Origin of the sequence: Flavobacterium croceum DSM 17960 (assembly GCF_002917885.1) — a bacterium.
In the GTDB taxonomy this organism is placed as follows: domain Bacteria; phylum Bacteroidota; class Bacteroidia; order Flavobacteriales; family Flavobacteriaceae; genus Flavobacterium; species Flavobacterium croceum.
Genome location: NZ_PQNY01000001.1, coordinates 230,686 through 288,356, shown reverse-complemented (window position 1 = coordinate 288,356; position 57,671 = coordinate 230,686). Strand labels below are relative to the sequence as shown.

Annotated in this window: 59 protein-coding genes (2 of these 59 only partly in view); 23 read left to right on the top strand and 36 right to left on the bottom strand. The window is 33.1% G+C overall.

From position 1 onward, the window contains the following. The 3 genes from Q361_RS01425 to Q361_RS01415 form a co-directional block, all read right to left on the bottom strand. Positions 1-2,457: the 5' portion of a hypothetical protein gene (locus tag Q361_RS01425; protein ID WP_103724922.1), read on the bottom strand. 942 nt of this gene lie to the left of the window's left edge; only the first 2,457 of its 3,399 coding nucleotides appear in the window; it begins with the start codon at positions 2,455-2,457; the stop codon falls past the left edge of the window. A 74-nt stretch (positions 2,458-2,531) separates the two neighbouring features. Continuing rightward, entirely contained in the window at positions 2,532-3,785 is a 1,254-nt protein-coding gene (locus tag Q361_RS01420; protein ID WP_103724921.1) for an aspartate kinase, read from the bottom strand. A gap of 72 nt (positions 3,786-3,857) precedes the next feature. After that, the gene (locus Q361_RS01415) at positions 3,858-4,346 is read right to left on the bottom strand and encodes a GNAT family N-acetyltransferase (protein ID WP_103724920.1); all 489 of its coding nucleotides are present in this window, start codon (positions 4,344-4,346) and stop codon (positions 3,858-3,860) included. Between the two features lie 283 nt (positions 4,347-4,629). Between Q361_RS01415 and Q361_RS01410 the strand changes: the two genes are divergently transcribed. From Q361_RS01410 to Q361_RS01380, 7 genes are all read left to right on the top strand, one after another. Beyond that, positions 4,630-5,634 carry an AAA family ATPase gene (locus tag Q361_RS01410; protein WP_103724919.1) on the top strand — a complete coding sequence of 335 codons (1,005 nt, stop codon included), beginning with the start codon at positions 4,630-4,632 and terminating at the stop codon, positions 5,632-5,634. An 82-nt stretch (positions 5,635-5,716) separates the two neighbouring features. Next, the gene (locus Q361_RS01405; protein ID WP_103724918.1) at positions 5,717-6,586 is read left to right on the top strand and encodes a DUF58 domain-containing protein; all 870 of its coding nucleotides are present in this window, start codon (positions 5,717-5,719) and stop codon (positions 6,584-6,586) included. Continuing rightward, the gene (locus tag Q361_RS01400) at positions 6,587-8,185 is read left to right on the top strand and encodes a BatD family protein (protein WP_146046963.1); all 1,599 of its coding nucleotides are present in this window, start codon (positions 6,587-6,589) and stop codon (positions 8,183-8,185) included. After that, positions 8,185-9,174: a vWA domain-containing protein gene (locus tag Q361_RS01395; RefSeq protein WP_103724916.1), complete on the top strand. Its 990-nt coding sequence runs from the start codon at positions 8,185-8,187 to the stop codon at positions 9,172-9,174. Before Q361_RS01400 ends, Q361_RS01395 begins: the two co-directional genes overlap by 1 nt. A 1-nt stretch (position 9,175) precedes the next feature. Beyond that, entirely contained in the window at positions 9,176-10,198 is a 1,023-nt protein-coding gene (locus Q361_RS01390; protein WP_103724915.1) for a VWA domain-containing protein, read from the top strand. Then, a complete protein-coding gene (locus Q361_RS01385) occupies positions 10,185-10,970 on the top strand; it encodes a tetratricopeptide repeat protein (protein ID WP_103724914.1) in 786 nt (261 codons plus the stop codon). The genes Q361_RS01390 and Q361_RS01385 overlap by 14 nt, the downstream gene beginning before the upstream one ends. Before the next feature lie 29 nt (positions 10,971-10,999). Further along, positions 11,000-12,706, top strand: coding sequence for a BatD family protein (locus tag Q361_RS01380; protein ID WP_103724951.1), 1,707 nt, complete (start codon positions 11,000-11,002; stop codon positions 12,704-12,706). Here the strand turns inward: Q361_RS01380 and Q361_RS01375 are convergent. Further along, positions 12,699-13,214, bottom strand: coding sequence for a CvpA family protein (locus tag Q361_RS01375; RefSeq protein ID WP_103724913.1), 516 nt, complete (start codon positions 13,212-13,214; stop codon positions 12,699-12,701). The genes Q361_RS01380 and Q361_RS01375 overlap by 8 nt on opposite strands. Before the next feature lie 97 nt (positions 13,215-13,311). On the opposite strand from Q361_RS01375, the gene Q361_RS01370 reads away from it, so the two are divergent. The 3 genes from Q361_RS01370 (at position 13,312) to Q361_RS01360 (ending at position 15,283) form a co-directional block, all read left to right on the top strand. Beyond that, on the top strand, positions 13,312-13,668 hold the full coding sequence (locus tag Q361_RS01370) for a hypothetical protein (protein WP_103724912.1): 357 nt from the start codon (positions 13,312-13,314) through the stop codon (positions 13,666-13,668). Positions 13,669-13,775: 107 nt separating this feature from the next. Next, entirely contained in the window at positions 13,776-14,795 is a 1,020-nt protein-coding gene (gene pheS, locus Q361_RS01365) for a phenylalanine--tRNA ligase subunit alpha (RefSeq protein ID WP_103724911.1), read from the top strand. An 80-nt stretch (positions 14,796-14,875) separates the two neighbouring features. Then, positions 14,876-15,283 carry a hypothetical protein gene (locus Q361_RS01360; RefSeq protein WP_103724910.1) on the top strand — a complete coding sequence of 136 codons (408 nt, stop codon included), beginning with the start codon at positions 14,876-14,878 and terminating at the stop codon, positions 15,281-15,283. 5 nt (positions 15,284-15,288) lie between these two features. On the opposite strand, the gene Q361_RS01355 is transcribed toward Q361_RS01360, so the two are convergent. The 9 genes from Q361_RS01355 to Q361_RS01315 all read right to left on the bottom strand — a co-directional run bounded on the left by Q361_RS01355 (position 15,289) and on the right by Q361_RS01315 (position 22,005). After that, entirely contained in the window at positions 15,289-15,513 is a 225-nt protein-coding gene (locus Q361_RS01355) for a hypothetical protein (RefSeq protein WP_103724909.1), read from the bottom strand. 3 nt (positions 15,514-15,516) lie between these two features. Then, on the bottom strand, positions 15,517-16,512 hold the full coding sequence (locus Q361_RS01350) for an NAD(P)H-dependent glycerol-3-phosphate dehydrogenase (RefSeq protein WP_103724908.1): 996 nt from the start codon (positions 16,510-16,512) through the stop codon (positions 15,517-15,519). Between the two features lie 240 nt (positions 16,513-16,752). Continuing rightward, complete coding sequence (locus Q361_RS01345) at positions 16,753-17,916, bottom strand: iron-containing alcohol dehydrogenase (RefSeq protein ID WP_103724907.1); 1,164 nt, start codon at positions 17,914-17,916, stop codon at positions 16,753-16,755. Positions 17,917-17,994: 78 nt separating this feature from the next. Next, complete coding sequence (locus Q361_RS01340) at positions 17,995-18,543, bottom strand: hypothetical protein (protein WP_103724906.1); 549 nt, start codon at positions 18,541-18,543, stop codon at positions 17,995-17,997. Between the two features lie 44 nt (positions 18,544-18,587). After that, positions 18,588-19,169 (bottom strand): nicotinate (nicotinamide) nucleotide adenylyltransferase, encoded by a 582-nt coding sequence (gene nadD, locus Q361_RS01335; RefSeq protein WP_103724905.1) that lies wholly within the window; start codon positions 19,167-19,169, stop codon positions 18,588-18,590. Positions 19,170-19,216: 47 nt separating this feature from the next. Then, positions 19,217-19,789: a guanylate kinase gene (gene gmk, locus Q361_RS01330; protein ID WP_103724904.1), complete on the bottom strand. Its 573-nt coding sequence runs from the start codon at positions 19,787-19,789 to the stop codon at positions 19,217-19,219. A gap of 42 nt (positions 19,790-19,831) precedes the next feature. After that, positions 19,832-20,692 (bottom strand): YicC/YloC family endoribonuclease, encoded by an 861-nt coding sequence (locus tag Q361_RS01325; RefSeq protein ID WP_103724903.1) that lies wholly within the window; start codon positions 20,690-20,692, stop codon positions 19,832-19,834. Positions 20,693-20,753: 61 nt separating this feature from the next. Continuing rightward, positions 20,754-21,656: a DMT family transporter gene (locus tag Q361_RS01320; protein ID WP_103724902.1), complete on the bottom strand. Its 903-nt coding sequence runs from the start codon at positions 21,654-21,656 to the stop codon at positions 20,754-20,756. After that, positions 21,649-22,005 carry an arsenate reductase family protein gene (locus tag Q361_RS01315; protein WP_103724901.1) on the bottom strand — a complete coding sequence of 119 codons (357 nt, stop codon included), beginning with the start codon at positions 22,003-22,005 and terminating at the stop codon, positions 21,649-21,651. Before Q361_RS01315 ends, Q361_RS01320 begins: the two co-directional genes overlap by 8 nt. A gap of 182 nt (positions 22,006-22,187) precedes the next feature. Here Q361_RS01315 and Q361_RS01310 point away from each other — a divergent pair, with 182 nt between their 5' ends. Beyond that, positions 22,188-22,643: a DinB family protein gene (locus tag Q361_RS01310; protein WP_103724900.1), complete on the top strand. Its 456-nt coding sequence runs from the start codon at positions 22,188-22,190 to the stop codon at positions 22,641-22,643. Positions 22,644-22,715: 72 nt separating this feature from the next. Next, on the top strand, positions 22,716-23,858 hold the full coding sequence (locus Q361_RS01305; protein WP_103724899.1) for a cystathionine gamma-synthase: 1,143 nt from the start codon (positions 22,716-22,718) through the stop codon (positions 23,856-23,858). Between the two features lie 40 nt (positions 23,859-23,898). Here Q361_RS01305 and rpoN read toward each other — a convergent pair whose 3' ends face one another. The 5 genes from rpoN to Q361_RS01280 all read right to left on the bottom strand — a co-directional run bounded on the left by rpoN (position 23,899) and on the right by Q361_RS01280 (position 32,409). Next, complete coding sequence (gene rpoN / locus Q361_RS01300) at positions 23,899-25,368, bottom strand: RNA polymerase factor sigma-54 (protein WP_103724898.1); 1,470 nt, start codon at positions 25,366-25,368, stop codon at positions 23,899-23,901. A 33-nt stretch (positions 25,369-25,401) separates the two neighbouring features. Then, entirely contained in the window at positions 25,402-25,791 is a 390-nt protein-coding gene (locus Q361_RS01295; RefSeq protein ID WP_103724897.1) for a four helix bundle protein, read from the bottom strand. A 32-nt stretch (positions 25,792-25,823) separates the two neighbouring features. Continuing rightward, positions 25,824-27,260: an asparagine--tRNA ligase gene (gene asnS / locus Q361_RS01290; protein WP_103724896.1), complete on the bottom strand. Its 1,437-nt coding sequence runs from the start codon at positions 27,258-27,260 to the stop codon at positions 25,824-25,826. 75 nt (positions 27,261-27,335) lie between these two features. Beyond that, positions 27,336-29,762 (bottom strand): efflux RND transporter permease subunit, encoded by a 2,427-nt coding sequence (locus Q361_RS01285; protein ID WP_103724895.1) that lies wholly within the window; start codon positions 29,760-29,762, stop codon positions 27,336-27,338. Positions 29,763-29,922: 160 nt separating this feature from the next. Beyond that, positions 29,923-32,409: a DUF5686 family protein gene (locus tag Q361_RS01280; RefSeq protein WP_103724894.1), complete on the bottom strand. Its 2,487-nt coding sequence runs from the start codon at positions 32,407-32,409 to the stop codon at positions 29,923-29,925. 157 nt (positions 32,410-32,566) lie between these two features. Between Q361_RS01280 and Q361_RS01275 the strand changes: the two genes are divergently transcribed. Continuing rightward, a complete protein-coding gene (locus Q361_RS01275) occupies positions 32,567-34,168 on the top strand; it encodes a fumarate hydratase (protein ID WP_103724893.1) in 1,602 nt (533 codons plus the stop codon). Between the two features lie 54 nt (positions 34,169-34,222). On the opposite strand, the gene Q361_RS01270 is transcribed toward Q361_RS01275, so the two are convergent. The 11 genes from Q361_RS01270 to Q361_RS01220 form a co-directional block, all read right to left on the bottom strand. Further along, positions 34,223-34,660 carry a hypothetical protein gene (locus tag Q361_RS01270; protein WP_146046962.1) on the bottom strand — a complete coding sequence of 146 codons (438 nt, stop codon included), beginning with the start codon at positions 34,658-34,660 and terminating at the stop codon, positions 34,223-34,225. A gap of 4 nt (positions 34,661-34,664) precedes the next feature. After that, entirely contained in the window at positions 34,665-35,828 is a 1,164-nt protein-coding gene (locus Q361_RS01265; protein ID WP_103724891.1) for a class I SAM-dependent rRNA methyltransferase, read from the bottom strand. A gap of 111 nt (positions 35,829-35,939) precedes the next feature. Then, a complete protein-coding gene (locus Q361_RS01260; RefSeq protein WP_317047124.1) occupies positions 35,940-36,272 on the bottom strand; it encodes a four helix bundle protein in 333 nt (110 codons plus the stop codon). A gap of 172 nt (positions 36,273-36,444) precedes the next feature. Then, a complete protein-coding gene (locus Q361_RS01255; RefSeq protein WP_103724889.1) occupies positions 36,445-37,104 on the bottom strand; it encodes a CoA transferase subunit B in 660 nt (219 codons plus the stop codon). 104 nt (positions 37,105-37,208) lie between these two features. Next, positions 37,209-37,907, bottom strand: a complete 699-nt coding sequence (locus Q361_RS01250) for a CoA transferase subunit A (protein WP_103724888.1) — start codon at positions 37,905-37,907, stop codon at positions 37,209-37,211. Between the two features lie 125 nt (positions 37,908-38,032). After that, positions 38,033-38,605 carry a PhnA domain-containing protein gene (locus Q361_RS01245; RefSeq protein WP_103724887.1) on the bottom strand — a complete coding sequence of 191 codons (573 nt, stop codon included), beginning with the start codon at positions 38,603-38,605 and terminating at the stop codon, positions 38,033-38,035. 7 nt (positions 38,606-38,612) lie between these two features. Next, entirely contained in the window at positions 38,613-39,107 is a 495-nt protein-coding gene (locus tag Q361_RS01240; protein ID WP_103724886.1) for a DUF6646 family protein, read from the bottom strand. Between the two features lie 41 nt (positions 39,108-39,148). Further along, on the bottom strand, positions 39,149-39,898 hold the full coding sequence (locus Q361_RS01235) for a metallophosphoesterase family protein (RefSeq protein ID WP_103724885.1): 750 nt from the start codon (positions 39,896-39,898) through the stop codon (positions 39,149-39,151). Continuing rightward, positions 39,882-41,030 carry an ATP-binding protein gene (locus Q361_RS01230; protein WP_103724884.1) on the bottom strand — a complete coding sequence of 383 codons (1,149 nt, stop codon included), beginning with the start codon at positions 41,028-41,030 and terminating at the stop codon, positions 39,882-39,884. Before Q361_RS01230 ends, Q361_RS01235 begins: the two co-directional genes overlap by 17 nt. A gap of 72 nt (positions 41,031-41,102) precedes the next feature. Beyond that, the gene (locus Q361_RS01225; protein ID WP_103724883.1) at positions 41,103-41,969 is read right to left on the bottom strand and encodes an aldo/keto reductase; all 867 of its coding nucleotides are present in this window, start codon (positions 41,967-41,969) and stop codon (positions 41,103-41,105) included. A gap of 282 nt (positions 41,970-42,251) precedes the next feature. Further along, on the bottom strand, positions 42,252-43,115 hold the full coding sequence (locus tag Q361_RS01220; RefSeq protein WP_103724882.1) for a M48 family metalloprotease: 864 nt from the start codon (positions 43,113-43,115) through the stop codon (positions 42,252-42,254). A 135-nt stretch (positions 43,116-43,250) separates the two neighbouring features. Here Q361_RS01220 and fbp point away from each other — a divergent pair, with 135 nt between their 5' ends. The 7 genes from fbp (at position 43,251) to Q361_RS01185 (ending at position 48,802) form a co-directional block, all read left to right on the top strand. Beyond that, positions 43,251-44,261, top strand: a complete 1,011-nt coding sequence (gene fbp, locus Q361_RS01215; RefSeq protein WP_103724881.1) for a class 1 fructose-bisphosphatase — start codon at positions 43,251-43,253, stop codon at positions 44,259-44,261. Positions 44,262-44,335: 74 nt separating this feature from the next. Then, positions 44,336-44,698: a fructose 1,6-bisphosphatase gene (locus tag Q361_RS01210; protein ID WP_103724880.1), complete on the top strand. Its 363-nt coding sequence runs from the start codon at positions 44,336-44,338 to the stop codon at positions 44,696-44,698. 6 nt (positions 44,699-44,704) lie between these two features. Beyond that, positions 44,705-45,502: a cell envelope biogenesis protein OmpA gene (locus Q361_RS01205; RefSeq protein WP_103724879.1), complete on the top strand. Its 798-nt coding sequence runs from the start codon at positions 44,705-44,707 to the stop codon at positions 45,500-45,502. Continuing rightward, entirely contained in the window at positions 45,495-45,989 is a 495-nt protein-coding gene (locus Q361_RS01200; RefSeq protein ID WP_103724878.1) for a Rab family GTPase, read from the top strand. Before Q361_RS01205 ends, Q361_RS01200 begins: the two co-directional genes overlap by 8 nt. Continuing rightward, the gene (locus Q361_RS01195; RefSeq protein WP_103724877.1) at positions 45,982-47,070 is read left to right on the top strand and encodes a sensor histidine kinase; all 1,089 of its coding nucleotides are present in this window, start codon (positions 45,982-45,984) and stop codon (positions 47,068-47,070) included. Before Q361_RS01200 ends, Q361_RS01195 begins: the two co-directional genes overlap by 8 nt. Before the next feature lie 2 nt (positions 47,071-47,072). Further along, the gene (locus Q361_RS01190) at positions 47,073-47,657 is read left to right on the top strand and encodes a HupE/UreJ family protein (protein WP_103724876.1); all 585 of its coding nucleotides are present in this window, start codon (positions 47,073-47,075) and stop codon (positions 47,655-47,657) included. Next, entirely contained in the window at positions 47,657-48,802 is a 1,146-nt protein-coding gene (locus Q361_RS01185; protein WP_103724875.1) for a sensor histidine kinase, read from the top strand. Before Q361_RS01190 ends, Q361_RS01185 begins: the two co-directional genes overlap by 1 nt. A gap of 2 nt (positions 48,803-48,804) precedes the next feature. On the opposite strand, the gene Q361_RS01180 is transcribed toward Q361_RS01185, so the two are convergent. The 7 genes from Q361_RS01180 to Q361_RS01150 all read right to left on the bottom strand — a co-directional run bounded on the left by Q361_RS01180 (position 48,805) and on the right by Q361_RS01150 (position 54,566). After that, on the bottom strand, positions 48,805-49,551 hold the full coding sequence (locus tag Q361_RS01180; RefSeq protein WP_169929239.1) for a UDP-2,3-diacylglucosamine diphosphatase: 747 nt from the start codon (positions 49,549-49,551) through the stop codon (positions 48,805-48,807). Positions 49,552-49,614: 63 nt separating this feature from the next. Beyond that, a complete protein-coding gene (gene sufD / locus Q361_RS01175; protein ID WP_103724873.1) occupies positions 49,615-50,931 on the bottom strand; it encodes a Fe-S cluster assembly protein SufD in 1,317 nt (438 codons plus the stop codon). Positions 50,932-51,057: 126 nt separating this feature from the next. After that, on the bottom strand, positions 51,058-51,426 hold the full coding sequence (locus Q361_RS01170) for a four helix bundle protein (RefSeq protein WP_103724872.1): 369 nt from the start codon (positions 51,424-51,426) through the stop codon (positions 51,058-51,060). A 9-nt stretch (positions 51,427-51,435) separates the two neighbouring features. After that, positions 51,436-52,200 carry a Fe-S cluster assembly ATPase SufC gene (gene sufC / locus Q361_RS01165; RefSeq protein WP_103724871.1) on the bottom strand — a complete coding sequence of 255 codons (765 nt, stop codon included), beginning with the start codon at positions 52,198-52,200 and terminating at the stop codon, positions 51,436-51,438. Between the two features lie 126 nt (positions 52,201-52,326). Continuing rightward, complete coding sequence (gene sufB, locus Q361_RS01160; protein WP_103724870.1) at positions 52,327-53,775, bottom strand: Fe-S cluster assembly protein SufB; 1,449 nt, start codon at positions 53,773-53,775, stop codon at positions 52,327-52,329. A 234-nt stretch (positions 53,776-54,009) separates the two neighbouring features. After that, the gene (locus Q361_RS01155; RefSeq protein WP_103724869.1) at positions 54,010-54,207 is read right to left on the bottom strand and encodes a four helix bundle protein; all 198 of its coding nucleotides are present in this window, start codon (positions 54,205-54,207) and stop codon (positions 54,010-54,012) included. A gap of 29 nt (positions 54,208-54,236) precedes the next feature. After that, the gene (locus Q361_RS01150; RefSeq protein ID WP_103724868.1) at positions 54,237-54,566 is read right to left on the bottom strand and encodes a HesB/IscA family protein; all 330 of its coding nucleotides are present in this window, start codon (positions 54,564-54,566) and stop codon (positions 54,237-54,239) included. Positions 54,567-54,715: 149 nt separating this feature from the next. On the opposite strand from Q361_RS01150, the gene Q361_RS01145 reads away from it, so the two are divergent. From Q361_RS01145 to Q361_RS01135, 3 genes are all read left to right on the top strand, one after another. After that, on the top strand, positions 54,716-55,573 hold the full coding sequence (locus Q361_RS01145) for an MBL fold metallo-hydrolase (protein ID WP_103724950.1): 858 nt from the start codon (positions 54,716-54,718) through the stop codon (positions 55,571-55,573). A 63-nt stretch (positions 55,574-55,636) separates the two neighbouring features. Next, entirely contained in the window at positions 55,637-57,235 is a 1,599-nt protein-coding gene (locus Q361_RS01140; protein WP_103724867.1) for a S8 family peptidase, read from the top strand. 73 nt (positions 57,236-57,308) lie between these two features. Continuing rightward, positions 57,309-57,671, top strand: the start of a protein-coding gene (locus tag Q361_RS01135) for a M1 family metallopeptidase (protein ID WP_103724866.1). It continues 1,518 nt past the right edge of the window; 363 of the gene's 1,881 nt are visible here — the first part of the coding sequence; its start codon is at positions 57,309-57,311; its stop codon lies off the right edge, out of view.

Below are 57,671 nucleotides of genomic sequence, written 5' to 3'. Positions count from 1 at the left end.
GTTCCACATATAAACACCTTGTGACGGAGGCACCTCAATATAAGTAAACTCTTGTTGGGCTATACTCCCCGATTGGTTTTCGTAGGATGTGGAAATTTGTATTTTTTGATTAAAAAAAGTATCGTTGTATAAAATTCTTGAGTTTAATGAAGGTTCTGTAGGCTTGCTGTTTTGCGGGTAATAAAGCGTTCTATAGTTTATATAGGCTGACAAATTGGTTTTTTGATTTTGTATTAATTTTGATTTTATATAACCGTTGTGCGATGTATTTACTCTTTTTAGTATACCCATCTGCAAACTATCGTTTACTCTATATTTATAGCCTGTTTCTACAAAAACTTTCGTGCTATCGCCTCTTCCTAAATGCGTGCCTAATTCTGAAAACCGTTGAGAGGGTTGAAGAATTTCGTTTGTTGTATTTAAAATTAATTTATTGTTTTCTGTTTTGTATGTCGCTCCAGTCCAATTTTTATAAAAATGATAATTTACTTTGGTTCGTGTTCGCAAAAAAGAACTTTTATTAGTTTCAGAACGACTATTTAAGTAACTATTATCGCTTTGTACCAACCACTTTGAGCTGGTTACATGCGCTGTTATTGTATGCTTAATTCCGGAAAATGAACCAGAGTCTGCCAACGATTCAACTTGATAATTTACGTTTCCTTTTTCTTTTAAATCTAATTGCAATCCTGTTTTTATAAGGCTTTGATTGCCTGTAAATGCAGCAACATTCCAATCTCTATTAAATTCTATAGCATATAATCGTTCTATAGTTTTAAAGTTTTTTTGTACAAATTGTACCGTAGCAAAGGTGTTCCAATTGTATTTCCCGGTAAACAATCGTTGTTTTGCTTGTAGCACTCCTGCTAAGCCTTTGTTGTTGGCATCATCTAATGTTGAATATAGGTTTAAATCGTTATTACTTACTCCCAATTCAAAATCTATGTCTGTTTTTTCACCAAGATTTATTTTAGATGTTACCGTTGCTATTTGTAGTTTGGTTGGCGCAATAAGTTTTATGGTTGGCTCATAATTTCCTTGTGGTATTCCTGCTATAGGGGCAACATATTGGTAAATTTTTCCTATAGCCGATGTATTACTTACTATATAATTGCCCATATTATTACCAACCCATGTAAAACGTACGTTGTACAGTGTTTGTGTGGCATCGGTAGAAAATTCATAAATTATGGTACTCCCTATTGTGTGTTTTTTATACAATATTTTATTTTCAGAATAGGTGTCTTGGTATGCAGATAGGGCAAACATACTATTAGGATTATCACCCGCATTTTGTAAAATAGCTATTTGCTCTTGACTTAAATTTTGCTGCAGAGGTTGGTTTTTTACATCGTTTTCATTGTACCAATAACCACCTACACTCCATTTTTTTTGTTTATATATTGTTCCACCATACGATACAAATCGGGTGAAATTTCTATCAGAATATTGATATTCTACCACAATACGCATTTCTGAATTAATAGGAAATAACGATGTGAATTTTATTTCTCCTGCGTTGTAATCTATTACATAATCATTGTTTTCTCCGCGTTTAAGTACTATTCCGTTTACATAAACTTGTTCTGAACCAGAAATAACAAGCACATACAATTCTCCATTATTTCCTTTGAGTTTGTATGGCCCTTGGTTGCCTTCTTGCCCCGTAAAACTACTCTTGGCATATTGACCTCGCACTACAGCCCCCGATGCGTATATTTCGGTGCTTTTATCTGGAGTTCCTAGCGTTACTTTGGTAGAAAGTCCTTGTACTTTTTTGTTAAAATTCATAAAACGACTTTTTCTGTTTTCGAGAAACAAATCACCTGCTCTTATGTTCCATTTATCAGAAAATAACTCTATAAATATTTGGTCAAACTCATCTATTTTTTGGGAGTAACCGTTGTTTTGCAAAGGTATGTTGCTATCTTGTATTGAGGCTCTAATGCCTACTTTGTCTGAAATTTTACCTGTTATTTGTAAATCAAGATTTGAATTTACCGTTGCATTTTGATTGTTCCCCACCGTAACCCCACGAGTAATACTACCCGAAGTGTTGAGCCCGTCAAACGGTTTAAAAGTATTAGGTTTAGGTGTGTCTAGGCTATACAAAGTGCCTTTGCCATTGGGTACTACAATGGCGTTTTCAAACTTAGTATATGTTTTGGTAACAAATGTTGGATAAACGCTATGTTTTACTAGTATAGTATCTATATTTTTTGGACGTTGTTTCCAAACCAATATTCCTTTTTTAAAATCTACCTTATACAATAAACTGTCTATTGCAAGCCCTTTTTTGTCTGTCAATTCAAATTTTTCGGTAGGGATACTGGTTGTATAAATAATGAGTGTATCTTGAGCAACAGCCATCTTTTTGGTAGTAACAGTAGGCTCTTGTTGGGCATAGGTATGCCAACACAAAAGCATAAAAATTATCTGTACTACTTTTTTTATCATGACTATATAACTCCTAAAAGTCAAAAGTAGTATTTAATACCCAAAAAATGGAATGGTACAAATTTTAAAACGTTTTACTCTTTGGTAACCAATTGAAGTGTTTCTCTAGAAATTTGTTTTACTAAAACTGTTTTATCTTTTTCTACCAATTCAGAAGCTGCTTTATCAAAATGACGAATGGTATAGAGCGACACGTTTTCGTTGTACGATACACTAAACTTTTGAGACAATATTGTTTTTAAGGCTTCAAAATTAGTAAACTTATCTTCAATACAAATAGAAAAACTAATGGCTGTATTTTGTATTAAACTTACTTTTATTTTAAACTGATGTAGTAATGCAAAAATTTCGCTGATATTTTCTTCCATAATAAACGAAAAATCTAGAGAAGATAACGAAAGCAACAACTGATTTTTCTTTACAATAAAACACGAGGTTTGAGGTTCCAAATCGGCTCCTTTAGACACGCTTGTACCAGCCAACATAGGGTTTACAAACGATTTTACATACAAGGGTATTTCTTTTTTTTGCAGTGGCTGTAATGTTTTTGGGTGAATTACAGTAGCACCATAAAAGGCAAGTTCTATAGCTTCTCTATACGATATTTGATGTAGCAGTGTAGCATTTTCAAAATAACGCGGGTCGGCATTGAGAACTCCAGGAACATCTTTCCATATAGTAACACTTTCAGCATCTAGACAATAAGCAAATATAGCAGCGGTATAGTCTGAGCCTTCTCTACCCAAAGTTGTGGTAAAACTATTCGGATCTGAACCTAAAAAACCTTGAGTAATATTAAGAGCATTGCGATTTACTCCTTTTGTAATAAGCTCTTGTGTTGTATTCCAATCTACTACAGCGTCTCGATAAGTAGTATCTGTTTTTACAAAATTGCGTACATCGAGCCAGTTGTTTGTAAGCCCTTGTGCCTTAAAATAATGGCTCACAATGGTTGTTGATATAATTTCGCCATAACTTACTATTTGGTCGTACACAAAATTGTAGTTGGGCGATTTATTGCTACGAATAAAATATTCCAAATCGGCAAAATGATTGTTTACATCAAAATAAACTTCATGTTCCTCGTTGTTAAAAAGTTCATCTAGTATTTGGTAGTGGTATTTCTTGACTTCAAGTAAAGAGGCATTAAGCTCGTTTGATTTTTCAAAATAATGCTTAATAACCATCTCCAAAGCGTTGGTTGTTTTTCCCATAGCCGATATAACCAACAAGGTATCTGTATATCCTACGGTTTGTAATACGTGAAGCACGTTTTGTACTCCTTTTGCATCTTTTACCGATGCACCCCCAAATTTGTAAACTTTCATTTATTTTTTACTGTAAAAAATTATACTGCAAAACTAGTAAATCTTGTGTTTTGTATAAATATTCTTTTTGTTTTAATCTAATTTATCTCTCGTGTTTTCTAAAAACTTATTTATTGTGGCTTCATCCATTTGGGCAATGCGCCAATCTGTAAAAATGGTAGCTCCTGTTTTTTTATAAAATGTAATGGCTGGTGTATTCCATTCGAGTACGGCCCATTCTATACGCTTTACCTTTTCTATTTTAGCTTGTTCGATTATTTTTTTGTACAACTTATAGCCTATTCCTGCACCTCTGTAGTCGTGCTTAACAATAAGATCTTCAAGGTGTATGGTTTTGCCTTTCCAAGTAGAATAACGAAAGTAATACAATGCCATACCTACTATTGTGTTTTCTACCTCTGCTACATAGCAATTAAATAACGGCGGATTACTAAACCCATCACGCAATAAATCTTCTACCGTTATCTCTACTGCATGAGGCTCTTTTTCAAAAACAGCAAGTTCTTGTATTAATTGTAATACTTGTACCATATCTTGTGGTTGGGCTTTTCGTATCATTATTTTTATAAAATTAAAAGAGCTAAGATATGTATTTCATAAAATTTTATTATCAAAAATAGTTTTTTATGCTAATTTTTGTTTTATAAAAACAAGATCGTAATAATGATTTTTTCTTGCTTAATCTTATTTTATTTTTAAAAACCCTTAATCTATTGTAAACAAAATGCTAAAGGATACTTAAAGTAGCACTGTATATATAAGTTTTAACTGATTATTAACATTGGCATTGGTTTTTAATTTTCAATTTTGAAATGTTAAAATTTAGAACATAATTTCGTGCATTATGGAATCAGAACATACCACTTTGGACATTAGAGCCATTAATGAAAAAATAGAAAGAGAAAGTGCTTTTATAGACCTTCTTACTTTGGAAATGAACAAAGTAATTGTGGGTCAAAAACACATGGTAGAACGATTGCTTATTGGCTTGCTTGGTCAAGGTCATATTTTACTAGAAGGGGTTCCAGGCTTGGCAAAAACTTTGGCCATTAATACGCTTTCAAAAGCCATACAAGGCAGTTTTAGCCGTATACAATTTACCCCCGATTTATTGCCTGCAGATGTAGTAGGTACCATGATATACAACATAAAGCAAAACGAATTTTCTATAAAAAAAGGCCCTGTTTTTGCCAATTTTGTACTAGCAGACGAAATTAATAGAGCTCCTGCCAAAGTACAATCGGCTTTGCTTGAAGCCATGCAAGAAAAACAAGTAACGATAGGCGATACTACCTTTAAGCTCGAAAAACCTTTTTTGGTACTGGCTACACAAAACCCTATAGAGCAAGAAGGTACCTACCCGTTACCCGAAGCTCAAGTAGACCGTTTTATGCTCAAAACAGTAATTGATTATCCTAAAATGGATGAAGAGCGTTTGGTAATTCGTCAAAATCTTATGGGTACTACTACTGCGGTAAATGCAGTTGTATCTGTAGAACAAATTCTAAGAGCTCAAGAGGCTGTAAAAGAAGTATATATGGACGAAAAAATTGAAAAATATATACTCGATTTAATTTTTGCTACCCGATATCCCGAAAAATACCGATTGGAAAACTTAAAACCTTATATCGCTTTTGGTTCATCTCCTCGTGGTAGTATAAACTTGGCTACGGCAGCCAAATGTCATGCGTTTATTAAACGTCGTGGCTATGTAATACCCGAAGATGTACGTGCAGTAGTTCACGATGTATTGCGCCATAGAATAGGCATTACCTACGAAGCCGAAGCCGAAAACATGACCTCTGTAGATATAATAAACAAAATAGTAAACGAGGTAGAAGTACCTTAATTAGCTTTTAGCTGTCAGCTGTCAGCAATCAGCTAAATACTGATGGCTAATGGCTTAATGCTAATAGCTTAAAGCTAATAAAATGGAAACCAAAGACTTATTAAAAAAAGTTCGCAAAATAGAAATCAAAACCAAACGGTTAAGCGATCATATTTTTTCGGGAGAATACCACACCTCTTTCAAAGGTAGGGGAATGACTTTTTCGGAAGTGCGCCAATACCAGTATGGCGATGATGTTCGTGCTATAGATTGGAATGTTACGGCACGCTACAACGAACCCTATGTAAAAGTATTTGAAGAAGAACGTGAACTTACCATGATGCTTATGGTAGACGTTTCGGGCTCTGAACATTTTGGTACCAAAAACCAATTAAAAAGTGAAATAGTAACGGAAATTGCCGCTACTATGGCTTTTTCTGCTACGCAAAACAACGATAAAATTGGTCTTATTTTATTTTCAGATCACGTAGAACTATTTATTCCTCCCAAAAAAGGAAAATCGCACGTATTGCGCATCATTAGAGAGCTTATCGAGTTTCAGCCCAAAAGCAAAGGAACAAACCTATCTCAAGCTTTAGCCTATTTGACAAATGTTCAGAAAAAAAGAGCCATTGTATTTTTAATCTCCGATTTTATTACACAAGACGATTATGAAAAACCATTGAAAATGGCTACCAAAAAACACGATGTAACAGCTATTCGTGTTTTTGATCCTCACGAAGAAAAAATACCCAATGTAGGTATTATACCGCTACAAGATGCAGAAACAGGCAATATAGTGCTTGCCGATACCAACGATGCCAATGTGAGAGCCTATTTTGAAAACCATTACAAACACCAACTCGCACAATGTAAAGAGGTGTTTGCCAAAAGTGGTGCAGGCTTAGTACACACTCGTGTAGACGAAAGTTATGTAACCAAATTATTAGGATATTTTAAAGCTAGAGAGTAAATGAAGTTGAAATTGTATCTACTTGTGTGTTGTATGGTATACCAATGGGGGTATTGCCAATTGGTTTCTACGAGTATCGATTCTACCAAAAAGAAAATAGGATCAGAATTTTATATTACACTAAAAGCTATTGTTGGCTCAAAAGATAAAGTAATTTTTCCAAAAGATTCCAATTTTGGATTATTGGAAGTGCTTGAAAACTACAAAACCGATACGGTAGAAAAGGGAAATAAAATAGAATTGAGCAAACGATATGGTATAACTCAATTTGACGCAGGTAAATATACCATACCCAAACTACCCGTTAGTATAAATCAAAAAAAATATTATACAGACACTATAAACCTAGAGGTAGTAGATGTAAAGGTTGATACCCTAAAACAAAAAATGTACGACATAAAGCAAATTACCAAAACCGAAAGTAAAACATCTTGGTGGTGGTACTTTTTGGGTGTTGTATTTGTAGGCGTAATAGGTTATCTTGTTTACTATTTTGTAAACAAAAAACCGCAAAACAATCAAACTACACCAATTGTAGATAAACGCTCGCCACTAGAAAGAGCTATGGCAGAACTGAGTATTTTGGACGGAGGCCACAGCCATGATGTAAAAAAATACTATTCGGAACTTACCGATATTGCCCGACGCTATATTGAAAACGAACTACGTATTCCAGCGATGGAAAGTACTACCAGCGAACTATTGGTTGCTTTGCAAATAGCTGCCGATGAAAAAAAAGTAATACTAAGTACACAAACTCTAACCGATTTGGAAAAAGTACTTAGAAAAGCTGATTTGGTTAAGTTTGCCAAATCGAAACCCGATGCTCATGAAATTTTAAGCGACAAAACCACCATAACACAAACTGTTTCGCATATTTATGAAGCCATACCAAAAGAAAAATTAGCTTCTGCACAAGAAGAAGCGAAACTACTTGCCGAACAAAAAGCTTTACTTGCTAAAAAGAAAAAACAAAAAACAAAAATAATAGTTACAGCAGTAGCTTTGCTTCTTTTACTACTTGGATTTGTATTTAGTGAAGTATTGATAAGTTTAAAAGACAACATACTCGGGCATCCTACCAAAGAACTGGCAGAGGGCGAATGGGTGTATAGTGAATATGGAAATCCGGCATTAAAAATAGAAACCCCAAAAGTATTAAAACGGGTGGCACAACAACCCCAAAACAAACAAAGTAAAATACCTGCTTTACAAAAATTTGTATACGGAAGTTTGCTCAGCGATTTTTATATTGTACTTAGTACACAAAAATTTGAAGCGCCTTCCAATGTAAATTTAGAATCTTTGGCAGAAGGAATAATAAAAGATTATGAAAAAGAAGGAGCTCGTAATATTATAGTAAAATCAGAATCGTATGATACACAATTGGGGTCAAAAGGATTGAAAGCCTATGGTTCTATGACGGTAGCCAACGCCCTAAGTAAAGAACCCGAAAAACTACAATACCAAATCTTATTATTTACCCAATATGGTGGTTTGCAAGCTGTATTGATTACCTATAAAGATAACGACGACTATGCCAAAAAAATGGTTACTCGTATTGAAAATTCTATCGAACCTTTAAACGTAATACAATAATGGGAGGGTTTTCGTTTTTACATCCGTACTTTTTAGGCTTGCTGTTGCTTATTCCACTATTGGCGTACTGGCATTCAAAAAAACAACTGACACAAAAGGCCACACTACGTGTAAGCTCGGTATCTGGAATTAGCAAAAAAAATACTTGGCGTACACAGCTCTACAAAAATATGTATTGGTTGCCTCTAGTAGCTTTGGCACTGCTTAGTATAGCGTTAGCACGTCCGAGAAGTATTGATGCTCAAGATGTAGAAGGTATCGATATTGTTATGGCTGTAGATGTATCGACAAGTATGATGGCTGCCGATTTGCAACCCAACCGTTTGGAAGCACTAAAAAAAGTAGCCGAAAAATTTGTAGCAGAACGTGAAAATGACCGTATAGGGCTTGTAGTTTATGCCGGAGAAGCATTTACAAGAGTTCCGCTTACATCTGATAAAAAAATGCTCGGCGAGGCAATACATGCTCTTAATTTTGATAGAATTGTTGATGATGGGACTGCTATAGGCATGGGGCTTACTACCGCTGTAAACAGACTTGTAAAAAGTACAGCCAAAAGCAAAGTAATTATTTTACTTACCGATGGAGAAAATACTACAGGTTTTATAGAACCTGAAACCGCAGCCGAAATCGCCAACGAAAACGGCATAAAAGTATATACTATTGGTATTGGTACAAATGGCTTTGCCGATTATCCAACCCAAAACCCAATAACGGGAGAAATTGTGTACCAAAAAGTTCCTGTAAATATAGATGAAGATTTGCTTAAAGTTATTGCCAACAAAACCAACGGCAAATACTTTAGAGCTGTAAATACCGAAAAACTAGAATCGATTTACAACGAAATTAATAAGCTCGAAAAAACCAAACTAGAAGACTTTACACCTACAAGCTATATAGAACAATACCGCTGGTTTGCTATACCTGCCCTACTCTTATTATTGCTTTGGTTTGTGTTGAAAAAAACAGTTTTAAAAGGAATAGTATAAAATGATAGTAGAAGAAAAAAATTATTTATATCTCTTGCTGTTGTTCCCTATTTTGGTGGTACTTTTTTGGTATATGAAAAAATGGCAACAAAAAGCAACTGCTATGTATGCCGATAAATCGCTGTTTGCATTGCTTTCTCATTCAAAATCAAACACCAAAGAAATCGTAAAACTTGTATTGTTTTTACTAACCATAACATTTTTAATTGTAGCACTAGCCAATCCAAAATCTGGGTTAAAAACCGAAAAAATAAAAAGCAAAGGCATTGATATTATTTTTGCCATTGATGTTTCCAAAAGTATGCTGGCAGAAGATGTAGCACCCAATAGGCTAGAAAGAGCAAAACTAATTGCCTCGCAAATTATTAGCAAATTACAAGGCGATAGGGTTGGTATTATTGCTTATTCTGGCAGTGCTTTTCCGGTGCTGCCTATTACTACCGATTATGCTGTGGCCAAAATGTTTTTAAAAAATCTAGATCCAAGTATTATATCTGAGCAAGGCACCTCTATAGACCAAGCTATTGAAATGGCTTCGGAATCATTTAACAAAAAATCAAAATCGAGTAAAGTATTGATTATATTATCTGATGGAGAAGACCACTCAGACAACGCCGAGAGTGCTGCCAAAGCTGTTGTTGGAAATGAAATAAAAATAATAACCGTAGGCTTAGGTACCGAAAAAGGAGCGCCTATTCCGTTCCGTGATGAAAATGGCGAAGTGGTAAGTTTGCAAAGAGATAAAGATAATAATGTAGTGGTAAGCAAACGTAATAGCGAGGTTCTTAAAGCTATTGCACAAGCTACACAAGAAAACTATCTTGACGGTAACAACACGAAACAAGTAGTAGATTATGTAGAACAAAAAGTGGGTTCGTACCAAAAAACAGAAAACACTATGGTGCAAATTTCACGCTTTGAATCGCAGTTTCAATGGTTTTTAGGATTTGCTATTTTTCTAGTACTTTTGGACTTTTTTATACATACAACCAAAAACAAAAACTTGTATCATGCAAAACAATAATATACTAAAAATTGGAACCTATTGTTGTTTGTTCTTTTGTTTTGTAATGCAAGCACAACAAAAAGAACTAAAAAAAGCCGATACACAATACAGCCAACAACAATATAATGAAGCCGAAGCTAACTATAGATTTGCCAATGCAAAACAAAAAGAAAAATCGGTTACCGAATACAACCTTGGCAATAGTATATACAAACAAAATCAAATGCAAGAGGCCGAAAAGTATTTTTCAAACGCTATACTAAAAGCAAAAACCAAAGAAGAAAAATACAAAGCATACCATAATTTGGGCAATACGTTAATGAATCAAAAAAAGTATTCTGAAGCTGCCGAAGCATACAAATCTGCTTTAAGAAACAACCCTCATGATGAGCAAACGCGTTACAATTTTGCACTTGCCAATAAAAAACAAAAAGAAATGCCTCCGCAGGTAAACGATCCTAAAAAAGAAGGTGCTAACAAAAACGTGGCTCCTCAAAAAAGAGATTCGCAAACAAAAGACAAAGATAAAAACGAAAACAAAGACCAAAACGAAGGCAAAAACAAAAGTAAAGAACAACAAAAAAATCAAGATAAAAACAACCAAAAAGACAATCAAGAACAAGACGAAACCAAAAAAGAAAAAAACAATTTACCAAAGCCTACTCAAGCAAAACAGAAAAAAGACTACGACAATTTGCTCGATGCTGTAAACAACGAAGAACTAAAAGTACAGCAAAAAGTAAATGGCAAAAAAATGAAACAACCTATAAAAACAGATAAAGATTGGTAACAATATTTGTAAAAGAAACGACAATGAAAATGAATCGAATAGTTATATTCTTGCTCTTTTGTGTTGGCCAACTAAGCTGGTCTCAAATGCAGTTTTATGCCGAGTCTAGCAAAAACAATGTACACTACAACGAGCGCTTCTCGGTAGATTTTATCATGAATTTTGATGGCGATAATTTTGAAGAACCCAATTTTGAAGCATCTGGGTTTACCGTAGTATTTGGGCCGAGCCAATCGATAAGTTCTTCAATTATTTATGGTAAAGCCAGTTATACAAAAACCTATTCTTTTGTACTAAAACCCAACAAAAAAGGTTTAACAACCATAAAACAAGCCGCTATAGAATATAACGGAAAAATCTATAAAACGGCACCTATTAAAATCAATGTAATTGATGGTAATGATGCGCCAGACCCAAATACGATTACACCAAACAAAACCAATACTTCTGGGTTGTTTTTGGTAGCCGATATTTCTAATACTTCTCCGTATGTAAATGAACCTGTTACAATAACCTACAAATTGTATTTTGGATATAACTTAAGAATTACCAACGATTTTGGAGAAATAAGCGTGCCCAAATACAATAATTTTTGGAGTCAAAATTTTCCAATTACCAATTTTGTAGGCTACGAAGGAAGCTACAAAGGGAATAAAATGCGGTATACTATACTAAAAAAAGTGGTATTATATCCTCAAAAAGCTGGATTATTGCAAATTGATCCTTTAATACTACAAATAGATTATGAAACAATAACCGGTAAAACCGATTTTTGGGGCGACCCTATAGGAATTCGAGATTCTAAAAGAGTTTCTTCGGGAGTACAATCTTTACAAATAAAACCTTTACCAGAGGCGGGTAAACCTGCTGATTTTGCAGGAGCTGTAGGGAATTTTCAATTTTCGATGACACCTACTCGAACTTCTGTAAAAAATGGAGAACCTATAGACCTCGAGTTAATCGTTTCGGGTAACGGAAACTTAAAATTATTTAATTTACCCAAACCTAAAGCCGATGATGAGCTTGAAATATATGACCCTGAACATAAAGAACAAGTGGTTACCAACGAAAGTGGTATGACAGGAAAAATTATAGACAAATACACTATAATACCACAATACAAAGGAAATTATGCTATTAAACCTGTGCAGTTTTCGTATTTTGATACCCAAACAAAATCATACAAAACCTTATCATCAAAAGAAATAAAAATAGATGTGCTCGATGGCCCTGCCCCTACGGGTAATAACCCAAAACCAAACACCGCAAACACTGCAACAATAAAACCCAAAGAAACCAAAACTTCTGCATGGTGGTATAGCTTAATAGCAGTACCTATACTGGGTGTAATAGCATTTGTATGGCTGAAAAAGAAAAAACAAAAACCGGTATTGGAAGAGGCAAAAACAGTTGTATCTGAAAGATTATCTAAAATTTACCTCACAGAAGCCAAAGCCAATTTGGACAATAAAGATGTGTTTTATGTGGCTCTCGAAAAAGCCTTACACAATTTCTTGAAAGCTAAATTAAACATAGAAACTTCAGAAATGAGTAAAGATACGATTAGAGAATTATTAAAAGCCAAAAAAGTAGATGATACAGCTATAAGTGGTTTTATTAAATTAATGGAAAACTCAGATATGGCGCGCTATGCCCCTGCTTCATCTACAGCTATACATTATGATTACGACGAGGCAGAACGCTTAATAAACACGCTAGAAAAACAACTTAGTTAGCTGTAGTTGTATTTTTTAAATTGGTAAACACATTTTTTACCACAGGCAATAAGGCATCTGATGTGGTAACAATAGGCGAGAAAAACAAAGAATCTTCTTGCTCTTTTTGCGAAAGTAAAATACTATTGCTGTTTATTTTTTGAAAAAAAGTTAATACAACACCCAACATTAAACACATTTTTAAGGTTCCAAAAAGAGCACCACCCAAACGATTAAGCCAACCTACAGCGAGCCCATTGGCAAGTGCCGATAAACTTTTGGCCAAAAAATGAATGCCTATAATTACTGCAACCAATATAAGTACAAAAGCAAACATAGCCGTTGTTTTGGTAGAGGTACCCAAAAGTTGCTGTAAATAGGGCGCTGCTGTTTTAGAACATGTAACAGCCATATAGATTCCTACAAAAAAAGCAATGCCAGAGGCCAACTCTACAAACAATCCGTTTTTTAAACCTTTGTAAGCACCATAGCCTAGCATTACCCCAAGTATTGTATCTATTACTCCCATATTGATTCTGTTTTTTGGAAACACAAATATACCGAGAATATCTTGGTTTACTTAGTATCTTTGCAAATGCTAAAAATACAAAACCCAAAATAATACCATGTCTAGAGATGAACAATTGAAAATAAGATGGCAAAATGTGGTTGCTATACTATCAGAAAAATTTGCCGACGGCGAAACATTAGATCTTGATGCTATTATTTATCTTATAGGAGTACAAGAATACGGCAAAATAAAAACCTCGTACCAAAAAGACGAAAAAGTAAATTTAATGCACATAGCCATTTGTAGATTATTAGAACCCTATGGGTACTATCAATACGATTATACCGATGCCGAAGGATGGCCTCATTATACACTGAAAGAAGCATTACCAGCTTTAAAATCGGGCGAACAAACACTATTGATGAAAGAAGCTATTGTACATTACTTTTTAGAAAAAGAATTAATCGATTAATCTAAATATACCACGTGTTGTAGAGAATTGTTTTTGGTTGTGTTTTCTTATTTCCTTTTCTTCAATAAGTAAAAAAAACTACCTTTGCATCATTCAAAATAAACCCCATGATAGATAAAATTAAACAACATATAGAAGAAGCCAAAGCTTTTAATGATAAAAACAAAGAAGCTTTGGAGCATTTCCGTATTAAATATTTAGGAAGTAAAGGTTTATTAAAAGAACTTTACAATGAACTTAAAAATATTCCAAATGATCAAAAGAAAGACTTTGGACAAATTATTAATACCCTTAAAAATGTAGCTGAAGAAAAGTTTAAAACCATACAAGAAGAGCTTGAAAACCAACAAGAGTCTAAAGGATTGTATGGCGATTTAACAAGACCTGGTTACCCGATAAATGTAGGGTCTCGTCATCCTATATCTATTGTAAAAAATCAAATTATAGATATTTTTTCTACCATAGGTTTTAATGTTTCTGAAGGCCCAGAAATTGAAGACGATTGGCACAATTTTACAGCATTAAATTTGCCTGAGTACCACCCAGCAAGAGATATGCAAGATACTTTTTTTATACAAACAAATCCCGATGTGTTATTACGCACACATACCTCATCGGTACAAGTGCGCTATATGGAAAACAACACCCCTCCTATCCGTACTATTTCGCCAGGGAGAGTTTTTCGTAATGAAGCCGTTTCATCACGTTCGCATTGTATATTTCATCAAGTAGAAGGCTTATATATAGACAAAGATGTATCGTTTGCCGATTTAAAACAAACGCTTTTATATTTTACCAAAGAAATGTTTGGCAAATCTAAAATACGCTTACGCCCTAGTTATTTTCCGTTTACAGAACCTAGCGCAGAAGTAGATATTTATTGGGGATTAAAAACCGAAACAGATTATAGAATTACCAAAGGAACAGGCTGGCTAGAAATAATGGGCTGTGGTATGGTAGACCCCAATGTGCTTAAAAACTGTAATATAAACCCCGATGAATACAATGGTTTTGCCTTTGGTATGGGTATTGAGCGTATTGCCATGCTTTTATATCAAATAGGAGATATTCGTATGTTTTATGAAAATGATGTGCGTTTTCTAGAACAATTTAAAGCTAGTATTTAGAATTAGTATAGCTTTGTATTGTAGCATTAGTAAATTGATACAATATAAAACATAACGTTGATTTTTAGTATAAATAAAACATGAAAGCTGATATCACAATTCCTAAAGTAGAAAACGTTTTTTTGGCAGCCCTACAAGAATGGAACGACGACTTTATGGAAAAAGTATGGTATGTATACTTGATAAATGATTCCGATTTTGATTTGGAAAGTGTTATGGTTGTTTCTAAAGCCTATGGAACTATTGATGGCGAAATGCGTAAAACCTCGTTATTGCGCCATGCGTTTATGAAAGTTCCATCTGTTTCGGTAGTAAAAATCGAAATGATTGAAAAAAGTGTACTGAGCCTTAACAACGAATTTATGGTTACCTATTTTATAGGTAATACACTGTATGATAAAAAGTTTACTTTTAGAAAAAACACTATAAACGAGCGAGCCACAGAAGAAGTGCCTATTATTTGGGAAAATGGAGTCGTAGTAAAATAATTTTATTACGGCTTGTTTTGTTTTTCTCTTTTTATTTTTTCTTTCCAGCTCATATATCCTAGAAAAAAGATACCCAAACCTACATACGCAACGGCTCTAATATAAAAATTTTTATCTGATAATTGTTGCGCCAACGGCTTCTCTTTTATTTCAAAAAGTGTCATAAAAACAATCATAAAAACACCCCAAAGGCCACCCATTTTAAGTTGGTATTTCCATCTATCGCTCATTATTTAATCTAGTTTTTCGGTTAATTTTTTAAATGTGCTTTTGGCTTCTTTACCTTCGTAAAGTATTTGGTAAACGGCATCTATAATTGGTGTTTTGGCTTTGTATTCTTGATTAAGTTTGTAGGCGCTTTTTACAGCATAATAGCCTTCGGCAACCATACTCATTTCCATCATAGCGCTTTTTACAGTATAGCCTTTTCCTATCATATTACCAAACATTCTATTTCTAGAAAACACCGAATACCCTGTTACGAGCAAATCGCCTAGATAGGCAGAGTTGTTAATATTTCGCTTCATACGGTGTACTTTTTTAATAAAGCGTTTCATTTCCCTAATGGCGTTACTCATAATTACCGATTGAAAGTTATCGCCATAACCCAAACCGTGCGCAATACCTGCTGCAATAGCATAAATGTTTTTGAGCATGGCAGCGTATTCTGTACCAATAATATCGTCGGTAATTTTTGTTTTTATAAAATTTCCAGCCAATGTTTTGGCCATTATTTTAGCTTTACCAGAGTCTCCGCAGGCAATAGTTAAATACGAAAGTCGCTCGAGTGCCACTTCTTCGGCATGGCAAGGGCCTGTAATAACACCTATATTTTGATAAGGAATATCGTATTGTTTATGAAAATGTTCTCCAACAATTAAAAAAGTTTCGGGAACTATACCTTTTATTGCTGAAAAAACAACTTTGTCTTGTAAAGACACGTCTAGTTTTTGCAATTCAGCACTTAAAAAAGCCGATGGAATAGCAAAAATAATATAGTCGGCATAACTAACGGCTTCGTTGATATCACTTGTTAGCTTTAGTTTGTTTATATCAAATTCTACCGAACTAAGGTAATTTGGATTATGTTTATATTTTTGTAAATGCTCTATAGCCGAATCGTTGCGCATATACCATGCTATTTCGTCTAGATTTACACAAAGCATTTTTGCAATAGCGGTTGCCCAACTCCCTCCTCCTATTACTGCAAACTTGGGTTTTGTATTCATTTTTTAAAAATTCAAGAAACCAAAAATACTCAATTTTTATGAGTTGGGCAAAACATGAAATACTACTGTGCAATTGTGCCAGTATGTTTTTTTTGAGATATGTACAATAAAGCACTAGAAATAGCGTTTAAATATACAGAAGGTTAATTTCTAGTAAAAAAGAAATTATTAAAATTAAACGATTTTTGTTTTTAGGTTATGTAAAAAGGTGTTTGAAAATTCAAACACCTTTTTATTTTTTTAGTAACTTAACTCAACTATTTCTCTTACCTTATCGGGCGTAATATTTTGTTTTTCACCAAGAGCAAGCCAACCTCTTTCTTGAAATCTGTTGGCTATAAATTCGGCTGTGTTTTGATACTCATCGGTATTTTCAGAAAGTTTTGTTTTCATACCCATATGGTGGAAAAAATTGATGGTTTTTTCTATGGCTTCTTCGGCAACATCTTCTGTATTACCCGATAAATTCCAAACTCTTCTGCCGTATTGTGCTAGTTTATCTTTTTTAGTATCAAACATTACTTTGTATAAATTGGGCCCAATAATAGCCAATGTTCTTGCATGGTCTATATTGTATAGTGCTGTTAATTCATGCCCTATCATGTGAGTTGCCCAATCGCTAGGAACACCTTTTTGTATTAAACCATTTAGCGCCATAGTACAACACCATACAAAATTGGAAGCCAATTTATAATCTGTTGGTTTTTCAACTACACTTGGCCCTATATCTATTAAAGTTTGTAAAATACTTTCGGCAATTCTATCTTGCAACAAAGCATCGTGAGTATAGGTTAAATACTGCTCCATTACATGTGTAAAAGCATCTACTACTCCATTTTGAAGTTGTTTTTGTGGCAGCGATTCAATAACGGTAGGGTCTACTATAGAAAACTTTGGAAACAAAGCACTACCTCCAAAAGATAATTTTTCTTGGGTTGCTGCTATAGTTACTACCGAACCCGAATTCATTTCAGAACCTGTTGCAGGTAACGTTAAAACCGTTCCAAAAGGGATTACTTTGGTTGTATCTGTAATGAGTATTCTTTTTTGCAAAATTTCTACCGGATCTCCTTCAAAATGTACGGCTGCCGATATAAATTTGGTACCATCTATAACGCTACCGCCACCTACAGCAAGTATAAATTGAATATTTTCTTTTTGGACTACTTCAACGGCTTTCATTAAAGTTTCGTAGTGCGGATTGGCTTCTATACCGCCAAATTCGATAATTTGCACATGCGACAAGGCTTGTTTAACCTGATTGTAAATGCCGTTTTTAAAAATGCTTCCGCCTCCATAAGTAAGTAATACTTTTGTATTGGGTGCAATTAAATGGGTGAGTTTTTCTATTTGTCCTTTTCCAAAGACATAGTTTACAGGATTGTATAATTCGAAATTGTTCATAATAATTGTTATACTGAATTTAGTTCAGCATCAATGCAAAGTTACAAAACCTACATTGAAACAAATTGTAATGGAGTGTTAAGAATGGTTTCTATTAGAATTATATCTATTTCTAAAAAAATTCATTGTTTTTATGATTTCTTCAGGATTATTGAATCCATGTAATTTATAACTTATTCTTGAAACATCATTTTTAAAGATTTCTAAAACATATAATGAGGTTTTTGTTTGGGGAATTATAGTAAAACCAAAATCGTAGATCTGATTCCATGCAAAAAAATCTGTTTTAATTTTAATGCCTATTTCGTTTATGTTGATAAATTCTTTTTTCTTAAACTGATAATAAATATATATTAGTACCAATAGTACAAGCGATGCAACAAATATTTTCAAACTAAATGTATCTTCAAAAGAACGTAAACCCATTAAAATTGATATAAATCCAAAAACGAAATAAATATAATTTTTAGAAGCATGATTGTCAAATGAAATTGTTTCTTTGAAATTTGAAATTGTAGAACCAAATTCATTAGATCTCACAAAATATGAATTACTAAAAATATAATCTATAACATACCGTTCTTTTTTAGTTAATTCATTTATTTTATTTTCTATTATCTGATTCATGTTTCTAAGTTGATTAAAAGATAATTTAAATTATTTTAAACTACTTACTTCCTATAAAACAAATTATGTTCCACGTATTCCCAAACTTTTGCGGGCAACATAGGAATTATATTTTTTTTGTTTTTAATACTCTCGCGAATAAATGTAGACGAAAGTTCTATAACAGGTGCATCTACCCAATGTATCTTGGAATGATTGACAAACTGAGGGTCTATATTTCCAGACTTTAACCTTGGGTACACATAAACATCATGGTTTTCTATAATATATTCGTAATTTTTCCATTTGTGCAACGAATTTATATTGTCTTCTCCCATAATGAGTGCAAATTCATTTGCTGGAAACTTTTCTTTTAAATGTACGAGTGTATTGACTGTGTAATTGGGTTGCGGGAGTTTAAACTCGATATCAGAAGGTTTTATTTTACCATACTCTTCGGTAGCCAAATGTACCATGTGTAAGCGTTGGTAGTCATCGAGTAAAGTATGTTTTTGTTTGTGCGGATTGTGGGGCGTAACTACCATCCAAACTTGATCTAAATCTGAATATTCTGCTAGATGATTGGCAATAATAAGATGCCCAATGTGTATTGGATTAAAAGTGCCAAAATAAAGTCCGATTTTCATAAATTTAGCATTAGAATATAAAACCTACACCGTTTTTGAATTTTGCATCAGGGTTTATTTAAAAATTCTTTTACCAAATTGTAAGCTTCTTGCTTAGCCACATCTAAATCGTAATTTTTTATTATTGTATCAAATTGTGGTGCTGTAGCAAGCTCTACGTGCGCTTTGGCAATACGCATATTAATTTTGTCTTCGCTTTCGGTAGAGCGTTCTTTAAGGCGTCTTTTTAACTCGTCTACGCTAGGTGGTTTTACAAATACGGCAAGGGTTTGGTTGGGAAATTTCTTTTTTATACGAAGTCCACCGGCTACATCAATATCAAAAATTACATGCTTACCCATAGCCCAAATGCGTTCTACTTCACTTTTTAAAGTGCCATAAAAATTATCTCGGTATACCTCTTCCCATTCTACAAAATCTTCTGCTTTAATGTGTTTTTTAAATGATTCCAACGAAAGAAAATAATAATCTTTACCGTGTATTTCTTCGCCACGTAATGCACGTGTAGTACACGATACCGAAAATTCTAAATTGAGTTCGGGTTGGGCTAGTAAATGCTTTACTATGGTGGTTTTTCCAGATCCGGAAGGGGCTGAAAACACAATGAGTTTTCCGTTCATACGTTTTGTAATAAATAAGTGTACAACTTATCTGTTATAGTATTATAATACGTTTAATACTTGTTCTTTTATTTTTTCGAGTTCATCTTTCATCATCACAACCAATTTTTGCATTTCGGCATGATTTGCTTTAGAACCCAATGTGTTTATCTCTCTGCCCATTTCTTGAGCAATAAACCCGAGCTTTCTACCATTGGCATCGGTGCTATTCATGGTTTCAATAAAATAGTTTAAATGGTTGTTTAGCCTTACTTTTTCTTCGGTAGTATCGTATTTTTCTAGATAAAAAATAAGTTCTTGTTCAAACCTATTTTCATCAATAGTTGTTTTAAGTTCTTCTAGTGCTGTGCGCAATTTTGTTTTCACGGTTTCTACACGTTCGCCATCGTAAGATGAGGCTTCGTTCATAAGTCGTCTTATGTTTTCTATGCGCAATAGAAACTCATTTTCAAGCGATTTTCCTTCGGAAATTCTAAAATTACAAATATTTTGTAATGCTTCATGTATTACAGCTTCTATTTGATGCCATTCTGTTTCATCAACTTCATCGCGTTCTGTTTTTAAAGCATCGGGCATTCTTACTGCCATTTTCATCAACTCTGTTTCATCAGCTTGCCCTACTACTTCTTTCATTTGATGAATATAGCCTTTTATTATAGGAATATTAAGTTTTGACGATGTTTCTTCGCCTGTTATTTCTATAAATAAAGAGAAATCTATTTTTCCGCGTTGTAAATTTTGAGCTATTTTATTGCGTATCCCTAGTTCCATTTCTCTGTATACCGATGGAAATCGGGTGTTTAAATCGAGCCCTTTACTATTTAAAGATTTAATTTCTACGGTAATTTTTTTGGTAGGTAATTGCACGAATGCTTTACCAAAACCCGTCATAGATTGTATCATATGCTGTAAAATGTCGTCAAAGATATATAAAAGTTTTTAGTCATGCTCTTGGCCGTAATAATTACCGTGATTGTTTGCTGTGTTTAGATGTATTTTGGGTTACTAAATAAACACCTGTAAATATTAAAACTGCCGAAAATATTTTTACCCAATCTATAGTATCTTTACCCAAACCTATGGCAAACAAACTAGCAAAAAGAGGTTGTAAATATATAAAAACTGCTACTGTAGTAGGCTTTAAAGTTCGCATAGAAACCAAGTTGAGCATATAGGTAAGAAAAGTAGAAAAAACAACTACAAAACCAATTTTCCAAGTAATATCTACAGGGATTTCTGCCCATGCTATTGCCCTAAACTCTTGCCAACCAAAGGGCAAAACCATAAAGAAGCCAAAAGTATAAATCCATTGTACAAACGAAAAAGCATTGTACTTATCCATAAGTTTTTTTACCAATATTAAGTAAAAAGCATACGAAATAGCATTTACAAACACAAGCACATTACCAAGCATAGCATTGGTAGCATTTGCCATAGATTTTCCGTATAATATTAACAATAGTGTACCACAAAAACCAAGCAGAATACCTATAGCCTTTTTAGCATTTATGCGCTCTTTAATTACTATTGATGATAATGCCAAAACAATCATAGGGGTAGTAACCATAAGCACAGCACCCATAATAGGAGATGTATAACTTAAGCCTTTAAAAAAAGTGAGCATATTAAAAGCTATGCCAAAAAAAGAGCAAGCTATAATGCGTAGAAAATCTTTTTTGTCTATTTTTTCAGTCTTTACAAAAAGCGTAAGCAACCAAAACAAAACAACCGAACCGCCTACTCGCATTACAATAAAACCATAAGGAGCCACATAATTTGGCATAACATCTTTGGCTACAGTAAAAGTAACTCCATAAATTATAGACACCAAAGTAGCAGCTACTAGCGCCCAAGCTCTACTATTCATGAGTTAAAAAATCTATAAGTTTAGTAGTGTTTTTAGGGCTATTTCCAACAAAAATATGATTGTCTATAAGCACAACAGGGCGGCTCAAAAAAGTATAATGTTCCAAAATATATCGTTTAAAATCGTCTTCTGTAAGCTTTTCATCTTTCAAACCCATTTCTTTATAAAGCTTAGCACGCTTACTAAACAATACTTCATAACTACCTGCCAAATCTCTCATTTCTTGCAGTTGAGAAGCCGTAATAGGCTGTTCTTTAACATCTTGAAAAACAAACCCAGTAGTATTGGGTAACGATTTTATAATTTTTTTGCACGTATCGCAGGTTTTTAAGTAGTATATCTTACGCATAAAAATATTTTTGTAAAGGTACTTTTTTCTTTTTAGTAGCGAAAGTTTCGGGCATTTTTGCCAGCCATTTTCCTGTTTTTCGCTTTATCTTTTGGGTATTTTTGGCAAAACACCCAAAAGGATGCCGCTGCAACCAGGGCTAAATAGTACGCCATAATTTTGTTATCTTCGTAAAAAAAATCATGCAAGAAACTATTTCTATCTTTAACATTAACCGAAAAATCTACCTAGACCTACTGCATCATTTTAATTTGGAACAACTCAATAAAATTCCAGAAGGTTTTAACAACAATATTATTTGGAACATAGCTCATATTGTAGCTACACAACAAATATTGTTGTACCAACTATCGGGTACAAAATGTAGTGTTACACAAGATTTTATTTTAAAATACAAAAAAGGAACCAAACCCGAAGCTCCTGTAAACGAGCTAGAACTAGAGCAAATAAAAACGTTTTTAGCATCTACCACGCAAGCCTTAGATACCGATTATAAGAATTCTGCTTTTGGAACTTACCAACCTTACACAACCTCACAAGGGTTTAAACTTACTTCTATACAAGACGCTATAGCTTTTAACAACTACCACGAAGGTATGCATTTGGGCATTATACTTTCGTTGCGCAAATTTGTATAAGATTGTATCTTTGTAAAAATATTTTATTCAAAATTGAATAGGTATAAATCCTAAAAAACTAATTATCTACACATGAAATTCAATACCAAAGTAATACATGGCAACCAACACCATGAAAAAGTAACAGGAGCTGTAATGCCTCCCGTATTTCAAACCTCAACCTATGCTCAAACTTCTCCCGGAATACCCGTGGGTGATTACGAATACAGCCGTGCAGCAAACCCTACACGTCAAGCACTAGAAGACGCTTTGGCATCTATAGAAAATGGTTCTAGAGGATTGGCTTTTTCGTCTGGATTAGCAGCAACCGATTGTTTATTACGTTTATTTAAGGCTGGCGACGAAATTATTGCAATGGATGATTTGTATGGTGGCACTTATCGTTTATTTACTCGATTGTATAAAGATAGTGGTATCAAATTTCATTTTGTAGACATGAATGATTTTGAGAAATTTGAATCGCTTATCAATAAAAACACCAAATTGGTTTGGGTTGAAACCCCTACCAATCCTTTAATGAAGTTGGCCGATATTGAAGCTATTGCTAAAATTGCTAAAAAACATGCTATTCTTTTTGCGGTAGATAACACCTTTGCAACACCTTATTTACAAAAACCCCTCGATTTAGGCGCCGATATTGTAATGCATTCGGCTACAAAATATCTTGGTGGACATAGCGATGTTATTGCGGGTGCATTAATTATAAAAAACAAAGAACTTGGCGACGAGCTTCATTTTAAACAATTTGCCACAGGAGGAACTCTAGGCCCAATGGATAGTTTTTTAGTGCTACGAGGTATAAAAACATTACACTTAAGAGTACAACGCCATTGCGAAAACGGCGAAAAAGTTGCTGCTTTTTTAAGCAATCATGCTGCTGTAGAAAAAGTATATTACCCAGGTTTGGCATCGCACCCTCATTATGACATTGCCAAAAAACAAATGGCTGGTTTTGGGGGTATGGTATCGTTTACGTTTAAATCGGGTAAAAAAGAAGATGCTATTTCGTTTTTAGAAAAATTAAAAGTTTTTACTTTGGCAGAATCTTTAGGCGGTGTAGAGTCTTTGGCAAATCATCCGGCTTTAATGACACACGCTTCGATACCCGAAGACAAAAGAAAAGAAATAGGTATTAAAGATGATTTAGTAAGACTTAGTGTAGGCGTAGAAGATATTGAAGATCTTTTGGCAGACTTGACACAAGCATTATCATAAACACTAAAAAAAAATGCCCGAAAACAAATTCGGGCATTTTTTATATTTTTTTGCGCATTCTTGCTACTGGAATATCCATTTGTTCTCGATATTTTGCTACTGTTCTTCGTGCTATTGGATACCCTTTTTCTTTTAAAATTTCGGCTAAATCTTCATCTGGTAATGGCTTGCGCTTATCTTCGTCTTCAATTACCGTTTTCAGAATTTTTTTAATCTCTAATGTTGAAACATCTTCTCCTTGGTCGTTTTTCATCGCTTCAGAGAAAAACTCTTTAATCAATTTTGTGCCATAAGGTGTTTCTACATATTTGCTGTTAGCCACACGAGAAACAGTAGAAATATCCAAACCTACCATATCTGCAATATCTTTGAGTATCATGGGTTTTAATTTGGTTTCTTCACCATCAAGAAAATACTCTTGTTGAAAGTGCATAATGGCATTCATTGTTACATACAAAGTTTCTTGACGTTGGCGTATAGCATCTATAAACCATTTGGCAGAATCTAGTTTTTGTTTTATAAATTGTACTGCATCTTTTTGAGCTGTAGATTTTTCGCGAGATTCCTTGTAGGTCTGCAACATTTCTTGGTAATCTTTGGATACGTGCAAATGAGGTGCGTTTCTACCATTTAATGCAAGTTCCAATTCTCCATCTACAATACGAATGGTAAAATCGGGAACAATATTTTCGGTAACGCGAGCACTTCCTGTAAATGCGCCTCCAGGTTTTGGATTAAGTTTTTCAATTTCTGAAATGGCTTTTTTAAGTTGTTCTTGCGAAATTGAAAATTTTTGAAGTAGTTTATCGTAATGTTTTTTAGTAAAAGCATCAAATTGTTCTTCTATAATTTTAGTAGCCAATTCTACCGATTCTGTAGGGGTTTTGTGTTTGAGTTGTAACAACAAACATTCCTGCAAATCTTTGGCTCCCACACCAGATGGTTCTAACTCGTGTATTACTTGTTTAACAATACGTTCTACAGTAACTTCATCAGTATATATAGCTTGTGTAAATGCCATATCGTCTACCATATCGAGTATGCTTCTGCGTAAATAACCATCGTCATCTATACTACCTACTACAAATTCTGCTACTTCTCTTTCTGTATCTGTGAGAATAAATGTATTAAGCTGATTTATTAAATCTTGATGAAAACTTACTGTTGCTGCAAAAGGTGTTTCTCGATCATCATCGTCATCGCTGTAGTTGTTTGCACTCAACTTGTAATCTGGAATTTCATCATCGCTAAGATATTCGTCTATATTGATATCTTCGGCATCTATGCTTTCGTTTCCATCATAATCGTCGTAATCATCATTTGTGTCAAACTCATCTTTATCATACAATTCTTCTTGTTCGGTATTGCCTTCTAGAGCTGGATTTTCTACCAATTCTTCTTTAAGTCGTTGTTCAAATGCTTGCGTAGGCAATTGTATCAACTTCATTAACTGAATTTGTTGAGGCGATAGCTTTTGTGATAATTTGAATTGTAGATTTTGTTTGATCATTTTTTACTATTGTTTAAGGTTTCAAGTTTCAAGTTATTGAAATTTGTTTCCTTTAAAATCTTTCTTGTTTAAATAGGTTATGAAATTTTTTAATTTACTACTTAAAATTTCATATTTATTTTTTAATTCTAAAAATTTTTCTTCGTTGATATATTGATAATCAAATAGCCTGTAAATTTGCGATCTAACTTCTCCCGCAGAACCTTTCGCTATAGATAAAAATTGTCTAAATTCTAAATTTCCATCTCTTTCAAATCCTTCAGCAATATTGTCCATTACAGATGCTGATGCTGACTTAATTTGCTCTTTAAATCTATAATCTAATTTTAAATCTGTTTCTTTTGAAATAATAAATATTTCTTTTGATAAGTTTCTTGCTTCTTGCCATATTTCTAAATCTTCAAACTTATTAATTGTAGCCATATAGCCTGAAACATTAAACGTGAAACTTTTATTTAAAATTCTGCACTTTGAGGTGTTCTTGGAAATGGTATTACATCGCGAATGTTTGTCATACCTGTTACAAAAAGCACTAAACGTTCAAAACCAAGTCCAAATCCAGAATGGATAGCGGTTCCAAATTTACGAGTATCTAAATACCACCATAAATCTTCTTCGGGAATGTTAAGTTCTTTCATTTTTTGTACCAAAACATCGTAGCGTTCTTCACGTTGCGAACCGCCTACAATTTCTCCAATTCCTGGAAAAAGAATATCCATGGCACGTACTGTTTTTCCGTCTTCATTGAGGCGCATATAGAAAGCTTTTATTTTCGCAGGATAATCAAACAAAATTACTGGGCATTTAAAATGCTTTTCTACTAAATAACGTTCGTGTTCGCTTTGTAAATCGGCGCCCCATTCGTCTATACTATATTGGAATTTTTTGTTTTTGTTGGGTTTGCAATTTCTTAAAATATCTATGGCTTCGGTATAAGAAACGCGTTTAAAATTGTTTTCCAATACAAAGTTTAATTTTTCCAACAAAGCCATTTCGCTGCGTTCTGCTTGTGGTTTGTTTTTTTCTTCGTCAAGCAAGCGTTGCTCTAAAAACTTTAAATCATCGGCACAATGTTCTGTGGCATATTTTACTACATAACGAATAAAATCTTCTGCCAAATCCATGTTATCATTTAAGTCGTTAAAGGCAACTTCGGGTTCTATCATCCAAAATTCTGCCAAATGGCGCGATGTATTGGAGTTTTCTGCCCTAAAAGTAGGCCCAAAAGTATATACTTGACCTAATGCCATAGCGTAGGTTTCTGCCTCCAATTGCCCAGAAACGGTAAGGTTGGTTTCTCTACCAAAAAAATCTTCTCTGTAGTTTACAGCACCTTCTTCGGTACGAGGTGTATTGTCAAAAGGGAGTGCGGTTACTCTAAACATTTCGCCTGCACCTTCAGCATCGCTACCTGTAATAATAGGCGCATTGAAATAGAAAAATCCTTTTTCGTTAAAATATTTATGCACAGCATACGCCAATATAGAGCGTACACGCATTACCGCACTAAAGGTATTGGTGCGCACACGCAAATGAGCATTTTCTCTAAGAAATTCTAAACTTGGTCTATTTCTTAATTGAATAGGATATTTTTCGGCATCAGAATCGCCAAGTATTTCAAATTTTTTAACTTGAATTTCAAACTTTTGTCCGCTTCCTTGGCTTTCTACCAAAGTTCCTTCTACCTGAATGGCAGCGCTGGTGGTTATGCGTTTAAGTTGTTCTTCGGGTGTATTTTCAAAATCTATTACACACTGTATATTGTGAATAGTAGAACCATCGTTTAAGGCTAAAAATTGTTTATTTCTAAAAGTGCGTACCCAACCTCTAGTTACTACGTCAAAACCTGCTTTATCACTATTTAGTAATTCTTTAATTTTTGAATATTTCATCGTTTTGTAAACTAAATTTTTGCAAATATAATTCAATTTTTTAGTGAAAGAAAACGATAAAAGACTAAAGGTGTTCTATTTTTGGTCTTTATTTTCTTCTAGAGCATCTAGTTCTTCATCTGTATGTTCTAGTATATCTATGGTTGGCTCTATAAATTCTTGCTTATTTGCTAATTTTTTATTTAAAGTAAGCACCAACGAAGGCAATAACACCAAATTGGAAAGCATTCCAAAACTTAAGGTAATTGCCACTAAACCACCCAATGCTACAGTACCACCAAAGCTAGAAAGCATAAATACCGAAAATCCAAAAAACAATACAATAGAGGTATAAAACATACTAATACCTGCATCTTCAAACGTTGCAAATACAGCTTTACGAATACGCCAACCATTTCGAGAAAGTTCCATGCGGTATTGTGCCAAAAAGCGCAATGTATCGTCTACAGACATGCCAAAAGCAATTCCAAACACTAACAAAGTTGATGGTTTTAACGGAATACCTAAAAACCCCATTAAGCCAGCAGTCATTAACAACGGTAATAAATTTGGAATGATAGAAACCATAACCATTTTGAACGAGCGAAACATTAACGCAACCAAACCACCTGTTAAAGCAAAGGCAAACAATAGTGATGACAATAAATTGTCTAACAAATATTTTGTTCCTTTTTGAAAAACAGAGGGTTTTCCTGTAATGATTACTTCGTATTTAGGCTCGGGAAAAATTTTATTGATTTTGGTGCGTAATCTCGACTCTATTTCTTCCATTTTTTCGCCATTCTCATCTTTTATAAAGCAAGTCATTCGGGCTATTTTACCATCTGAAGTAATATAACTTTTTAATTGATTGTCTTTGCCATTTTTTAAAGAGTTTTTAATATAAGGCAATAAAAATGCTTCTTCTTGCGAAGTTGGTAGTTCGTAATACTCGGCATTGCCATTATAGTAAGCTTGCTTAAAACTTTTGGCTAAGTTTACTATAGATAGTGGTTTGGAAAGTTCGGGGATATCGCTTATGGTTTGTTCTAAATCTTCCATTCTTCGTAAAGTAGAAAGCTTCATAGCTCCGTTTTTACGTTTGGTATCGATCATTATTTCAAGAGGCATTACACCGTCAAACTCTTTTTCAAAGAAACGAATATCATCAAAAAAAGCTGTTTTCTTAGGCATATCTTCAATAATACTTCCCGAAATTTTAATCTCGTAAATACCTATTATTCCAAAAATGAGTAACACAATTGAGGTCACATAAACTCCAAAACGATTGTATTTTACTGTGTTTACAATCCATGTAAAAAAACTTGTAAGCGACTCTCGTTCTAGATGCCCTAAATGTCTTGGTATTGGAGCAGGAATGTAACTAAAAAATATAGGTATTAGCAATAAACTTAAAATATAAATTGCCAATATATTGATTGTTGTTACTACACCAAATTCTCTAAGTAATACATTATTGGTGATAATAAAGGTTGCAAAACCTACCGCAGTGGTAATATTGGTCATTAACGTAGCGGTACCTGTTTTGGTAATTACCCTCTGTAGTGCTTTTGCCTTATTGGCGTGTTTGTAATACTCTTGGTGGTATTTATTAATAAAAAATATACAATTGGGTATTCCTATTACAATAACTAATGTTGGTACTAAAGCCGTAAGTACTGTAATTTCATAACCCATACCGCCCATAATACCAAAAGACCACATAACTCCTATTATTACTACAACCATCGAAATAAGTGTAGCTCTAAAAGATCGGAAAAAGAAAAAGAAAATAAGCGCTGTTACAAGCAAAGCTGCACCAATAAACAATCCTATTTCGTCTATAATGGTTTTAGAATTTAATGTGCGTATATAAGGCATACCCGATGCGTGAAGGCGTATTCCTGTTTCTTTATAAAAAGTATCTAGATAAGGTATAAAAGTGTGTAAAACATAGTCTTTTCTGGCTTTTGTATTTACAATTTTTTTGTCTAAATAAATTGCCGAACGAACTGCACCTGTGTTTTTGTTGTACAAAAGACCTTCGTAAAAAGGTTGATTTTGAAACAATTTCTTTTTAAGGTTTTGCAAATAAAGTGCATCGTTTGCCTTTTGTGGGTTTACAAATGGCTTTAATTGAAATGATTGAAGTGTATCGTTTTTAACTAACTCTTGAAGGTTGTTTATAGAAATAACTAAACTAATTTGTTTATCATTTCTTACTTTTTCCATCAAAGCTGTCCAAGCAGTAAATACTTTGGGAGTAAATAATTTTTGGTCTTTTGTGGCCACAACAATCAAGTTGCCCTCTTCTCCAAAATTCTGTAAAAAGGTATTGTAATCTACATTAACTTTATCATCTGCTGGTATCAGATTGGCTTCGGTTTGAGTAAATTTTACGTTTTTCCATTGTAGACCTAATAAAACGGTTATAGCGATTATTCCTACAAGTATTGTAATTCTATTTCTAAGGATTGCACGGGCAACCAGTTCCCAAAATCCTATACTTAACATTTTTTTCATTTGTAAACAAAAAGACTACAAAGGTAACGAGAACTTTAACAATTTAAAAGAACTTATCTAGTTTCTTGTTTGTTTTGGTATAAAAACTACACTATAAGGTGTTATATTCTAATGTGTTGATTTTAAAATACTATTTTAGTGTTCAGAATATATTTTAATACTAAAATCCTAAATCTAGGTAATAACTCACTTTTATTGCCACATTATCATCAAAATTTGGCAGTTGATAAGCGCCATATCTATAAAAGGCAACCAAACCAAATCCTTTCCATATTTTATTTAATTCTATACCACTTTCAAAATAACCTTTTTCTAGTGTATTAAATTCTTTGTAAAGATGATTTTCTTTGTCTTTTGTAGAGCCAAAAGCCATACGAGTTACTAGGCTTAATACTGGCTTTATATCAGGTGTTATTTCTAATCTTTTCAATGTATGTTTTATATGCAAAGAGGTATAATTGCTCGAGAAAAATTCGTTGTAATACATGGTTTCGAAGCTATTTTTTCCAGCAAAAGTTACTCTTCTAAGCACCGAATCGTGGTTAAGATTGTTGGGAGCAATACTATATAAATGAGTAATAGGTATTTGCCCAAAGCCTAAACCACCTTGCCAAACAAAAGATGTTATTTGTCCTGATAAATAAGGAATATCATACGTTACTTTAGCTTCAAGCTTTGTAAAATTAAAATCGCTACCAAAAACATGATTAAAAGCTTGTGTTGCTTGAAAATTAATTTTTGGAAAACGCTTATTAATTTCGATAATACCCAAAGAAGTTTGCATAAAATCGCTAAAAGGTGACCATTGTAAAGAAAATGTTGTTGAAGCTATTTTATAGTTATCTAAAATTGCATCTCCTTTTTGATAAGCATAGCTAAATAGTGGGTTTATCTGACTTGTAGACAACCCAAAATAAGCATCGGTTTTGGGTAAAAATTTACTTTCCAAAAATAATGATGCAACTTTTTGATTAAAAAAAGTTGGAATATTAAAAGGTCTAGGGTCATAAATTTTAAACCTCTTATTTTGAGTAAGAAATTGTATTTGCCCTATTTCTTGCAAATCATCAATATAAGAAACCGAAAACCAAGAATTCGTTTTTCTATCTATAGAATACGAAGGTGTTATTCCGTATTTGAATGCATGGTCTTTTAACCCATAACCAATATAGGCTGCTAGTTTGTATTGTGTAGAGAGTTTATCGTTGGTAACACCGCCTACACCAAACCGAAAACCTTCATAATTATTATATTTAACAAGGCTTCTAAGGTCTAAATCTATTTGATTTATAGGCACATAACCGTTAATAATGCGTCGTCCAAATAATATTTTCTTTTCTATTTTTTCAGAAGCAACAATACTATCTAGCGAAGTGTAAGTAGTAAGTTTTCTAACATCTGTAGAATCTTTCTCAAAAGTTTTCCAATAAGACTCTGGTTTGGAAAGCTCTGCTTCTTGAACATCTATTTTGATGTATTTGTTTTTAAATTCGGTTTTTTTGGAAAGCGAAATATCAAAAGGAATTGATTCTATTTTTAAATAAACATGGTCTGAAGCATCTGTTTTTATTCGGTCTTTTACCGAAGAGTCAAACTTAATAGTATTGCCCAATATACTGATATCTTCTGCATTTTCTCCTTTTATAATATGAAATTTTCTTTTCTCTGGAAACCAAAGTTTATACTCTTCATTATAATTAAAAGTATAGGTAGCATTTATGTTTACCACACCATAAATTCTATAGTATGCTTTGGCTACACCATAAGTTTGAGCATCAATAAACAATAAACCTCTTAAATTACTAGACTTTAAATTTTTGGGTTGAAAATATATTCTATACACTTTTCTGTTTTTTAAACTGATAGTGTCTAACATTTTGTATACAAATGTTTTTCGACCATCTCTAGAAATAGGGTTTTTTACAGGCACTTCAAATATATCAAGTTTTCTATCGTAAAGTGAGTATGGAACCAAACTTAAACCCAAATATTCATAAAGTGGTTTTTGAAAACCTGCCATTCGAGCAGCAAGTACTGTTTCTTTTGTACCGTGATTATTATGCTGAATAAAATTTACTTTTTCTGTTTGGTAAATATGTTGTTTTTGAATGAATTTTTTAAATTTATAATTGGTTGAATCTAATTTTACTTTTGTTTTTCCAAATAGATTTTTAGTATAAATCGTATCGATTTTTGACGAAATAGAATCTGGACTTGCAGAAATGGTTGCTAATTCATAATTTTTATATTCAAAATAAGGTATTGCTCGCTCTGGTTGGTTTTTGTCGCGATTTTCTATAACTTTTTTCAGAATTTTATTGACTTCATTTTCAGAATATATCTCAAAATGATCTCTGTTTTCTAGAGCTACCATTTTTATGAGCAAATTTTGTTTCTGTTCTGGCAAATAATACGTTTTGTCGTAATACCCTTTGTAAGAAAGCAGCAAAGGTTTTTTATCGTTTTGATACTCAAACACAAATTTCCCTTCCCAATTTGTATAGAGTGTTTTAGTATTGTAGGTAATTTTGGCAAAAGCTACAGGTACAGAACTATCAAAGTCTAAAACTTGACCCGAATATTTTTTTTGTGACCAATTTAATGTAGTGATAAACAATACAAAAACAATCAAAAATCGCTTTATCATGTGTGGTGATTTCTTGCTAAGTAATACAAATTTAAAAATATATCAGTGTGTTGTAGTTTTTTTACGATGTTTTTATGATTATAACTATAGTAAATAACCAAGAATATCTATTTATTATGATAGTAAATTTGTAACTTTACGTTTTAATTTTATCAAAATGGACTTTTTATATCAAGACCCGTATCCTTTACAAAAAGATGATACTGTTTATAAAAAACTTACTTCCGATTACGTTTCGGTAGAACAATACGGCGACAGAAAAATTTTAAAAGTAGACCCAAAAGGTTTAGAGTTATTGGCGCAAGAAGCCTCAAACGATGTTTCTTTTTTATTAAGAACCAATCATTTACAAAGCTTAAAACGCATTATAGACGATCCAGAAGCTACTGATAACGACCGCTTTGTAGCCTACAATTTACTGCAAAATGCCGTAGTAGCCGCTCAAGGTCAATTGCCTTCTTGCCAAGATACAGGAACCGCTATAGTAATGGCAAAAAAAGGAGAAGATGTGTATACGGGTGTAGATGATGCAGAATGGTTGTCAAAAGGGATTTACAATACCTACAAAAACAAAAATTTACGCTATTCGCAAATTGTGCCAATATCGATGTTTGAAGAAAAAAATTCAGGCTCAAACCTTCCTGCTCAAATAGATATTTATGCAAAAAAAGGAATGAAATATGAGTTTTTAATTCTTACAAAAGGAGGCGGATCTGCAAACAAAACTTTTTTATATCAAAAAACAAAATCGTTACTAAACGATAAATCTTTGGAAGAATTCATTCGTGAAAAAATAAAAGATTTAGGTACATCGGCTTGCCCTCCGTATCACTTAGCCTTGGTTATTGGTGGCACATCGGCAGAAGCAAATTTGGCAGCAGTAAAAAAAGCATCTGCTAAATATTTTGATGAATTACCTACTTCGGGCAACATGGCTGGTCAAGCTTTTCGCGATTTGGAATGGGAAGCTCGTGTGCAACAAATTTGTCAAGAAAGCGGCATTGGAGCTCAATTTGGCGGAAAATACTTTGTACACGATGTGCGTGTTATACGCCTACCTCGTCATGCAGCTTCGTGTCCTGTTGGGCTTGGTGTTTCGTGCTCGGCAGATAGAAATATTAAAGGAAAAATTACAGAAGAAGGTATTTTTATTGAACAACTAGAAACCAACCCTGCTCAATTTTTACCTGCTGCTGCTCCGCACCTAGAGCCACCTGTTATGGTTGATTTGAACAAACCTATGCCAGAAATTTTAGCAGAACTTTCAAAATATCCTATTAAAACAAGATTAAAACTAAACGGAACTTTAATAGTAGCTCGAGATATTGCGCATGCTAAAATTAAAGAACTACTTGATGCTGGCAAACCTATGCCAGAATATTTTAAAAATCATCCTATTTATTATGCTGGACCAGCAAAAACTCCAGACGGTATGCCAAGTGGTAGTTTTGGACCAACAACAGCCGGTAGAATGGATGTTTATGTAGATGAATTTCAAGCTGCTGGCGGAAGCATGATTATGTTGGCAAAAGGCAACCGTAGTGCCGATGTAATGAATGCATGTAAAAAATACGGTGGATTTTATCTAGGTTCTATTGGTGGCCCAGCCGCCATTTTGGCCAAAGAAAATATCTTATCTGTAGAAGTAGTAGATTTTCCTGAATTGGGTATGGAAGCCGTACGAAAAATTGAAGTAAAAGATTTTCCTGCTTTCATTATTACAGATGATAAAGGAAATGATTTCTTTATGAATCTTTAATCTTAGAAAAATAGAAAAAGACAAACCTGTTAGTTGAAAGACTTACAGGTTTTTTTATTTGAAATAAGATTCTAATAACACTATTGATTTTTTGACCTTACTATCAAATGTTAATTTTAAAGTCAAGATAAAAATAAGTAAAAAAGGAAAGAATAATAAAACTTGTAAAACCTCAAATTTATCATAAATGAATAGTACAAATACAAATTCTATAGTAATAATAAATAAAAACAATCGTTTTAAAAAAGTGTTGATTGCAAATTCTAATTCTATTAAAGAATCCTGAATCTTTCCAATTATTTCAGGTCGAAATTGGTTTCTTGGACCAAAATTAAATGTAGGTTTTATAAAGAAATTACCATTTAAATTTACATTTCCTTCAAAATCAAATTTAGAATTATCTCGATAATAATTTTCAACTTTAGGTTGAAGGATTTTAATGATTTCTTCTTTGGAAAGCGAGGTCTTTATAGTATGTGATTTTTTGAACATCTTTTTATTCCACATACAACACCAATCCTTTCAAATAATGCCCTTCTGGGTGGTAAATATTGGTAGGATGATCTGGGCCTTGTGTTAGCTTATGTAGTACTCTAATATTTCGCCCTGTTTCTATGGCTGCTGCGGCTACAGTGTTGTAAAACAAAACATCGTCTATAACTTGCGAACACGAAAATGTAAACAAAATCCCTTTGGGTGCTAAAGCTTTTAACCCTGCAATATTTAAGCGTTTGTAGGCTTGTGTTGCCGTGTGTTTACTTTTTATACTTTTAGCAAAAGCGGGCGGATCGAGTACTATTACATCGTAAACTTGATGATTCTCTTTCATAAAGTTAAAAACATCATCGGCTACTGCTGTATGATTGGATTTTGGAAAATTCAATTCCATATTTTTTGAGGCTAAATCAACTGCTTTTTGAGAAATATCTACAGATGTTACCAACTCTGCACCAGCGCTCATAGCATAAATAGAAAAACCACCTGTATAGCAAAATGTATTTAATACTTTTTTGCCTTTGGAAAAGGTGCTTAACAATTTACGATTGTCTCTTTGGTCTAAAAAGAAACCTGTTTTTTGACCTTCAACCCAATTTACAGCAAATACTATATTGTTTTCTTTTGCTATGGTTTCTGAATTGGTTCCAAATAAAAAATAATCGGTTCCTGTATTGGGTAATGTCCCCGAACTTTTGCAATAAATGGTTTCGCAAAACTCTGAGAAATTTGCTTGAATAGCTTCTGCAATACGCTCTATTTGATAGAATATACCAGACGAATGAGCCTGAATTACCCAATTTTTATTGTAATAATCAATAATTAATCCTGGAATACCGTCACCTTCACCATGTATAACACGAAAAGCATTGGTTGTTTCAATATCTACTAATTTTAAACGTAATGCCCAAGCCGATTGTAGTTTTTCATTCCAAAAATTATCTGAAAAAGTTTCGTTTGCAAATGTTAATAATCGAACTACAATACTGCCTTTATCACTAAAATATCCTGTACCTAAATGCTGATTGTTGCTGTCTACTACATCTACCAATTCGCCATCATTCAACTCTTGCGTTACACCATAAACCGCTCCACTAAAAACCCATGGATGCTTGCGCTGAATAGACTTTTCTTTACCTTTTTTTAAAATTATTTTTGAAAACATAGTAATGCGTCAATTTGAAAATGTGTCAATGTCCCTATTCAATTAGTCAATGAGGCAATTAGCCAATGTGGCAATTCCTTCATTTACTCGTTGATATATTGGCTAATTGCCTCATTGACTTATTTTTTTAGTGGTTGAAATGATTTTGTTTGTAATTTTCAATATATCAAAAACTTCAGATAATAATTCTTCTGTATTTGGATAATTTTCCAACTCATTACAGAGGAATAACCAAAATTCGGTTTCATCAGCTTCTTTGATTGCAATTTTCATTTTATGAATAAAATCTGCTTTGCTTTCAGAATTTTGAGCTTCTTTAATATTTGCTCCTATTGAAGTTCCTGATTTTAATAGTTGATTGGCAATTACATACTTTCTGTCTTCTTCTAATTTTTCTGTGTATTGAACTACTTTTTTAGCAAATTCAAATGATTTTAAAAGAATTATATTGTTTTTGTACTTGTCTTGAAACGTTATCGTGGCTTATATATTTATTTAATGTGTGAATGAGAGAATGTGTCAATGTGTCGATTTTTTTTCATTAGCAAATTTACTAATTAGTTTATGGCAAATTGCCTCAATATATTATTGGCACATTGACTAATTGCCCCATTGACTAATTTATATCCATTTCTGGAATTTCTCCTTCAACAATTAAGTTGGCTTCTGTAGCTTTTATAATATCTTCCACAGAAACACCTGGTGCTCTTTCCAATAATTTAAATCCTTGTGGAGTAATATCTAAAACTGCTAATTCGGTAACTACTTTTTTCACACAACCCACCCCTGTTAAAGGCAAGGTACATTTTTTTAAGATTTTTGATTCTCCTGCTTTATTCACGTGCATCATGGCAACAATAATGTTTTCTGCCGATGCTACTAAATCCATAGCGCCGCCCATACCTTTTACCATTTTTCCTGGAATTTTCCAATTGGCGATATCTCCATTTTCAGAAACTTCCATAGCACCCAAAATGGTTAAATCTACTTTTTGGCTACGAATCATTCCGAAACTAAAAGCCGAATCAAAAAAACTTGCGCCAGGTAATGTGGTTATCGTTTGTTTACCTGCATTAATAATATCGGCATCTTCTTCGCCTTCAAACGGAAAAGGCCCCATGCCCAAAACTCCATTTTCACTTTGAAATTCAACCGATATATCATTGCGTACAAAATTGGCTACCAAAGTAGGAATACCAATACCAAGGTTTACATAGTAACCATCTTTTACTTCTTGTGCAATGCGTTTTGCTATTTGATTTTTATCTAAAGCCATTTTTTTAATAATTTGTCAATTAGTTCATGTGTCGATGTTCCAATTTAATTAGTCTATGTGATAATGTGTCAATGTGCCAATTGTCTCATTGGCACATTGTCTAATTATTTTTGACGAACAGTTCTTTGCTCAATTCGTTTTTCAAATTTCTCTCCTTGAAAAATTCGATTTATCATAATACCTGGTATATGAATTTCGTTGGGATCTAATGTTCCTGCTGGTACTAATTCTTCTACCTCAGCAATAGTTATTTTTGCTGCGCCTGCCATTGGAGCATTAAAATTACGAGCTGTTCCTTTAAAAATAAGATTTCCTGCTTCGTCGCCTTTCCATGCTTTTACTATAGAAAAATCGGCCTTGTAGGCGTGTTCCAAAATGTGCATTTTTCCATTAAACTCACGAACTTCTTTCCCTTCTGCAACCTCTGTTCCATAACCTGCGGGCGTAAAAAACGCAGGAATACCTGCTTGTGCCGCTCTACATTTTTCGGCTAATGTACCTTGTGGAGTAAGTTCTACTTCTAATTCACCTGAAAGCATTTGGCGTTCAAATTCGGCATTTTCACCTACATAAGATGAAATCATTTTTTTAATTTGTTTTTTTTGTAATAACAAACCCAAACCAAAATCGTCTACACCTGCGTTGTTTGAAATACAAGTTAAATTGGTTACATTTTTATTTACTAATTCTGCAATACTATTTTCGGGAATTCCGCACAAACCAAAACCACCAAGCATAATGGTCATACCGTTTTCTATACCTTGTAAGGCTTCTTGTACTGTGTTTACTTTTCTGTTTATCATATTTGAATGACTGTTAAGAATGGTTTGTAAATTTAACCAATAAATTGAACTTTAAAAATCATTTATCAAAATAATAAAAGCGAGAATGGTGGTTTCTCGCTTTTACTATGTATGTGTGGTATGTATTATTTTGTTTTCTTTACATATTGTGTAAGAATAACAATGTGTTGTCCTTCTACACGCCCTTCTATTTGCTCGGCATTATCCCAAACCAATTTAATGTTGTGCACAGGAGCACCTCTTTTGGCTGTAAAATTGGCTCCTTTTACATCTAAATCTTTAATAAGGACAACCGAATCTCCGTCTTGAAGAATGTTTCCATTACAATCTTTATGTATTATTTTACCTTCGTCATCGTCGGCCTCTCCTGTTGCTTTTGCCCATTCTAATGCTTCTTCATCGAGGTACATCATGTCTAGCAAATCGTGATTTTTAAGTCGGGCAAGCATTCGCCAAGATACAATTTGTACGGGTAAATGTTCGCTCCACATGCTTTCGCTTAGACCTCTCCAATCATTTGCATTGGTGGTTTCGGGATTGTTTATTTGATCTAAAAGATTTTTTGAAATTAATATACTGTTCTCTAAACTTTCTGTTGTTTTTGGAGCTACGGTATATACAACCAAATTATCTGTCGATCCACTTATTTCGCAAATTGAACCGCTTCGTTCGTGAAGTTTTTTTTCTGTAATTGTCATTTGTTTATTATAAATTGAAGCTGGCTCCTATTACAAACGTAAACTGGTTGTTGTAATAATCGAAACCAACTGGGTCTGTTTTATATTTTGCTAATGGTACTCCTCCTTCTGCAAAAAGACCAAATCCATCTGTAAAGAAATAGCGTGCTCCTAGATGAGCTCCAAAATTTCTTAATCCTAAATTAAGACCTGGGTATACATCTAGTTTTGGGTCTATTTTAAGCACATTTCCTATGTTTGCATTAATTCGCGCTTTAAGGTCTGCTCTATCATCAAAGCCTGGTTTTATATCATAAATTCTATCAGCATTTAATAAATAAGTAGCTGTAAATCCGTACGATAAGTTTTCTCCTAAACCAAAATCGGCTGTAGCAGTAATTCCTGTTCCTCCGTCTTGTACATTAAGTCCAACTTGTCCTTTTATGTCTCCTTTTCCTTTAAATGCTTGTGCGTGTGCAAAAGTGCCTGCTAATAGCATTGTTAAAAATACAATTTTTTTCATTTCGTTATTTTTTAGTTTGTGCAAATATAAGAATTCTAGTACTAATTTCGTCCATTTTCGTTTGGGTACAAGCTGGGCAAACTATCGCTTTGCCAAAATTGTTTGGTATCGATGTCTAATGCTGTTAGTTTTCCCCAAAAACCTGCTCCTGTATCTATATTCCAAACATTAGCAGCATTTACAGGTGTGTCTTTATTTATTTTTGTAGTAGGTGTATGCCCAATGTAAATTTCAGTATACAAAAGCAATCGTTTTGGATATAAAGTATTGTTTTTTTCTAATGCAGGGTTTAAAGATAAAGCCGTTTCCCAAAGGGTTCTATCCCAATAAAGCATGGCTGGAAAATATTCAGAATCGATTCCGTTTTGATTGGTAAAACCTGCATGAACAAACAATCGGTTTTGACTGTCTATGTATGAATTACGAAGATTTTGTAAAAATAATATATGTTTTGATTTTTGTTCGTCTGAAATTGTTTTATAGGCTTCTACTGTAGCCTTACCACCGTGTTTGTACCACATGGTTTCATCAATATTTTGGGTATTATTGGTAAGCCAATCTAAAAGCAAATCATCATGATTTCCTTTAATAAAAATACAATTTTGTTGGGTTTGCAATTCTATTAAAAAATCTAATATTTGTGGCGATTGGCTCCAACCATCTACATAATCTCCCAAAAAAATTAAGGTATCGGTTTCTGAAACACCAGCTCGATCAAGTATTTGGAGTAATGCTTTATATCCGCCATGAATATCGCCTATTACCAAAGTTCGATTAGGTTTTGTTTTCATATTTTATTTTTCTCAAAATGCGCATTACTTCTTTAAAATTGGTATATGCTTCTGGATTTTCAAATTGTTTAAATAGCTGCTTGTAGTTTATTAATAATTGTTTTGCTTCTTTAAAATCATTTAAAAAACAAATCATTAATGTGTACGGAATATTTTTTACATCATTGTTTTCATGAACAGACAATGCGCTTTTCTTTTCCATTTTGTGCAACAAAGATACATTAGAGTTGTAAATATGATACAATATTTTTTTATTGTATTGCGGAGGCTCAAATAACATTTGTGTTTCTAGTTTGTAATATCCGTTGTCAAAAAAAGAGAGCTTTTGTTGCTCTAGCGGGTAATAGCTTGTTTTATCGTTGAGCCCAAGCGGAACATATTCTGTAATAGTAAAGGCGTTTTCTGTAAAAGAAATTTCTACTTCGTCTTGTAGAGAATAAAATAATTTTATTTGTTCGTTTACCAATTCTATATCTACTCTAGACCAATATGTTTTTCCTTTGATGGTTTTTGGAATTCCTGCCCAACAGATTACAAATAATTCTTTAAATACACGATACTCGGAATTTAAGTCTTTGTGTTTATGGTTTATAAAATTAATCACACTATCGAGTGTATGTGCAATGCTGTTTCTAGAATTATTTTCTATACTTACTACCGTTTCTATGTTTTGCTTATTAAATGCTATTTTTTCGAGGGTTGGTATAGAATTACTGCCTCTTCTTACAAAAGTGGTTTTACAAGGAATTGTGTGTATTCCTTTTTTAAAAAAAGAAGTTTTGGCATTGGGCTTTATGGTAACCAAACCTACTACTTTTTCTTTTGGCAAATTTGGAAAAGGAATGTTTTCGTATTGTATTTTTGGTGGATTTTCTAAAAAAGCATTCACTAGGTTTTGAATGCGACTATCGTCAAAAAAATCGTCGCCTACTATTTCATTTGATCCGTCTTCTACACCTACCACAATATAAGCGTTGTTGGACGGGTTGGAATTGGACAAAGCGCAAATATGTTTTAAAAATTTGGCTTTACCTTCTTGAGTATGAAGATTGAGTTGTCTTTTTTTATCATAAAAACTATTCTCGTCATTATGAGCAAGTAGGTTTTTAATAAGTAGACGCTTGTTTATCATGACTTTAAAAGACAGTTAAAAGGCAAAGAATTGAGACAAGGTTTATCCCAATTCTTTACATTTTTGATGTTTTTAAGGAACTTTATGCCCCATGCTTTCTGTCCAAATAGAAAACCAATCTTGTGTATCCATTTGTAAATCTACTGCTTTCATAAGCGCCTGAATACGAGCAATATTTACAGTTCCTGCAACAGGTTTTATTTTAGCAGGATGTTTTAATATCCATGCAAGCAAAATGGTGTCTGAACCTACTCCATACTTTTCTACCAATCCAACCAAAAGTTTTTTCAACCTTCTGGTTTGTTCTACGTCTTCTCTAAATACTGTTCCCAATGGATTCCATGAAAGTGGTGTAATATGGTGTTGTTGCATATAATCTATACTTCCGTCTGTCATGGCTTGGTATTGCGTTGCAGAAAATTGTATTTGGTTAAAATTTACGGCAGTTTTTTGACGAATTAATTCGGTTTGAGACGATGTGAAATTAGAGACACCAAAATCTTTTATTTTTCCTTCTTTTTTTAATTTTTCTACTGCTTCTGCAATTTCATCGGCTACCATAAGCGGACTTGGTCTATGCAACAGTAAAACATCTAAATACTCTGTTTGAAGGTTTTTTAAACTATTTTCTACACTCCAAATAATATATTCTTTAGAATAGTCGTAATGTTTCACCTTATTGTTTCTGCCTTCGGTATGCTGAATCCCACATTTTGATATAAGCTGTATTTTGTCTCTTTGTACATTACTAGCTGTAAAACCTTTACCAAATTCGGCTTCTGTGGTATAACTTCCGTAAATATCTGCAAGGTCAAACGTAGTAATTTTGTTTTCTGCACAAATTTTTATTAAATGAGCCATTTCTTGGGTGGTAAGGTTTTTATCTGCCTTACCCCAACTCATGGTACCAGCTATTATAGGTGATAGGTTTGCTTTCATAGTAGATTGTTTATTTATAAATCTTTACTCTTAAAAAGGGTACTGTTTTTTGTTTTGAGGTAAAATTAACGAAAATTTTTATGTTTGTGTGTAACAAAATACACCTATTTTTATTCTTTTTTCTACTGTGTTTTAATCTAAAACTAGTTGTAGTGATACTTTTTTAGCAGAAAAAATTTTACACTTCATTGAACTATAGAAAAAGTAATTTTATGTACTGTTTTCTCAAAAAAAACGCACCGAAATAATATCGATGCGTAAATATATAGTTAAGTATGATGTTTATTTTTTCTTTTTGGGTGTTGCTTTTTTAGGTGTTGTTACTTTTGTTGAAGTGGCTTTGTTGGAAAATGCTTTTTGTTTGTATGGTTTGTATAATCCATCTGACTCTGCTCTTTTTTTTGCAGCTTCTGCTCTTGCTTTAGAATCTGGGTGAGAACTCATCATTTGAGAAAGAATATCACTACTTTGTCCTTCACTCAAACTCGACAAAATAGTAAACGCCGATTCTACAGCATTTACATCATACCCATTTTTTTTCATAAAATCATACGAGAACGTGTCGGCTTCTGTTTCTTGTTTACGGCTGTATTTACTTTGTAACATGGCTTGGGCAATTTGACCTATTTGACCATCGGTCATGCTTGCTACTTTTGTGCTTACACTACCTACTGCATCTGCCAAAGCTGCATTTCTATAGGCAGCTTTCATTGCATCGCGCGAATCGTGATTGGCAACATGACCTATTTCATGACCTATAACTGCCAATAGTTGGTTATCATCCATAATATCCATCAACCCAGAAAATACTCGAACACTACCATCTGCACAAGCAAAAGCATTTATTTCTTTGGTAATGTATACTTTATAATTAAGTTTTAAGCCGTTTTCTGTACTATGTTTTGCAAATACTCTATTCAAGCGCAGTGTGTAACCGTCTTTTGGGCCTGCTACAACATGAGCAGAATCTAGTTTTTTTATACCTTCTGAAGCCAATTTTGCCGCATCAGCATCGCTAAACATTAGAGAATTTAATCCGTTACCTACGGCTCCCGAAATTTTATCTCCAAGATTAATTTGTGCTAAAGAATTTGTAACCGATAAAAGTGCTACAACACAAATAGAATATAAAAACTTTGCTTTCATTTTTTTAGTATTAAAATTACATACAAAGATACAATTTAGCACAGCAAAAAAGAGTAGAATTTTTACCACATTATATTGGTGTAATCCAATAAAAAAATCGATATTTGCGCACACAACTACAACGTTTTCGTAATCATGGAAGAACGCAACAAAACCTTAGGCGAATTTATTATTGAAAATCAAACTGCATTTCAATACTCATCGGGAGAATTATCTAGAATTATCAACTCTATAAGGCTTGCTGCCAAAGTAGTAAATTACAAAGTAAATAAAGCAGGATTAGTAGATATAGTTGGTGCTGCTGGTGATCAAAACATACAAGGAGAAGACCAACAAAAACTTGATGTTTATGCCAACGAAATTTTTATCCAAACACTTATCAATCGAGAAATTGTTTGCGGAATTGCCTCTGAAGAAAACGATGATTTTATTACTGTGGCCGGTAGCGATAATAGTCATAATAACAAATATGTAGTACTTATGGATCCGCTAGACGGCTCTTCAAATATTGATGTAAACGTTTCTGTTGGAACTATATTTTCTGTTTACCGCCGTGTTACCCCTTTGGGCACACCTGTTACTCTAGAAGATTTTTTACAACCTGGCATAAACCAAGTAGCGGCTGGCTATGTTATTTATGGCACCTCAACCATGCTTGTATATACTACAGGGCATGGCGTAAATGGTTTTACTTTAAATCCTGCTATAGGAACTTTCTATTTATCGCACCCAAATATGCAATATCCTAAAGATGGGAAAATCTATTCTATAAACGAAGGAAATTATGTGCATTTTCCGCAAGGTGTAAAAAATTATATTAAATACTGCCAGCTAGAAGAACAAGATAGACCTTATACTTCTCGCTATATTGGCAGTTTGGTATCAGATATGCATAGAAATATGATTAAAGGTGGTATTTATATTTACCCTACAAGTTCAAAATCGCCCAAAGGAAAATTGCGTTTGTTATACGAATGTAATCCGATGGCATTTATTGCAGAACAAGCAGGCGGAAAAGCTTCTGATGGCTATATGCGTATTATGGAAATACAACCCACAGAACTGCATCAAAGAGTTCCGTTTTTTTGCGGAAGTTACAATATGGTTACCAAAGCCGAAGAATTTATGCAAGAAGCTAAACAATAAAATGTGCAGATTGCGAAGATTTTTGTGTCTGCAAATGTTATTTTGTATCTTTGTAGTTATCAAATTTCTAAAAAATGTCTAAAAATCAACAAAACGATAAAGAAGTTTCTTCGGTAACAAGTTTAGAATCGGCTCAACGCCTTGAGGCTATCAAGAACTTAATTTTTGGAGAAAATATCCAACAAATTGATAACGAGTTTGATACATTAAAAAAACATGTTGAACAGCGCAAAGAAGAACTAGAAAATTTTATTGAAGCCACACGCAAAGAACTTCTTACAACTATAGATAATCTATCTACCGATTTGAATATTCGTATTACAGATGTAGAACAGGCATTTAATGAAAAAACAGCCGAACTTGACCATAAAAAAGTAGACCGAAATTTGTTGGGAACACTTTTGGTTTCACTTGGCGAAAAAATCATGAAAGACTAATTCTACATGAATGATTCTGAAAAATTGCAAAGGCTCAAAGAACTTCTTCTTGATGAGGACAGAGATTTTGCGCAAAAAATTTTGCATAAATTAGAATCGCTAGATCAAACGATACAAACTCCCGAAAAACTTTCAGAAAAAGTAAACCCAATTATAGACAAAAAGCTAGATGTTTTTGTAGAAGAAATTCCAACAAAACTCGGGCCTACTATAGCCGATGCGCTTACCAAATCGCAAGATAAAGTGGTAGAGGCTCTTTTTCCTATTATTGGTAAGATGATTAAAAAATATATTCAACAAGAAATAAATCAGCTTACAGAAAAAATTAATAGTCAAGTACAAGACACTTTTTCGATACAAAAATGGCAACGTAAAATAAAAGCTTTCTTTAGTGGTGTTTCTGAACAAGAAATTATTTTAAGCGAAATAAACAAAGCCAAACTAGAACAAATATTTGTTATAGAAAAAGGATCTGGACTACTTATTGCAAGCGCTTCCAATAGCGAAAGTATAGATGAAGACATGATTGCAGGTATGCTTACAGCGATTAAAAGTTTTGTTGAAGATGCCTTTATAAACGGGCAACAAAGCCTTGAGTCCATACAGTATGAACTCTCGGAAATTTATATTCAAAATTTTACATCGTATTATATAGCGGTTGTTATTTCGGGCGAATTGAATACTAGTGTAAAAAATGAACTAGAAAACAAATTGTTTGATTTTGCTCAAAAAAATCCAATATCAGAAACCACAACTAAAGAAGAATTATCTTTACAATTAAAGACATTATTGGCAAATGAATAATTCCAAAAAAATTGTTCTAATAGGACATTTCGGAGTAGGCAAATCTTCTTTGGTAAGACGCTATGTACAAAACACGTTTACAGATAATTACATGGTTACCATTGGGGTTCATATAGTAAAAAAAGAGATCCAACTTAATCAAAAATCTATTACTCTTATTATTTGGGATATAGAAGGTAAAGACGACATAAAAAAAGTGAGAGCCTCTTATCTTATTGGCACTTCTGGGTTTATATATGTAGTAGATCCCACACGCCCACAAACGTATGAACATATTACTAGCGAAATTAACTTTATTACAACGCAATATCCAAAAGCAAAATATCTAACGGTAGCCAATAAAAGCGATTTAATTGAGCCCGAAGAAATAAAACGTTTGTTTGATTCATTACAAATAAAAATTGATTATTTTGCTAGTGCTAAATCGGGCGACGAAGTATCTTCTGTTTTTGAAAATTTAGCCCAACAATTGCTTGATAATGTTTGAAAAAATTAGAGAAAAATACCTGCTCAATAAAACCCAAATTATAGAAATTGATACTCTGGGCAACATTTTAAATTCTGATAATAGAATTTTTAATCTTTCGGGAGTTGGTCAAATCTACGATTTTCATCCGTTTTTTTATTCTATAGAATCTTTATTGAGCCTCAAAAATTGTGAGCAAATTTTCTATTGTATTCATATAGAACACTTAAATGTTCAAAAAAGTGTTGATGTGTTTTTTACCAATACCGAAAGTGAAAATCCTATACTTATTCTTTACGATTTTACCGAGCATTACACAAATTTTCAGCATATAGCTCAAGAAAAAAACGAAACGGTATTAAACTTTCATTTAGAAGAATTAAAAACCAAACTGCTACAAGCCGAAAAAGAGTTTAAGAATAAATTTATGGCCAATGTTGGTCATGATTTAAAAACACCGCTAGGAGCTTCACTTTGGTTTATAAATATGTTGGAAAAAACAGAATTAACAAACAGTCAAAGAGAAGCCGTATTGTTGCTTAAAGAAACAAATACTTTAATAAAAGGCTTAATAGACGATATACTCGACTTGTCTAAATTAGAATTAGGGAAAATATCTCTAGATGAAAATTGGGAAAATTTATCAGATATTATCAAGCATATTCAAAGTATTATTACACCAAAATCCAACCAAAATGGTTTGCAATTTACTGTTGAATTTGAACAAAATCAGCTTCCTCAATTTATTTATACAGATAAAGTAAGGCTTCAACAAATACTTATCAATTTATTAGACAATAGTATAAAATTTACACGTAAAGGTTATGTGAAACTTTCGGTAAAAAATATAGAAAAACAAAAAGACACCGCACAACTTTTATTTGAAGTAGAAGATACTGGTATAGGAATGAAAATTACCAATAAAAACGATATTTATAATAGTTTTACCAAACTACACAACCAAAAAAACATTGAAGGTTCTGGACTAGGCTTGTCTATTGTTTCCAATTTAATAACTTTGATGCAGGGTGACATACATTATGTAACACAACTAAATCAAGGCACCACTTTTAGTATACTTTTACCTTTTAAAACCAAATAAAAATGAGTGAATTTTGGGTTTTCTTTCAAATAGGATTATATCATGTATTGGATTTACACGGATACGACCATGTTTTGTTTTTAATTGTTTTAACAGCACCGTATACGGCTCAACATTGGAAAAAACTCCTTACTCTAGTAAGCCTCTTTACACTTGGACATACCCTTTCGTTGCTTTTAGCTGTATTTGATTTACTTATTATAAAAAGCAGTATTATTGAAGTTCTCATCTTGGCTACTATTTTGCTTACTGGATTATTCAACTTAATAAATCAAGGAAAAAACACCAAAAACAAACAAGATATATTTATATGGATAAGCACTTTGTTTTTTGGGCTCATTCATGGTTTTGGATTTTCTACCTATTTTAAAGGAATACTCTCTGGAGAAGCTATCGATAAATTACCAAAATTGCTAGAATTTGCTTTGGGTATAGAAGCTGCACAAATAGTAGTTGTTGTTACAGTGCTTATTTTGGCTTTTATTATGCAAACCTTGTTTAAGTTTAACAAACGCGATTTTACACTAACATTGTCATCGTTTGTTATGGGTGTTACCGTTGCACTTTTATTAGAAAAATTTTACTAATGCAATTGTACGAAAAAAGAAATATCATTAGATGGATTATTATTTTGACTTCTTTTTTTATAGTGGTTTTAATAGTATGGAACACCTATGCTTTTTTCAAAATATTTAAAACCGATGAGCGCATTAAAATGCAACATTGGGCAACGGCAACAAAAACAATAGATAAAGCCGATTTGGATAGCGATATTACATTACCTCTAGAAATTATTCAATCGGCCAATATACCCATTATCGTTACCGATAAAGACTCGGTAATAAATACCTTAAATGTAGAAGAGGCTGTACAGAAAAATCCTGCGAAACTCAAGGTAATGTTGGAGCATTTAAAAAGTCAAAACGATCCTATTGTAATGCATGCTGGCGACAATCAAAATTATTTGTTGTATTACGGCGATTCCGATTTATTAAACAAACTAAAATACTACCCTATTGCGCTATTGCTCATCATTATACTATTTGCCGCTGTTGTTTATAATTTTTATACAAGCAATAAAATGGCAACACAAAACAAATTGTGGGCAGGAATGGCAAAAGAAACGGCACATCAAATAGGAACCCCTTTATCATCTCTAATTGGATGGCTCGAAATTATGAAAGCCGAAGAAATAGACGCTGGCATCATTACCGAAATAGAAAAAGATATACAACGATTGCAAACGATTGCCAACAGATTTTCAAAAATTGGTTCGGAACCTTTGCTTGAAAAATATGATATAATTGCAGAAACAAAACAATCTTTTGATTATTTAAAATCTCGATTTTCAAGTCAAATTGAATTTGATTTTGAGAGTCCAAAACACGCTGTATATGCACTTATAAATCCGGAATTACAAAGCTGGACAATAGAAAATCTTATAAAAAATGCTATTGATGCCATGAAAGGTGCTGGTAAATTATCGGTAAAAATTATCGAAGACCATCATACAGTAAAAATTAATGTTTCAGACACTGGAAAAGGTATTCCAAAAAATCAATTTAAACGCGTTTTTGAACCAGGTTTTACTACAAAAAAAAGAGGTTGGGGCTTAGGGTTATCTTTAACAAAAAGAATTGTAGAGTCTTACCATAAAGGCACCGTAAAAGTACTCCATTCTGAAGTTGATAAGGGCACGATTATGCAAATTTGTTATAAAAAATTGGAATAAAATTATTTTTTAAAAGTTTCTAAATCAAATTTTTCTCCATCAAAAACACCATACGTAAAATAACTTACCCAATCTCCTAAATTAATATAAGTTGCGTTTGTACCTACTGCTAAACTCATAGGTAAATGCCTGTGTCCAAAAACAAAGTAATCATAATGCTTGGTTTGTAGTTTTCGCTTGCAATAGTGTACCAACCACTCTTTATCTTCTCCTAAGTATTTTACATCGGCTTCACCCGAAATTAATTTGTTTTTTACCGATAAGTATTGAGCTAGTTTTACGCCTATATCGGGATGTAACCAGCGGTATAACCATTTTGAAAACGGGTGAACAAATACTTTTTTCATACGTTTATAGCCCAAATCTCCTGGCCCTTTTCCGTCGCCATGCCCTATCAAAAAAGTTTTGTTGTAAAATGTAAATTCTTTGTTATCTCTGTAAACAGGAATATTTAATTCTTTTTCAAAATAATCATTCATCCATAAATCATGATTACCTACAAAAAAATAAATAGGTATACCGCTATCTCTTATCTCGGCTAGTTTACCCAAAACACGCACAAAACCTTTTGGAACAACGGTTTGGTATTCAAACCAAAAATCAAATAAATCACCAAGCAAAAATATAGCTTCTGCATCGTGCTTTATGGTATCGAGCCAAGACACAAATAGTTGTTCTCTAGGAAAACTTGCCTCGTGAGTAGGTGCCCCAAGATGTTGATCGGAAGCAAAATATATTTTTGTTTTCAAGAAATGACTAATTTTATTTCAAATATAGAAATTAAAAAAAGATTTAAAAAATATAGTTTGTTTCTACAAATCAAACCCTAAATTAACACCCAATTTATTGGCTATAATTTTGGTAATGCGTTGTTTTAATTCGGCTATTTTAATGCTTTCTATGGCTTCGTTACAAAATGCAAACATTAATAATGCTTTGGCTTCTTGTTTTGGAATACCACGCTGTTGCATATAAAACATTGCGCTTTCGTCTAATTGTCCTATGGTACAACCGTGTGAACATTTTACATCGTCGGCAAAAATTTCTAGTTGGGGTTTCGCATTTACAGTGGCTTTATCGCTTAAAAGTATATTGTTGTTTTGCTGGAATGCGTTGGTTTTTTGAGCTTCTTTATCTACATATATTTTACCATTAAAAACTCCTGTAGCATTATCGTTTACAATACATTTGTAATTTTGATGGCTTTCACAATTAGGTGTAGCATGATGCACAAGTGTGTAATGATCTACGTGTTGTTTATCTCCAATTATTGTAATTCCTTTTAATGTAGAGTCTATTCTTTCGCCAAAATGGTAAAAATTCAAATTGTTTCGCGTCATATTTCCACCAAAAGAAAACGTGTGAACCGATACTCTACTTTCTTGTTTTTGAGAAATATACGTGTTGTCTATTAAATTTGCCGACGGTAAATCATTTTGAATTTTGTAATAATCTACAATGGCTCTTTTTTTGGCAAAAACCTCAGTTACAGCATTGGTTAAAACTGCATTTTCGTGCAACCCTTGATGTCTTTCAATAATTTGAACATGTGCATTTTCACCAACAATAATAAGATTTCTAGGTTGCAACATTAGTGCGTTTTCTATTCCGGTAGAAAAATAGATAATCTCTATAGGTTTTTCTACAATTTTACTTTTTGGAATATTAATATACGCTCCTTCTGTTGCAAAAGCAGTATTGAGTGTGGTTAATGTTTCTTCTTTGCTGGCTATTTTATTATAATATTCGTCAATAACCATTTTATACTTTGGCTTTGTAAGTGCCGAAGACATAAGGCAAACGTCTAAACCCTCGTGTGTTGTAGACGATAAAAACGAACTGAAAATACCATCAATAAAAACTACTTTATAAGTGTCTATTTCGTGTAAAAAGTATTTTTTTACATCTTTAAATTCTACTGCATTTTCGTTTTTTGGGAATACCGTAAAATCGTTTTTTAAAATAGCGTTCAACGACGTGTACTTCCACGCTTCTTCTTTTTTGGTTGGAAAGCCTTTATTTTCAAAGTTTCTAATGGCTAATGTTCGAACATCGTGCAACTGTGATGTTACATCGATTTGTTCTTCAAAAGCCATGAAAGACGATACTAATTTTTCTTTTAAATCCATTTTTTATTGTCTTAAAGTCGAATGTCTAAAGTCGAAAGACCTCAGATTGTCAACTAAATGTTATTTATGAGTCTTTAAATTAAAAGCCTTATCGTATCGAGAATAATCCCTTTATGACTTTAGGCTTTATGACTTTAGACTCAAGTATTTAATAAAACCACTTAACAATCTTGAAATTTCTGTAACAGATTCTAAAAGTTGTTCAAATTCTTCTCTTGTAATATATTCTAAATCAAAAGCTAAATATAATTGAGACCTAACTTCACCGGCAGATGCTTTTGCTACATAAAGAAAATAAATAAATTCTTTATCTGTGTTTCTTTCGAATCCTTCTGCAATATTTGATGAAATTGAAAGTGAAGCTCGTCTAATTTGCTTAACAAAATCATAGTCTTTTTTAAAATTTGAATTTTCAGTAATTTGATAAATTTGTTTATTAAATACTCTTGATTTTTGCCAAGAATTAATTTCTTCAAACGTACTGAACTTTCCCATCTTTCGCCTTTAAGACTTTTGACTTTCGACTACTTCACTTTTAATCCAATCGTATCCTTTTTCTTCAAGCTCTAAAGCCAATTCTTTTGTGCCCGATTTTACAATTTTACCGTCCATTAAAACGTGTACAAAATCGGGAATAATGTAATCTAACAAACGTTGGTAGTGCGTGATTACAAGTACTGCATTGTTTTCGTTTTTCAGTTTATTTACACCATTGGCAACAATTCGTAACGCATCGATATCCAAGCCAGAATCGGTTTCATCTAGTATTGCTATTTTGGGTTCGAGCATCGCCATTTGAAAAATTTCGTTACGTTTTTTTTCTCCACCCGAAAAACCTTCGTTTAATGAACGAGATAAAAACTTACGATCCATTTCCAATAACTCTGATTTTTCACGAATTAATTTTAGCATTTCATTCGCAGGCATTTCGTCTTGTCCGTTAGCTTTACGCTTTTCGTTAATAGCTGTTTTGATGAAATTGGTTACCGAAACACCTGGTATTTCTACTGGATATTGAAACGATAGAAAAACGCCTTTGTGTGCTCTTTCTTCGGGTGCTAGTTCAGACAAATCTTCGCCGTCTAAAATAATTTCACCTTCCGAAACTTCGTAGTTTTCATTTCCAGCAATTATGGAAGAAAGTGTTGATTTTCCGGCGCCATTTGGTCCCATTATAGCATGAACTTCTCCTTCTTTTATCTCAAGATTAATTCCTTTTAATATTTCTTTGTCTTCAACTGAAGCGTGTAGGTTTTTTATTGATAACATGTTTTTATTTTATTTCAAGTTTCAAGTTGATAAAAAGTATTCTTGAAACATTTCTATTAAATTTATTTTATATTCGATTATGTTTTTTTGTTCAGGCATACCTTGAAACCTGAAACTTTAAACAAATTAACCAACAGAACCTTCCAATGAAATTTCCAACAGTTTTTGTGCTTCAACAGCAAATTCCATTGGTAATTTATTCAAAACTTCTTTACTAAAACCGTTTACAATTAATGCAATAGCTTTCTCCGTTGGAATTCCTCTTTGATTGCAATAAAACACTTGGTCTTCTCCTATTTTTGAAGTCGTTGCTTCGTGTTCAATTTTTGCACTAGTATTTTTACTTTCTATATATGGAAAGGTATGAGCACCACAATTATTACCCATTAATAAAGAATCGCATTGCGAAAAATTACGTGCATTTTCAGCTCTTGCTCCTATTTGTACCAAACCACGATAGCTATTTTGCGATTTCCCTGCCGAAATTCCTTTTGAAATAATAGTCGATTTGGTGTTTTTTCCCAAGTGAATCATTTTCGTTCCGGTATCGGCTTGCTGGAAATTATTGGTAACGGCAATCGAATAAAATTCACCTATTGAATTATCTCCTTTTAATACACACGAAGGGTATTTCCAGGTTACGGCTGAGCCAGTCTCTACTTGTGTCCAAGAAATTTTAGCATTCTTTTCGCACAAACCTCTTTTGGTTACGAAGTTAAAAACACCACCTTTACCTTCTTTGTTTCCGGGATACCAGTTTTGAACAGTAGAATATTTAATTTCTGCATCGTCTAGAGCGATTAACTCTACAACGGCAGCGTGTAATTGGTTTTCATCGCGACTTGGAGCAGTACAACCTTCTAGGTAAGACACGTAACTGCCTTGGTCTGCAATAACCAAGGTTCTTTCAAATTGCCCTGTTCCACCTTGATTAATACGAAAATAAGTAGATAATTCCATTGGGCATTTTACACCTTTTGGAATATAACAAAAACTACCATCTGAAAATACAGCCGAATTTAAGGCCGCATAAAAATTATCGGTTCTAGGTACTACCGTACCCAAATATTTCTGAACTAATTCGGGATATTCTTTTATAGCTTCAGAAATACTCATAAAAATAATTCCCTTTTCTGCTAATGTTTTTTTGAATGTAGTGGCTACAGATACTGAATCTACAACGATATCCATGGCTACACCTGCTAGTTTTTTTTGTTCATCGAGAGAAATTCCGAGTTTTTTAAAGGTTTCCAGCAATTCTGGATCTACCTCATCTAAACTTGCATATTTGTCTTTCTTTTTGGGTGCAGAATAATAGGATACTGCTTGAAAATCGGGTTTCTCGTAATGAACATTGGCCCATTCTGGTTCTTCCATATTTTGCCAAATACGAAAAGCTTCAAGTCGCCATTCGGTCATCCAATGGGGCTCATTTTTCTTTTGCGAAATGGCACGTACAATATCTTCATTTAAACCCGCCGGAAATGTTTCCGATTCTATATCGGTATAAAAACCGTATTCATATTCTTTATTTTCAAGTTCGACTTTTAGATCGTCTTCTGTATATTTTGCCATTTATTTAATTTAAAGATTGAAAAATTTAAAGATTAAATAATTCCTTAACTCTTAAAATATTTATTTTGTTTCCAATTTTCAATTCAAGTATTTAATAAAATTGAAAATATTTTGCGAAATTTCAATACTCATGTTGTAACAGATTTAAATATTTTCTTCTTCACACAAACCTAACTCTTTTGATAATATCAACATATTTCTAACTTCTGCACAACTTCCTTTTGAATATTGCAATTATCTAATAAACTGCTTATTATTGTTATATTCCGAACCTTCAGCAATATTATTTGTAATCGATATTACTGCTCTTTTCATTTGGTCTTTAAATCCAAATTCTTTGTCAAAATTTTTATCGCTTAATAATTTGAAGACCTTCTTTGTTAAAAAAATAGACTTTTTATAAACCTCAAATTCTTCAAACGTTTTAGTCATAATCTTTAAATTTTTCAATCTTTAAATGATTATAACGAAAATGATTCTCCACACCCGCAGGTACGCTGTGCATTGGGGTTGTTAAACACAAATCCTTTTCCGTTCAATCCGCCAGAATATTCCAAAATAGTTCCCGCTAAGTACAAAAACGATTTTTTTTCAACAGCTATTTTTACCTCGTTATCTTCAAAAACTTTATCGTTTTCAGTAAGCTCTTTATCAAACTTAAGTTCATACGATAATCCCGAACAACCACCGCTTTTTACACCTACACGAACGTAATCTTGTGTGGCATCAAAACCTTCTTCTTTCATCATTTCGATGATTTTTTTGCTTGCAGATTCCGAAACTTTAATCATGCTTATTTTGATTTTGTCTAAATTAATGGCAAAGATAGTACATTTATGCTTTTTTACTAAAAATGAATTGATTTTTATAACTTATTGAGATATAGTTTTTGTTTATGCTATTTTTTGTAATTTGGCGCAAACAGAAAACAAGTATTTTTATGAAAATATATCCTATTGAAGCAGGCAATTTTAAGCTTGACGGTGGAGCTATGTTTGGCGTAGTGCCCAAAGCCATTTGGAACAAAACAAACCCTGCAGATGCTAACAATTTAATAGATATTGCTGCACGCTGTATGCTTATAGAACATGGCAATCGCCTTATTTTGATTGATACAGGAATGGGCAATAAACAGTCGGAAAAATTTTATAGTTATTACTCTTTGTGGGGCGATCATTCGCTAGAAAAATCGTTGGCAAAACATGGCTTTCATAGAGATGATGTTACCGATGTATTTATGACGCATTTACATTTTGATCATTGCGGCGGAAGTGTAATTTGGAATAAAGACAAAACAGGTTTTGAAGTTGGTTTTAAAAATGCAACATTCTGGACAAACGAAAATCATTGGCGTTGGGCAACCGAGCCCAATTCGAGAGAAAAAGCTTCTTTTTTGCATGAAAACATCATACCTATGCAAGAAAGTGGTCAATTAAAATTTATTGATAGACCTAATACCGATTTTGGTTTTTCAAATGAATTAGGTTTTGATATTTTGTATGTAGACGGACATACCGAAAAACAAATGTTGCCTCACATAAAATACCAAAACAAAACCATTGTTTTTTGTGCAGATTTATTGGCAACTGCTGGGCATATTCCTATTCCGTATGTAATGGGTTATGATACTCGTCCATTATTAACGATGGATGAAAAAGCAAAATTTATGAACGCAGCTGCAACCAATAATTATTATTTGTGGCTTGAACACGATGCTCATAATCAAATTATTACTGTTGAAAACACCGAAAAAGGTGTGCGGTTGAAAGAGGTTTTTTCGTGCCAAGATATTTTATAAAATCTTGTAACTTTTTGGCACAAAAATATACTAACTACATTATTAAAAATTAAAAGTAAACGAATGAAATTAATAAAACCTATAACCATTACGGCTATTGCAGCCTTGGCACTTGTAAGTTGTAAGAGTGCTGTAGCACCCATTTTGAGTACAAATCCGGCTAATATTGATAAAAATCCAACAAAAACAACCCCAATAAAAGAGGAAGATTTAAAAAGATGGAGTCATTTAGACCTTGCCAAAGATACTATCCCTGGAATGAGTGTAGATAAAGCCTACAAAGAATTAGTAAAAGGGAAAAAAAGTACAAAAATAATTGTAGGGATTATAGATTCTGGTGTTGATATTGACCATGAAGATTTAAAAGGACATATTTGGAAAAACACCAAAGAAATTGCTGGTAACAAAAAAGATGATGACGGAAATGGATACATAGATGATGTATACGGATGGAATTTTCTTGGAGAAGCTACAAACGAAAATTTAGAGCTTACTCGTATTGTAAAAAAAGGCGATGATGGTTCGGAAACTTATAAAAAAGCCAAAGCAGAACTTGATACTAAATTGGCCGAAATGAACCAATATAAACCACAAATGGATATGATAGACAAAGCCGACAAAGCTATCAAAGCACATTTGAAAAAAGACACCTATACACTAGACGATTTGAAAAAAATCACAACTACAGACACCTCATTAAATCAAAGCAAAATGATAATGATGAGTGTCGCTACACAAGTTGGTCCTAATTTTCAAGAAGAATTAAAAGGGCAAATAGAATATGTATACGGACAACTCAACTACAACTTAAATGTAAATTTTGATGGTCGTAAAGTTGTAGGCGATAACCCTTATGATATAAACGATAAAAAATATGGAAACGGAAATGTAAAAGGTCCTAATGTAGAAGATACCGAACACGGTACACATGTAGCTGGAATTGTTGCTCAATTGAGAGGAAACAAAAAAGGTGGCGATGGTGTGGTAGCCAATAATGTTGAAATAATGGCTGTTCGTGCTGTTCCAAACGGTGATGAATACGATAAAGATATCGCTCTTGCTATACGTTATGCTGTAGATAATGGCGCTAAAGTAATTAATGGTAGTTTTGGTAAAGACTATTCGCCCAACAAACAATGGGTTTTTGATGCTATAAAATATGCTGCTAGCAAAGATGTTCTTTTTGTACATGCTGCCGGAAACGATGGTAAAGATGTTGATGCAGAACCAAACTTTCCTACAGATGAAGTTTCTGGAACAGAAATAGCAGACAATGTACTTACTATTGGCGCATTAAACCCAGAATACGGCTCTAAAATTGTTGCTAATTTTTCGAACTACGGACAAAAAAATGTAGATGTTTTTGCGCCTGGCGTTAAAATATATGCTACTGTTCCAAACAATAAATACAAATTTTTACAAGGAACATCTATGGCTGCACCAAATGCTGCTGGTGTTGCAGCATTAATTCGTTCATACTATCCAAACTTAACCGCTAGTCAAGTAAAACATATCCTTATGGATTCTGGTACACCTATTTTAACAACAGTAGCCGTAGGTGAACAAGCACAATCTAAACCGTTTGCCGAAACTTGCGTATCTGGAAAAATAATAAATGCTTACAATGCACTGCTTATGGCAGAACAAATGTCTAAAAAATAATTTTTTATTTTATTAACAACCACATTTTCTGAAATTTACACAGTCAGAAAATGTGGTTATTTATCTATTATTTATGACCAAAGTACTCTCTTCTTTATTCTTTATTCTATCGCTCAATATATGCTTTTCTCAAAGTACAAACTATTGGCAACAACATGTAGATTATAAAATTGATGTAAATGTTGATGTAAAAAACTACCGTTATACAGGTAAACAAGAATTGGTATATACAAACAATTCTTCTGATACTTTAACAAAAGTATATTTTCATTTATTTAATAATGCCTTCAAACCAGGTAGCGAAATGGATATTCGCTTGCAAAACATAAAAGATCCCGATGGTAGAATGGTAGAAAAAATAAAAGTAGATAATAAAGAAGTTACTCAAAGTCGTATTTCAAAACTAAAACCCGATGAGATTGGCTATTTAAACGTT

Bases quoted from the DNA above. Each gene is read 5' to 3' on its own strand.
- Q361_RS01155 (WP_103724869.1), bottom strand. From the start codon at position 54,207: ATGACTAAAACGTTTGAAGAATTTGAGGTTTATAAAAAGTCTATTTTT.
- Q361_RS01200 (WP_103724878.1), top strand. From the start codon at position 45,495: ATGAATAATTCCAAAAAAATTGTTCTAATAGGACATTTCGGAGTAGGC.
- Q361_RS01170 (WP_103724872.1), bottom strand. From the start codon at position 51,426: ATGGGAAAGTTCAGTACGTTTGAAGAAATTAATTCTTGGCAAAAATCA.
- Q361_RS01355 (WP_103724909.1), bottom strand. From the start codon at position 15,513: ATGAGCGATAGATGGAAATACCAACTTAAAATGGGTGGCCTTTGGGGT.
- Q361_RS01190 (WP_103724876.1), top strand. From the start codon at position 47,073: ATGAGTGAATTTTGGGTTTTCTTTCAAATAGGATTATATCATGTATTG.
- asnS (WP_103724896.1), bottom strand. From the start codon at position 27,260: ATGAAATATTCAAAAATTAAAGAATTACTAAATAGTGATAAAGCAGGT.
- Q361_RS01145 (WP_103724950.1), top strand. From the start codon at position 54,716: ATGAAAATATATCCTATTGAAGCAGGCAATTTTAAGCTTGACGGTGGA.
- Q361_RS01405 (WP_103724918.1), top strand. From the start codon at position 5,717: ATGGAAACCAAAGACTTATTAAAAAAAGTTCGCAAAATAGAAATCAAA.
- Q361_RS01420 (WP_103724921.1), bottom strand. From the start codon at position 3,785: ATGAAAGTTTACAAATTTGGGGGTGCATCGGTAAAAGATGCAAAAGGA.
- Q361_RS01240 (WP_103724886.1), bottom strand. From the start codon at position 39,107: ATGAAAAAAATTGTATTTTTAACAATGCTATTAGCAGGCACTTTTGCA.
- Q361_RS01235 (WP_103724885.1), bottom strand. From the start codon at position 39,898: ATGAAAACAAAACCTAATCGAACTTTGGTAATAGGCGATATTCATGGC.
- Q361_RS01280 (WP_103724894.1), bottom strand. From the start codon at position 32,409: ATGATAAAGCGATTTTTGATTGTTTTTGTATTGTTTATCACTACATTA.
- Q361_RS01265 (WP_103724891.1), bottom strand. From the start codon at position 35,828: ATGTTTTCAAAAATAATTTTAAAAAAAGGTAAAGAAAAGTCTATTCAG.
- Q361_RS01310 (WP_103724900.1), top strand. From the start codon at position 22,188: ATGCAAGAAACTATTTCTATCTTTAACATTAACCGAAAAATCTACCTA.
- Q361_RS01400 (WP_146046963.1), top strand. From the start codon at position 6,587: ATGAAGTTGAAATTGTATCTACTTGTGTGTTGTATGGTATACCAATGG.
- Q361_RS01395 (WP_103724916.1), top strand. From the start codon at position 8,185: ATGGGAGGGTTTTCGTTTTTACATCCGTACTTTTTAGGCTTGCTGTTG.
- Q361_RS01140 (WP_103724867.1), top strand. From the start codon at position 55,637: ATGAAATTAATAAAACCTATAACCATTACGGCTATTGCAGCCTTGGCA.
- Q361_RS01275 (WP_103724893.1), top strand. From the start codon at position 32,567: ATGGACTTTTTATATCAAGACCCGTATCCTTTACAAAAAGATGATACT.
- Q361_RS01250 (WP_103724888.1), bottom strand. From the start codon at position 37,907: ATGATAAACAGAAAAGTAAACACAGTACAAGAAGCCTTACAAGGTATA.
- Q361_RS01225 (WP_103724883.1), bottom strand. From the start codon at position 41,969: ATGAAAGCAAACCTATCACCTATAATAGCTGGTACCATGAGTTGGGGT.
- Q361_RS01185 (WP_103724875.1), top strand. From the start codon at position 47,657: ATGCAATTGTACGAAAAAAGAAATATCATTAGATGGATTATTATTTTG.
- Q361_RS01315 (WP_103724901.1), bottom strand. From the start codon at position 22,005: ATGCGTAAGATATACTACTTAAAAACCTGCGATACGTGCAAAAAAATT.
- Q361_RS01390 (WP_103724915.1), top strand. From the start codon at position 9,176: ATGATAGTAGAAGAAAAAAATTATTTATATCTCTTGCTGTTGTTCCCT.
- Q361_RS01350 (WP_103724908.1), bottom strand. From the start codon at position 16,512: ATGAATACAAAACCCAAGTTTGCAGTAATAGGAGGAGGGAGTTGGGCA.
- rpoN (WP_103724898.1), bottom strand. From the start codon at position 25,368: ATGATCAAACAAAATCTACAATTCAAATTATCACAAAAGCTATCGCCT.
- Q361_RS01195 (WP_103724877.1), top strand. From the start codon at position 45,982: ATGTTTGAAAAAATTAGAGAAAAATACCTGCTCAATAAAACCCAAATT.
- Q361_RS01255 (WP_103724889.1), bottom strand. From the start codon at position 37,104: ATGGCTTTAGATAAAAATCAAATAGCAAAACGCATTGCACAAGAAGTA.
- Q361_RS01285 (WP_103724895.1), bottom strand. From the start codon at position 29,762: ATGAAAAAAATGTTAAGTATAGGATTTTGGGAACTGGTTGCCCGTGCA.
- Q361_RS01320 (WP_103724902.1), bottom strand. From the start codon at position 21,656: ATGAATAGTAGAGCTTGGGCGCTAGTAGCTGCTACTTTGGTGTCTATA.
- Q361_RS01360 (WP_103724910.1), top strand. From the start codon at position 14,876: ATGAAAGCTGATATCACAATTCCTAAAGTAGAAAACGTTTTTTTGGCA.
- Q361_RS01340 (WP_103724906.1), bottom strand. From the start codon at position 18,543: ATGAATCAGATAATAGAAAATAAAATAAATGAATTAACTAAAAAAGAA.
- fbp (WP_103724881.1), top strand. From the start codon at position 43,251: ATGGAAGAACGCAACAAAACCTTAGGCGAATTTATTATTGAAAATCAA.
- Q361_RS01150 (WP_103724868.1), bottom strand. From the start codon at position 54,566: ATGATTAAAGTTTCGGAATCTGCAAGCAAAAAAATCATCGAAATGATG.
- Q361_RS01295 (WP_103724897.1), bottom strand. From the start codon at position 25,791: ATGGCTACAATTAATAAGTTTGAAGATTTAGAAATATGGCAAGAAGCA.
- Q361_RS01385 (WP_103724914.1), top strand. From the start codon at position 10,185: ATGCAAAACAATAATATACTAAAAATTGGAACCTATTGTTGTTTGTTC.
- sufC (WP_103724871.1), bottom strand. From the start codon at position 52,200: ATGTTATCAATAAAAAACCTACACGCTTCAGTTGAAGACAAAGAAATA.
- Q361_RS01375 (WP_103724913.1), bottom strand. From the start codon at position 13,214: ATGGGAGTAATAGATACAATACTTGGGGTAATGCTAGGCTATGGTGCT.
- gmk (WP_103724904.1), bottom strand. From the start codon at position 19,789: ATGAACGGAAAACTCATTGTGTTTTCAGCCCCTTCCGGATCTGGAAAA.
- Q361_RS01305 (WP_103724899.1), top strand. From the start codon at position 22,716: ATGAAATTCAATACCAAAGTAATACATGGCAACCAACACCATGAAAAA.
- Q361_RS01370 (WP_103724912.1), top strand. From the start codon at position 13,312: ATGTCTAGAGATGAACAATTGAAAATAAGATGGCAAAATGTGGTTGCT.
- Q361_RS01210 (WP_103724880.1), top strand. From the start codon at position 44,336: ATGTCTAAAAATCAACAAAACGATAAAGAAGTTTCTTCGGTAACAAGT.
- Q361_RS01410 (WP_103724919.1), top strand. From the start codon at position 4,630: ATGGAATCAGAACATACCACTTTGGACATTAGAGCCATTAATGAAAAA.
- Q361_RS01230 (WP_103724884.1), bottom strand. From the start codon at position 41,030: ATGATAAACAAGCGTCTACTTATTAAAAACCTACTTGCTCATAATGAC.
- Q361_RS01380 (WP_103724951.1), top strand. From the start codon at position 11,000: ATGAATCGAATAGTTATATTCTTGCTCTTTTGTGTTGGCCAACTAAGC.
- Q361_RS01325 (WP_103724903.1), bottom strand. From the start codon at position 20,692: ATGATACAATCTATGACGGGTTTTGGTAAAGCATTCGTGCAATTACCT.
- nadD (WP_103724905.1), bottom strand. From the start codon at position 19,169: ATGAAAATCGGACTTTATTTTGGCACTTTTAATCCAATACACATTGGG.
- pheS (WP_103724911.1), top strand. From the start codon at position 13,776: ATGATAGATAAAATTAAACAACATATAGAAGAAGCCAAAGCTTTTAAT.
- Q361_RS01345 (WP_103724907.1), bottom strand. From the start codon at position 17,916: ATGAACAATTTCGAATTATACAATCCTGTAAACTATGTCTTTGGAAAA.
- Q361_RS01245 (WP_103724887.1), bottom strand. From the start codon at position 38,605: ATGACAATTACAGAAAAAAAACTTCACGAACGAAGCGGTTCAATTTGC.
- Q361_RS01205 (WP_103724879.1), top strand. From the start codon at position 44,705: ATGAATGATTCTGAAAAATTGCAAAGGCTCAAAGAACTTCTTCTTGAT.
- Q361_RS01270 (WP_146046962.1), bottom strand. From the start codon at position 34,660: ATGTTCAAAAAATCACATACTATAAAGACCTCGCTTTCCAAAGAAGAA.
- sufB (WP_103724870.1), bottom strand. From the start codon at position 53,775: ATGGCAAAATATACAGAAGACGATCTAAAAGTCGAACTTGAAAATAAA.
- Q361_RS01220 (WP_103724882.1), bottom strand. From the start codon at position 43,115: ATGAAAGCAAAGTTTTTATATTCTATTTGTGTTGTAGCACTTTTATCG.
- sufD (WP_103724873.1), bottom strand. From the start codon at position 50,931: ATGGATTTAAAAGAAAAATTAGTATCGTCTTTCATGGCTTTTGAAGAA.